At 44.8% G+C, this 41,978-nt stretch carries 35 protein-coding genes and 1 pseudogene; 28 read left to right on the forward strand and 8 right to left on the reverse strand.

All coding sequences use genetic code 11. The annotated features are described in order from the left end of the window. The first annotated feature begins 114 nt into the window (after positions 1-114). The 4 genes from R7O12_RS20535 to tadA all read left to right on the forward strand — a co-directional run bounded on the left by R7O12_RS20535 (position 115) and on the right by tadA (position 4,142). Positions 115-1,134: a hypothetical protein gene (locus tag R7O12_RS20535; RefSeq protein WP_318126319.1), complete on the forward strand. Its 1,020-nt coding sequence runs from the start codon at positions 115-117 to the stop codon at positions 1,132-1,134. Beyond that, positions 1,124-1,534, forward strand: coding sequence for a prepilin-type N-terminal cleavage/methylation domain-containing protein (locus R7O12_RS20540; RefSeq protein ID WP_005381606.1), 411 nt, complete (start codon positions 1,124-1,126; stop codon positions 1,532-1,534). The genes R7O12_RS20535 and R7O12_RS20540 overlap by 11 nt, the downstream gene beginning before the upstream one ends. A 288-nt stretch (positions 1,535-1,822) precedes the next feature. Continuing rightward, positions 1,823-3,382 (forward strand): AbgT family transporter, encoded by a 1,560-nt coding sequence (locus tag R7O12_RS20545; protein ID WP_005383758.1) that lies wholly within the window; start codon positions 1,823-1,825, stop codon positions 3,380-3,382. A gap of 211 nt (positions 3,383-3,593) precedes the next feature. After that, the gene (gene tadA, locus R7O12_RS20550) at positions 3,594-4,142 is read left to right on the forward strand and encodes a tRNA adenosine(34) deaminase TadA (protein WP_025998702.1); all 549 of its coding nucleotides are present in this window, start codon (positions 3,594-3,596) and stop codon (positions 4,140-4,142) included. A gap of 588 nt (positions 4,143-4,730) precedes the next feature. On the opposite strand, the gene mltF is transcribed toward tadA, so the two are convergent. Then, positions 4,731-6,308 (reverse strand): membrane-bound lytic murein transglycosylase MltF, encoded by a 1,578-nt coding sequence (mltF, locus tag R7O12_RS20555; protein WP_025998701.1) that lies wholly within the window; start codon positions 6,306-6,308, stop codon positions 4,731-4,733. Positions 6,309-6,607: 299 nt separating this feature from the next. Between mltF and purL the strand changes: the two genes are divergently transcribed. After that, positions 6,608-10,501: a phosphoribosylformylglycinamidine synthase gene (gene purL, locus R7O12_RS20560; protein ID WP_053306532.1), complete on the forward strand. Its 3,894-nt coding sequence runs from the start codon at positions 6,608-6,610 to the stop codon at positions 10,499-10,501. A 294-nt stretch (positions 10,502-10,795) separates the two neighbouring features. Next, entirely contained in the window at positions 10,796-11,104 is a 309-nt protein-coding gene (locus tag R7O12_RS20565) for a DUF3622 domain-containing protein (RefSeq protein ID WP_025998700.1), read from the forward strand. A 90-nt stretch (positions 11,105-11,194) separates the two neighbouring features. Here the strand turns inward: R7O12_RS20565 and R7O12_RS20570 are convergent. The 3 genes and pseudogenes from R7O12_RS20570 to R7O12_RS20580 all read right to left on the reverse strand — a co-directional run bounded on the left by R7O12_RS20570 (position 11,195) and on the right by R7O12_RS20580 (position 15,271). After that, a pseudogene (locus R7O12_RS20570) lies at positions 11,195-11,635 on the reverse strand (DNA-directed RNA polymerase subunit beta). A gap of 118 nt (positions 11,636-11,753) precedes the next feature. Further along, positions 11,754-13,940, reverse strand: a complete 2,187-nt coding sequence (locus R7O12_RS20575) for a TonB-dependent receptor domain-containing protein (RefSeq protein WP_064369026.1) — start codon at positions 13,938-13,940, stop codon at positions 11,754-11,756. Positions 13,941-14,203: 263 nt separating this feature from the next. Beyond that, positions 14,204-15,271, reverse strand: coding sequence for a succinylglutamate desuccinylase/aspartoacylase family protein (locus tag R7O12_RS20580; RefSeq protein WP_005381597.1), 1,068 nt, complete (start codon positions 15,269-15,271; stop codon positions 14,204-14,206). Positions 15,272-15,601: 330 nt separating this feature from the next. Here R7O12_RS20580 and R7O12_RS20585 point away from each other — a divergent pair, with 330 nt between their 5' ends. Then, positions 15,602-16,141, forward strand: coding sequence for a DUF3332 domain-containing protein (locus R7O12_RS20585; protein ID WP_005381596.1), 540 nt, complete (start codon positions 15,602-15,604; stop codon positions 16,139-16,141). A 64-nt stretch (positions 16,142-16,205) separates the two neighbouring features. Here the strand turns inward: R7O12_RS20585 and R7O12_RS20590 are convergent, their stop codons facing one another. After that, positions 16,206-17,678 (reverse strand): aminoacyl-histidine dipeptidase, encoded by a 1,473-nt coding sequence (locus R7O12_RS20590; RefSeq protein WP_005381594.1) that lies wholly within the window; start codon positions 17,676-17,678, stop codon positions 16,206-16,208. A gap of 1,024 nt (positions 17,679-18,702) precedes the next feature. On the opposite strand from R7O12_RS20590, the gene R7O12_RS20595 reads away from it, so the two are divergent. The 14 genes from R7O12_RS20595 to pgpA all read left to right on the forward strand — a co-directional run bounded on the left by R7O12_RS20595 (position 18,703) and on the right by pgpA (position 31,577). Continuing rightward, entirely contained in the window at positions 18,703-19,992 is a 1,290-nt protein-coding gene (locus tag R7O12_RS20595) for an NCS2 family permease (protein WP_005381592.1), read from the forward strand. A gap of 264 nt (positions 19,993-20,256) precedes the next feature. After that, entirely contained in the window at positions 20,257-20,721 is a 465-nt protein-coding gene (gene tet(34) / locus R7O12_RS20600; protein ID WP_005381590.1) for an oxytetracycline resistance phosphoribosyltransferase domain-containing protein Tet(34), read from the forward strand. A gap of 91 nt (positions 20,722-20,812) precedes the next feature. Continuing rightward, positions 20,813-22,060, forward strand: coding sequence for an esterase FrsA (frsA, locus tag R7O12_RS20605; RefSeq protein ID WP_005381586.1), 1,248 nt, complete (start codon positions 20,813-20,815; stop codon positions 22,058-22,060). 115 nt (positions 22,061-22,175) lie between these two features. After that, positions 22,176-22,565 carry a sigma factor-binding protein Crl gene (crl, locus tag R7O12_RS20610; RefSeq protein WP_005381584.1) on the forward strand — a complete coding sequence of 130 codons (390 nt, stop codon included), beginning with the start codon at positions 22,176-22,178 and terminating at the stop codon, positions 22,563-22,565. A 120-nt stretch (positions 22,566-22,685) separates the two neighbouring features. Then, entirely contained in the window at positions 22,686-23,825 is a 1,140-nt protein-coding gene (gene proB, locus R7O12_RS20615; RefSeq protein WP_017820604.1) for a glutamate 5-kinase, read from the forward strand. 17 nt (positions 23,826-23,842) lie between these two features. After that, on the forward strand, positions 23,843-25,093 hold the full coding sequence (locus R7O12_RS20620) for a glutamate-5-semialdehyde dehydrogenase (RefSeq protein ID WP_318126321.1): 1,251 nt from the start codon (positions 23,843-23,845) through the stop codon (positions 25,091-25,093). Between the two features lie 205 nt (positions 25,094-25,298). Next, the gene (gene nrdR / locus R7O12_RS20625) at positions 25,299-25,748 is read left to right on the forward strand and encodes a transcriptional regulator NrdR (protein ID WP_005381578.1); all 450 of its coding nucleotides are present in this window, start codon (positions 25,299-25,301) and stop codon (positions 25,746-25,748) included. 7 nt (positions 25,749-25,755) lie between these two features. Next, positions 25,756-26,883 (forward strand): bifunctional diaminohydroxyphosphoribosylaminopyrimidine deaminase/5-amino-6-(5-phosphoribosylamino)uracil reductase RibD, encoded by a 1,128-nt coding sequence (ribD, locus tag R7O12_RS20630; RefSeq protein WP_158157276.1) that lies wholly within the window; start codon positions 25,756-25,758, stop codon positions 26,881-26,883. 8 nt (positions 26,884-26,891) lie between these two features. After that, positions 26,892-27,545, forward strand: a complete 654-nt coding sequence (locus R7O12_RS20635) for a riboflavin synthase (protein WP_005383626.1) — start codon at positions 26,892-26,894, stop codon at positions 27,543-27,545. A 173-nt stretch (positions 27,546-27,718) separates the two neighbouring features. Continuing rightward, positions 27,719-28,828, forward strand: a complete 1,110-nt coding sequence (gene ribBA / locus R7O12_RS20640) for a bifunctional 3,4-dihydroxy-2-butanone-4-phosphate synthase/GTP cyclohydrolase II (RefSeq protein ID WP_005381573.1) — start codon at positions 27,719-27,721, stop codon at positions 28,826-28,828. Between the two features lie 169 nt (positions 28,829-28,997). After that, the gene (ribE, locus tag R7O12_RS20645; RefSeq protein WP_005381572.1) at positions 28,998-29,468 is read left to right on the forward strand and encodes a 6,7-dimethyl-8-ribityllumazine synthase; all 471 of its coding nucleotides are present in this window, start codon (positions 28,998-29,000) and stop codon (positions 29,466-29,468) included. Beyond that, positions 29,468-29,935 carry a transcription antitermination factor NusB gene (gene nusB, locus R7O12_RS20650; RefSeq protein WP_005381571.1) on the forward strand — a complete coding sequence of 156 codons (468 nt, stop codon included), beginning with the start codon at positions 29,468-29,470 and terminating at the stop codon, positions 29,933-29,935. The genes ribE and nusB overlap by 1 nt, the downstream gene beginning before the upstream one ends. Before the next feature lie 78 nt (positions 29,936-30,013). Next, positions 30,014-30,979 (forward strand): thiamine-phosphate kinase, encoded by a 966-nt coding sequence (gene thiL / locus R7O12_RS20655; protein ID WP_167415050.1) that lies wholly within the window; start codon positions 30,014-30,016, stop codon positions 30,977-30,979. Positions 30,980-31,070: 91 nt separating this feature from the next. Further along, positions 31,071-31,577, forward strand: a complete 507-nt coding sequence (gene pgpA, locus R7O12_RS20660) for a phosphatidylglycerophosphatase A (protein WP_031780838.1) — start codon at positions 31,071-31,073, stop codon at positions 31,575-31,577. A gap of 47 nt (positions 31,578-31,624) precedes the next feature. Here pgpA and dxs read toward each other — a convergent pair whose 3' ends face one another. From dxs to xseB, 3 genes are read right to left on the reverse strand one after another with little or no spacing between them, the layout of a single operon-like run. Further along, positions 31,625-33,490, reverse strand: a complete 1,866-nt coding sequence (gene dxs / locus R7O12_RS20665) for a 1-deoxy-D-xylulose-5-phosphate synthase (RefSeq protein ID WP_033905842.1) — start codon at positions 33,488-33,490, stop codon at positions 31,625-31,627. A gap of 20 nt (positions 33,491-33,510) precedes the next feature. After that, positions 33,511-34,395, reverse strand: coding sequence for a (2E,6E)-farnesyl diphosphate synthase (gene ispA, locus R7O12_RS20670; RefSeq protein ID WP_033905843.1), 885 nt, complete (start codon positions 34,393-34,395; stop codon positions 33,511-33,513). A 21-nt stretch (positions 34,396-34,416) separates the two neighbouring features. Then, positions 34,417-34,659 (reverse strand): exodeoxyribonuclease VII small subunit, encoded by a 243-nt coding sequence (gene xseB / locus R7O12_RS20675; protein WP_005381566.1) that lies wholly within the window; start codon positions 34,657-34,659, stop codon positions 34,417-34,419. Positions 34,660-34,922: 263 nt separating this feature from the next. Between xseB and pomA the strand changes: the two genes are divergently transcribed. The 7 genes from pomA (at position 34,923) to rlmM (ending at position 41,817) form a co-directional block, all read left to right on the forward strand. Then, on the forward strand, positions 34,923-35,684 hold the full coding sequence (gene pomA / locus R7O12_RS20680; RefSeq protein WP_005381564.1) for a flagellar motor protein PomA: 762 nt from the start codon (positions 34,923-34,925) through the stop codon (positions 35,682-35,684). A 14-nt stretch (positions 35,685-35,698) separates the two neighbouring features. Then, a complete protein-coding gene (locus R7O12_RS20685) occupies positions 35,699-36,646 on the forward strand; it encodes a flagellar motor protein MotB (RefSeq protein ID WP_042521210.1) in 948 nt (315 codons plus the stop codon). A gap of 211 nt (positions 36,647-36,857) precedes the next feature. Continuing rightward, positions 36,858-38,306, forward strand: coding sequence for a tRNA uracil 4-sulfurtransferase ThiI (thiI, locus tag R7O12_RS20690; RefSeq protein ID WP_005383617.1), 1,449 nt, complete (start codon positions 36,858-36,860; stop codon positions 38,304-38,306). 510 nt (positions 38,307-38,816) lie between these two features. Beyond that, positions 38,817-39,737, forward strand: a complete 921-nt coding sequence (locus R7O12_RS20695; protein WP_005383616.1) for a transcriptional regulator GcvA — start codon at positions 38,817-38,819, stop codon at positions 39,735-39,737. Beyond that, positions 39,718-40,341: an alpha/beta fold hydrolase gene (locus R7O12_RS20700; RefSeq protein ID WP_137281757.1), complete on the forward strand. Its 624-nt coding sequence runs from the start codon at positions 39,718-39,720 to the stop codon at positions 40,339-40,341. Before R7O12_RS20695 ends, R7O12_RS20700 begins: the two co-directional genes overlap by 20 nt. Continuing rightward, complete coding sequence (locus R7O12_RS20705) at positions 40,331-40,729, forward strand: DUF423 domain-containing protein (protein ID WP_042521214.1); 399 nt, start codon at positions 40,331-40,333, stop codon at positions 40,727-40,729. Before R7O12_RS20700 ends, R7O12_RS20705 begins: the two co-directional genes overlap by 11 nt. Continuing rightward, positions 40,726-41,817 carry a 23S rRNA (cytidine(2498)-2'-O)-methyltransferase RlmM gene (gene rlmM, locus R7O12_RS20710; protein WP_017820611.1) on the forward strand — a complete coding sequence of 364 codons (1,092 nt, stop codon included), beginning with the start codon at positions 40,726-40,728 and terminating at the stop codon, positions 41,815-41,817. The genes R7O12_RS20705 and rlmM overlap by 4 nt, the downstream gene beginning before the upstream one ends. Positions 41,818-41,978: the final 161 nt, after the last annotated feature.

Consider the following 41,978-nt stretch of genomic DNA (forward strand, 5'->3'; position numbering starts at 1 on the left):
GAAACTCAGTATATTGTTTGATAATTATTCAATTTCGGACGACTTGGTTTTCTGTCCGAATTACGCAACAAAGCCGTATCTACTACGATAAAAAAGCTCAGCGATTATGAATATTTGGTTACATCTAAAGAGGGAAATACAAATTTAAGTAAAGTGATAATTTCGACAGGGAACGGCCTTGGTGCTGTACTAAAAACGAGTGCGTCGGTAGAGCTTACTGGCTCAATGCACTTTGTCCCTAAAGCAAAAGGTTTGTCGTCTGACAGTGAGTGTACATCTATTATTGCTGGTGGAACCGTGAGTTATGTAGCAAGTGTAAGTGGTTCTGATGAGCACTTTCTGACGGTGGACAGTTCAGTCAGTAGTCATGCTACTGGGATTTTAGGGGCTCCTAGCTTTACTTGTAAGAATTCGCACAAATCCAATTTATTTGAAGAAACCAAACGTCCAACCTACCTAGCTACTACTAGCACTTCGAATAAAAATGAAGATATCAAAGAAAATGTTGCAAATATTTCGGTTTTCAAAGACTTATTCACTATGGATTTCAACGCAGTTAACGTAGCAAAACTCAAAAACGAGATTAAAGCGGATCCTGTTGGCGTTGTAATTGCTAGCGGTAAGACACCTAAAGGTTGGGTTAAGTCATGCCATACTAAGTTAGCTAATGCTTACGCTGCTGGAAAACGAAGGTTTTGGGTCGATGGCAGTTGCGCAATATCAGGAAATATTTTTGGTTCTACTACTCAGCCTGTAGATAATGCTATTCAGCTTATTATTTATGATGGTGTTCTCTACAGTCAAAGTATGAGTTATTTTGATGGACTTCTTTACCAATACCTTTCAAAGCCAACTGTGTTGGATGTTAAAGAAATATGGATTGATCTTTTTGATTCAAAAAATGATATAGGTGTAACCCCTACTTCTTTTCACAAGCATGATATTAATAATGACTTTAATAAATATGCTTTTTTGCTAGATGGTTCATTGAAGCTTGATGGCGGGATAGGGTTAGATGCAGAAGATAGAACTATAAAATTAAATGGATCTTTGATACCTGCCTACAATGGTGGAAAGAGCGGCAAGTACATTGAGAAACTAAAGTGGCAGCGAGGCTCCTGGAATGATCTCTAAACAAAAAGGTTTTAACCTTCTTGAAGTTCTAATTTCTTTTCTACTTATCGGTGTTGGGGCACTAGGTTTAACTAAGCTAAACGTGTATCTAGAACGCGAATCCGAATATGCCATAAAAAGTATTGAAGCACTTCGTCTAGCAGAAAACCAGCTCGAATGGTTCCGGACGCGTGGTGCTTCTGCGGCGATGTCTACCATCACACCTGCAAATTTTGCTTCTATTGCAACAGGCTCTTCTGTTACTGGATCTTATGTCGTCGAATGGGAAGTTCCAGCTGCCACGGTTTCAGGAACACTGAAAACTATCACCATTACCTCTAGCTGGAAGGATAGAATCGGCGAGACACGATCAGTTCAGCTTAAAACGATGATCTCACAATACAGTGAATTCGAAAACTAAGTTCAATTGCATACATGGGCTGAGACAAATGCGGGTGTAATTCCTGTTTGATACCGGATTTGTCACGGTTAATAAATGGTTTTTGAACTGTTAATCGAGTTGATGTGCTACTGTTTTTATTATGTTTAATTGAAGTGGTGTTTTTGCAAAATATGTCTCCAATTATGAAAAAAAATCTAGAACCTTGTGCTTTCTCCATTGGTGTTTACTAGAATACTCGTTGGATAGTAGGTCGTTATAATTATTCAAATAGGCCTTGGCACCAACATCATTCACTATGGAGTTACCATGAGTAACCAAGCTGTAAATAAGGCACCATCATCGAAGCCGAGCGGGATGGAGCGCTTTTTAAACTTTATCGAGAGGACAGGTAACAAAATTCCTGATCCTGCGATTTTGTTCTTCTGGGCATTGATCATTACTTGGGCGGCGTCAGCACTTTTGTCGAATGTATCATTCGATCTTCCAAACCCTCGAACGGGCGAAGCTCTTACTATCACCAACTTACTTACGGGCGAAGCGCTAGCAAGTTTCCTTGCTAATATGGTGACGACGTTTACTGGCTTTGCGCCACTGGGTATCGTACTTGTCGCAATGCTAGGTGTGGGTGTTGCAGATTCTTCGGGTTTTATTACGACGGGTCTTAAGAAGATGCTGAACTTCACGCCAGCTAAGCTTCTTACTCCAATGCTTATTTTGGTTGCCATTGTATCGCATACTGCGGCAGATGCAGGCTATGTTCTGGTTATTCCTCTTGGCGGTATTATCTTCCATGCGGCAGGTCGTCACCCTCTAGCAGGTATTGCGGCAGCATTTGCAGGTGTATCTGGTGGCTTCTCTGCAAACTTTATCCCTTCAGGTATAGATCCACTACTAGCAGGCTTTACGCAAACTGCGGCGCAGGTTCTTGATCCTGAATATGTGGTTAACCCATTAGCGAACATCTTCTTTACTGGCCTATCTTCCATCATTATTGTAGCGATTGGTTGGTACGTGACAGAAAAAATCATTGAGCCTCGTTTGTCAAAAATGCCAATTGATGACGATGCGGAAACTGCGCCAAACCTAGGTTCATTTACTGAACTGGAATCAAAAGCATTCCGTTATGCAGGTTGGGCAATGATGGCGGGTATTGCTTTACTTGTTGCAGCGTTAATTCCAGAAACATCAGCACTACGCTCGCCTGAAGGTGAAATTACGGCCTTCTCAGCACCGATCATGAAGTCTATCGTTCCGCTGATCTTTATTCTGTTTATCATTCCCGGTTACGTTTACGGTAAAGTGTCTGGAACGTTCAAGACCAGCAACGACATTATCAAAGCGATGGCTGACACCATGTCAACCATGGGCGCATACATTGTAATGTCGTTCTTCTGTGCTCAGTTCTTATCTGCATTTGCTCAGTCAAACATCGGTACGATGCTAGCGTTGTATGGCGCAGAAGGCTTAAAAGCGATGAACCTACCAGGTGAAGTGACCATCATCGGTATGATCCTTCTAACCGCGTCTGTAAACCTACTTATTGGTTCGGCATCGGCAAAATGGGCTTTAATTGGTCCAATCTTAGTGCCAATGCTAATGGCGGTTGGTATCTCGCCTGAGCTGTCTCAAGCGGCTTACCGTGTGGGTGACTCTGTATCGAACATCATTTCGCCTCTAATGGTATTTTTCCCTCTTGTAGTGGTTTACTGTCAGCGTTATGTGAAGTCGGCTGGTATCGGTACGCTTGCGTCACTAATGATGCCATTCTCGATCGCAATGCTGATCGGTTGGTCTATCTTCCTAGTTGCTTATTGGATGGTAGGTATCCCGCTAGGCATTCAAGCTCCTTACACTTACACCATGTAAAAACGTTTAGGGTGTGAAAGCCGCTAATTGGCAGCCAAAAAGCGCAGGTCTTCGATCTGCGCTTTTTTGTTCTCGTAAAACGAACATCGATAGGTCTTGTAACTAGTTTTTTGGAGTTGCAGACTTTGTCCCGTGATGTGTCGCTGTAGTGAAGCCGAAGTTGGTGATAAAATTCCCGACTTCAATCATTTTTGTTTCTTTGGAGCCTCCTTTGTCTAACCATCCGTTTACCCCTCAAGATGAATTGTTTATGCGCAGAGCGATGGAGCTTGCTGAGCAAGCAGAAGCTGAGGGGGAAGTACCTGTTGGCGCAGTGCTTGTCAAAGATGGTGAAATTATCGCTGAGGGGTGGAATCGCTCTATTGGTACTAATGACGCTACCGCACATGCTGAGATCCAAACGCTGCGTAAAGCAGGCCAAAAGCTAGAAAATTACCGCCTTCTGGATACGACGTTATATGTAACACTTGAGCCATGCCCAATGTGTGCCGGAGCCTTATTGCATAGCCGCGTTAAGCGGGTTGTTTTTGGAGCGCCAGATTTAAAAGCTGGAGCTGCAGGAACAGTGCTTAATTTGTTTGAAAGCCAAGCCGCTTACCATTACGCCTTAGTTGAAAAGGGGCTGCTAGAAGATGAGTGCCGCACTCAGCTACAAGCGTTTTTTAAGCGTCGCCGAAAGGAAATTAAAGCGAAGAAGCAAGCACAAAAAGCATTAGAAAATCGAGAGAGCGAGCAAGGTAGTGGGAGTAGTGAGGGCTAGCAAACACCTACAACGTGGTAGATGTTTGTTTGGACGCACTAGTGATTGACTAAATGTACAAAAACACGATTACGTGAACTTACTTTCTTTTTCATACATGTCAGTTTACGTTTACGTCGGATAGCAGCTACTGTGTTATTTAAACGCTTTGACTGCACTCTACGTCTTCTCATATTCAAAACCTCCTGCAGACAAGACTTATACCAGTAAAGCGCGGCTCATCGATGCTTGGCAATAGGCTCGATAATCGCACTAAACATTGTATGGTTTAAACGTTCTTCATTTGACTTCTGCATTGCACAGAGCCAGCAAACAATTTCAATACGATGCTTAATAATAGGAGTGACGTTATTTCGGCAGAGTGTAGCCGAAAGCGCGGCTTCATCAAGTGAGCTAAACCATGTGGTTGTAAAGTAATCTGTTACAAAGCAATCAGTTTTACTAACGATGAAGAAAAGGCGACCAACCAAAGGAATGGTTGAGTGTGGTTGGTGTCACTCAGAATATTGGAGTCTAGATAAGTTTTCGTTAGGACTCAACAAAAATGACGAGCTTCATAGGCTCGTCATTTTCTAGTTTACCGCGGGTTTATTCTTCAATGCTTTCTTGTTCGGTGTCTTCTTCAACCGTGACGTCAGAAGCGCCAGAGACTTGTTCTACGACGGTCTCTACTGCGCCCGATATCAAAATGTCGGGGTTGAGCGGCGGAATCACTTGCAAGTCATCGCTATTCTCATCAATCGCTGGCTGTTGGCTGACATGACCAATGATGGATTGGTAGTAACGTCGAATATTTTCTACGTAATTACGCGCTTCATCGCCTCTGGCGTACCCATAGCGAGTTTGGCTGTAATAGCGCTTCTGACGCAGTAAAGGCAGCCTATCTTTTACATCGGCCCAAGCGTTCGGATCGCCACCTTGTGCTTTGGTGAGTCGTCGTGCGTCCATCATGTGGCCGTAACCAATATTGTATGAAGCTAACGCAAACCATATTTTTTCATGCTCGTTGATGCTATCAGGCACGCGACCTACAATGCGACGTAAGTACTCGACACCACCACGAACAGATTGCTCAGGGTCTAAACGGTTTGTTACCCCGACGCTTTTCGCTGTTGGCAGAGTAAGCATCATCATCCCCCTAACACCCGTTGGCGATTTTGCTGTTGGTTTCCAATGTGACTCTTGATAAGCCAATGCTGCAATTAATCGCCAGTCGAACTCTTCGCTGTATTTTTGGAATAAAGGTGCCCATTTAGGCAATTTGTCATCCAGAGCTCGAATGAATGCGCGAGTATCAACGTAGTCAAATGCTTCAATATGACCAATGTACTTTTCTTCGAGGGTGGACAGTTCTCCTGATTGTTTGATGTTACCGAAAAACTCTATCAGCATTGCATACAAGCTTTCGTCTTCAGAACGTCGAGTAAACCAAGACACAGGTTGATCTTCTGTAAGTTCGAACGCGAGCGCAAGATCGGGGTAAAGGCGTTGAGCTAGGGAAAGTTCCACCGAATCAGTCACAGTAAAACGTAACTCACCCTTCGATACGTATTTGAGTAAGTCTCTCGTGTCAGCATCACCAACAATTTCAAACTGAAGTTCTGGATACTGCTTCTTTAACGCTGTTAGGGTCGGAACATATTGCGATTGTTCAACGATCTTTAATGTTTGAGCGCCTGCATTTGTATCTTCGTCGGACTCGTCGTCTTTCGAGGCTTGGTATTCAATGAGTTGTTCGATATCACGTGGTCGAAGTTGCCCTTTTTTATATACCACTTGTTGGCTTACATAATAATAGGCAGGGCCTGGTCTAAATCGTTTGACTGCTTGTGACGTTTGATTTAAACCCGTAGCGATGATATCGATATCTCCTTTCTTAAGAGCAGGAAAAAGCTCAGCTTGGCGAAAGGCTGGTTTAATCTCGAGTTTGACGCCGAGCTGCTCCGCAAACTGACGCGCCAATTCGTAATCCAACCCTGCGGGACCATCGGGTCCTATGTAGTAGGAAAGCTGATTGTTTAGCGTGCCAACACGAAGCACACCACGTTCTTGAATTTTTTCAAATTCACTTTTGGGCTCCGACTCAATCTGGCAAGCAGAGAGCAAAAGAACAGAAACTAAAATTAGAGCACTGCGCTTGAGCCGGTTGAAGTGACTTATTTGCATTAATAGGTACATCTTGGAAAATTTCTATTTGCCTTTATATCAAAGCGAGCTCATGGGGCAAAGTGAATCACACACTTATAACGTGACATTGTGTGTTTTATCGACATTTTAGTTGTAATTCAAATTTGACAAAAAAAATGACGCAAACGGTTGCTTTTGGTGTTACATCACAAAAACAATTACTATATAATGCGCTCGCAATGACGAGGTGGAATCGGCATAGGTTCGACAGGGCTTATTTTAAGTGTCTGAATTTATTCCAATATCACCTTAATCAATTGCATAAGAGACCTAAGCACATGAGAATTTTGCGTGGCTCCCCAGCTCTTTCTGAGTTTCGTGTTAATAAACTACTGGAACTTTGTCGTGAACAAGATCTGCCTGTAACTGGCATTTATGCCGAGTTTATGCACTTTGCCGATCTAAAGTCAGACCTTGATGACCAAGAGTTAGAAAAACTTGAAAAGTTACTAACTTACGGCCCAACCATCGAAGAGCATGAGCCTGAAGGTCTTCTACTTCTTGTCACGCCTCGTCCTGGCACTATCTCGCCTTGGTCTTCTAAATCTACCGATATCGCTGTTAACTGTGGTCTGGAGAAAGTGAAACGTCTAGAGCGTGGTACGGCTTATTATGTCGAATCTTCAGTTGTTCTCTCAGAAGCTCAAGCTGACGCTGTTAAAGCGTTAATTCACGACCGCATGATGGAAACAGTATTCACAGAATTTGAAGCCGCATCAGCATTATTTACTGTTGCAGAGCCTAAGCCTGTCGCACATGTTGATATCTTAGCTGGCGGTCGTCTTGCGCTTGAAGAGGCAAACGTTTCCCTTGGCTTGGCACTCGCAGAAGATGAAATTGATTACTTGGTAGAGAACTTTACTAAGCTTGGGCGTAACCCAAACGACATTGAATTGATGATGTTTGCTCAGGCGAACTCAGAGCATTGTCGCCACAAAATTTTTAACGCAGATTGGACTATCGACGGGGTAGATCAACCTAAGTCTTTGTTCAAAATGATCAAAAACACTTTTGAAACGACACCTGACTATGTGCTGTCTGCATACAAAGACAACGCAGCCGTTATGACAGGTTCTAAAGCGGGGCGTTTCTTCCCTGACCCTAAATCTCGTCAATACACGTACCACCATGAAGATACGCACATCTTGATGAAGGTAGAAACGCACAACCACCCAACGGCAATCTCTCCATGGCCGGGCGCATCGACTGGCTCAGGCGGTGAAATCCGTGACGAAGGCGCGACGGGTATCGGCGGTAAGCCAAAAGCGGGTCTGGTTGGCTTTACAACCTCTAACTTACGTATTCCTGGTTTTGAACAGCCATGGGAAACCGACTTCGGCAAGCCGGGTCGTATTGTAAATGCGTTAGACATCATGCTTGAAGGCCCTCTAGGCGGCGCGGCATTCAACAACGAATTTGGTCGTCCAAATCTATTGGGTTACTTCCGTACTTACGAAGAAAAAGTCACTTCTCATGCGGGTGAAGAAATTCGTGGTTACCACAAACCAATCATGATTGCTGGTGGTATGGGTAACATCCGCGATGAACACGTACAGAAGAAAGAGATCCCTGTGGGTGCGAGCCTAATCGTACTTGGTGGTCCGGCAATGAACATCGGTCTTGGTGGTGGCGCGGCATCTTCCATGGCATCTGGTCAGTCAGCAGAAGATCTGGACTTCGCTTCGGTACAGCGTGAAAACCCAGAGATGGAACGTCGCTGTCAGGAAGTGATCGACCGTTGTTGGCAGTTAGGCGACGATAACCCAATCGCATTTATCCACGATGTGGGTGCAGGCGGTATCTCTAACGCATTGCCTGAACTTGTCGACGACGGTGAGCGTGGCGGTAAGTTCCAATTACGCGATGTACCAAACGATGAGCCGGGCATGAGCCCACTGGAAATCTGGTGTAACGAATCACAGGAACGTTACGTTCTAGCGGTAGCGCCAGAAAACATGGAAGCATTCGACGCCATCTGTAAGCGTGAACGCGCACCGTATGCAGTGGTGGGTGTGGCGACAGAAGAGCGTCATCTAACGCTAGAAGATTCTCACTTCGACAATACGCCAATCGATATGCCAATGGATATCCTGCTTGGTAAGCCACCGAAGATGCACCGTGACGCAACCACACTAAAAGTGGAAAGCCCTGCCATTGTTCGTGATGGTATTGAGCTCAATGAAGCGGTGGATCGCGTACTTCGTCTTCCTGCTGTTGCAGAAAAAACATTCCTAATTACTATCGGTGACCGAACAGTAACGGGTCTGGTTGCTCGTGATCAAATGGTTGGTCCTTGGCAGGTACCAGTAGCAAACTGCGCAGTAACAGCGGCAAGCTACGACACTTACCATGGCGAAGCAATGTCGATGGGTGAGCGCACGCCAGTGGCATTACTAGACTTTGGAGCATCGGCTCGCCTAGCCGTTGGTGAGTCACTAACGAACATTGCGGCAACAGACATCGGTGATATTAAACACATTAAACTGTCTGCGAACTGGATGTCTCCAGCGGGTCACCCAGGTGAAGATGCGGGTCTTTACGAAGCAGTGAAAGCGGTTGGTGAAGAATTGTGTCCTGCGTTAGGTTTGACTATCCCAGTTGGTAAAGACTCCATGTCGATGAAAACCAAGTGGGAAGAAAACGGCGAGAGCAAAGAAGTCACTTCTCCACTGTCGTTAGTTATCACGGCATTTGGCCGTGTGGAAGACGTACGTAAGACCGTGACTCCACAACTACGCACTGACAAAGGAAAGACTTCTCTAGTTCTTGTTGACTTGGGTAACGGCAAAAACCGCTTAGGTGCGACAGCATTGGCACAAGTATACAAACAGCTGGGTGACAAACCTGCTGACGTAGATAATGCAGAGCAGCTAAAAGGCTTCTTTGATGCAATGCAAGCGTTAGTACGTGATGACAAGCTAGTGGCTTACCACGATAAAGGCGACGGCGGTCTGTTTGTTACACTGGCTGAGATGGCATTCGCGGGTCACTGTGGCGTAAAAGCGAACATCGCAGAGCTGGGTGACGATGCGCTGGCCGTTCTATTTAACGAAGAGCTAGGTGCGGTTGTTCAAGTTAAGAATGATGATCTAGATTCAGTTCTATCTACTCTGGCGGCAAACGGCTTAGAGGCATGCTCACATGTGATTGGTTCTGTTGAAGCTTCAGACGACTTTGTTATCACTTCTGGTGATGCAGTTGTGCTTGAACGTTCACGTACCGAACTACGCGTTATCTGGGCTGAAACAACGCATAAGATGCAAAGCCTACGTGATAACCCAGCGTGTGCAGACCAAGAGCACGAAGCTAAGAAAGACAACTCTGACCCGGGTCTAAACGTTAAGCTCAGCTTCGACGTAAATGAAGACGTTGCAGCACCGTACATTGCGAAAGGTGCTAAACCTAAGATGGCAATTCTACGTGAGCAGGGCGTTAACTCCCACGTCGAAATGGCAGCAGCGTTTGACAGAGCAGGCTTTGAAGCAACCGACATCCATATGAGCGATATCCTAACAGGCCAAGCGGTACTGGATGAATACCATGGCCTAGTAGCTTGTGGTGGCTTCTCTTACGGCGACGTACTAGGTGCGGGTGAAGGTTGGGCTAAGTCTATCCTGTTTAACGCACAAGCACGTGAGCAGTTCCAAGCGTTCTTCAACCGTGAAGAGACGTTCTCTTTAGGTGTGTGTAACGGCTGTCAGATGCTGTCGAACTTGAAAGAACTGATCCCTGGTGCAGACTTGTGGCCACGTTTTGTTCGCAACGAATCTGAGCGTTTTGAAGCGCGCTTTAGCCTAGTCGAAGTACAGAAATCTGATTCTGTATTCTTCGACGGCATGGCTGGTTCGCGCATGCCAATCGCGGTTTCCCACGGAGAAGGGCGTGTAGAAGTACGTGATACAGAGCACCTAGCAGCGATTGAAGCATCAGGTACGGTTGCGGTTCGTTACGTGGATAACCTCGGTAACCCAACACAACAATACCCGAACAACCCGAATGGTTCGCCAAACGCGATTACCGGTTTAACAACAGCAGACGGTCGCGTAACTATCATGATGCCTCACCCAGAGCGCGTATTCCGCACAGTTGCAAATTCTTGGGCTCCGGAAGGTTGGGGTGAAAATGGCGCTTGGATGCGTATGTTCCAAAATGCCCGTAAGAATATCGGTTAATTAACCAAGGTTAATCTAGCTTAAGTAAAGCGTTGGTTGAGAGACCAGCGCTTTCTTTTTTCTTATCACTCTTTTTTCTTCGTCGCTCTTTCTAGTGACTTGGCGAAACGTTGCTTTGTTCTGCCTCTTCTTTGTCATCTATTATCTAGCGTAAAAAACTTGCAGCGTTTAGATTACTTTTATGCTCTAATACCGCGCTTACCAAGGGATGGTGTTAAACAGCTCAGCTTAGATGGAGTTATCAAGTTGACCGAATCCCTGATTGATCCCTAAATCCCTTAGGAAATGAAAGAAATGTCTAAGAATCCAAAATTTGCTATCCGCGTCACTGAAAAACGTAACGGCTGGAGCGCAGAAATCACTCGCCAAGTGACATCTCGTAAGACTGTAGTATCAAAGCGTGAAACAGGCTTTGACAGCGAAGAGAAAGCACAAGCTTGGGCTGAACAAGAACTGGCTGGATTTATCCAAAACCAAGTGGTTCGTAACGAGCGTAAAGCAGCGCAACGTCAAGAGCGTGAAGCAGAACAACTAGCGGCAAAAGTTCGTAAAGAAGAAGCCCGCAAAGCACGTGAAACCGAAGTAGACACTGACGAAGAATAAGTTTAAATCGGTGAGATGGTGACGTTACCCATCAAACAAATAGTGAAAATGCCCTGAGTTTTGTCTCAGGGCATTTTTTATTTATATCGGCTAAAAACAATCCGATGATACGGACAGGCTAAACGTGCCGTCTTCAGGGGCTGCAAATTGTTTATTGCCAGGAAGAAGGTGAGGGTTATTAGCATAAGTGCGATGTGTCGATTTGACCTTTGCAGAATGTCTTTCCGGTAAATCAAAGTGTTGTAAGCCGTCAGATAGATCGTTTGCTTCACCGTAGTCGAAATGTGTTGCGACGTCTTTGGGCTGCTTGGCGTAACGACAGTGATCCGGCTTACCATCTTCGTGCCAAGTTAAAGAGTTAGTTTTTGCATCTAGATTCAGGTTATTTGCTGTTGGCTGTGCGTAAAAATCTTATGAAACTTGGTGCTTGCTTTGTTCTTGTAAGTAGTCTGCAATGCTCTCAGAAGCTTGCGCTAGGCTACCTACAGGGAAGAAGCAAATCAGAAGAAGCCGTGTTTTTAGATTGTTCATAATGTGTATGCAAGCAAAAGGAAATGATAATACTGATAAATAAAACGGCGTGCAATTATGGCCATTGGATACGATATAACAGGGCAGTTAATGTCTGCCCTGCATCTTTTAGGTATGGTTAGTATTGATAAGTGAGGTGCAGTTTGACTTCGCGACCAGGCGAAGGCACGCCATTAGATAGGTATGCTTCGTAGTAACGATCGGTTAAGTTTTTCACAACCGCGCCAACGCTCAAGCCTTCGACTTGTTGTATTTCCCAAACCACGTAAGCGTTTTGTAGCGTGTATTGCTCACTTGGCGATTTCACTTTTAAATTATTACCGCTTGCCTTGGTTTTGGTTTGCGCATCATACCAACGGACTTCCCAGCCCGTACGTAAACCAGGAATCCATTCGTAACCTAAACCCAGATTAATGTTTAATGGCGGTACATCAGGATGATCATCATCTGAACCTGTAGAGTCAGATAGGCTACCTTTGTTTTTGCCGCGAATGTAACTTGCTGAGAAATTACTGTAGAAATCTTCAATCCGGTATTGTGAAATTAGCTCAAAGCCATAGTTTTTAAAGCCATCTAGGTTTGTATTCCAGCTTTGTAACTCAGTAGTATTTTTGTCGAGGTTTTCGCCCGTTCGTATATCAACTGTGTCGCTAACATCGTTATAGAACATAGTTAACTCTGTTGCGAGGTTATCGCGAGAGTTCACCAGCCCTTCCGTTAAGTTGATAACGCTTGCTTGATAAGCATGGATACGAGACACGTCCAGATTCAAAGCAGTAGCCGTAGCGGTAGCTCGCGCATATTGCACTGAGTAGATGTTATCAACGGTTGGTGCTTTTAAAGCGTAGGCGTAGGAGGCGTTTAAACGCGTATTATTGCTCGCATCAAAGTCGATATCCAAACGTGGGCTAAAGCCTTTATGCGTCGTTTCACCATAGTCATGTCCGGCAGCTGGATCATTATAATCCGGCGCTGCGTTCCCTTTTCCTTCACTCTTGATGTATTCGTAACGCAGAGAAGGTGTGATTGTTAGGCGGTCTGTTGCTTGATAGTGATCAGCAATGTAAGCGGCATAAATTGACTGCGTGCCAGATGGTTCGTAGTAAGGGGTGTACCAACCGTAGTTTTTCGCTTCATTACTGTCGTATGATGCGTTGAATACTAACGAGTCTCTATCGGTTTTTTGATATTGAAGCCCAGTGACTAGAGTGTGGTCTCCGAATTGCGCTTGGTTAAACACATCAACGTAATCACGCTCGTAACTCAGCCATGACTCATGACCGTAGCTGCCAACAGAAACGAACATTTTCTCGAATGCTACGTCAGGGCGAACCCAATGACGATCGTTTTTGGAACGTGCCATTTTGATATTGAAATCAATATACGGGTTAGTCGGCATGTAGTGGTAAGAGATGGTTGTGGTGTTGTCCGTGTATTTGTTATCGACGGTGTAAGCGTATTGGGCTTTTTCTAATGAGCCGTATTTCTTGATATTGTATTCGGTGATGTTAGGCATTTTTCCGCGGCGGTTAGCCCAAGGTTTACGACCTTCATCTTTGTAGCGAGTGTGGCTAATTTCAAACTCGTGATCGTTGTTTTCATAACCGACCTTTACGAGCATGTTTTCTTGCTCATAACCTGAGTAATCCAGCGTTTCACCACCTCCGACTTTAATGTCATCAGAATCTTTTACCGAGCCATTCGCTAGAAAATAAAAACCAGTATCGTTTTTACCATAGAGTGTTAGCGTGTAGGCGTTCTCATCACCGTTAGTGTTGTATGCACTTGAGATGCGAGCACCAAAGTTTCTGTCGCCGTAAAGGAGATCATCGACACTTTTGGTTTTAATGCGAATGGAGCCACCAAACTTCCCGTTGAGTGCTCGATAGTCGTGCGCGCCCTTGATAATTTCTGCTTCGCCAATTAAGAACGGATCAAAAAAGAAGGTACCGTAGCGGTATTGTTGAAAGCCAATTGGAGCGCCATCGACAAAGACGGCGATATCGCTTGGATCATCAAAACCACGAATGTTAATACGTTCGCCACCAGAACGACCGCCACCATCTATTGATGCACCGGGAACGGCATCGATCATTGAGGCAAAATTAGAGTACTGTTGCTCTTCAATCTCTGACCAATTAATGGTGGTTTGCGCAGGCTCAGCAATGGTAATAGGTTTGGCATAACGAACGCCTATGACTTCAAGCTCTTCATTTGGCGTTGTCTCAGCATATGAATAAAGAGGGAAGAGCAAAGCCAGTGAAATGAGATTTACTTTGAATGGATGACTTATTAATCGTTTCATATTGATGATTTATAGTGTTTTTATGAAGCTCGGATTATAAGAACATTATTACGATTAATAAATGATAATGAGATTAATTATCAAATGTGTTTTTGCGATGGATTGTAAAGTTTTTTATCCATTCGTGGAAACTACGATAAGTATCGTTAGCGTACATAAAACAAAAAGCCCAGCATCATGGACGCTGAGCTTATTGGCTTTAAACAAGATAGTGCGAGCACTGTTGCTCCTTTTGAGCTAATCAGGCGCCTACTTGATAGGAATTACTGAGTTTCTAACGGTATCTGTCCGGTTGTCAGCGGCTCGGCATCGAATTCAGTGAGGCCTTCAATATAGCTTTCGACTGCTTGCTCTAAAGCATTATCACCTTGGTTAAAATAGGCAAGGTGGAAAATTGCATCGCCTTCGTTCACCAATGGTAATGTTTGTTGACCGATAACCAAACCACGCTTCGGGGCTTTTAGTTCTATCTCATCATGACCAAGAGGAGAGCTAATGTAAGCGAGCGATTCCCCCTGTTCTACTTTGTCTCCCAGATTAACGACAGTACGCAAAATGCCGTTACCTGACGCGCGAACCCAGCTGGTGGACTTCGCTATGATAGGCTCAGGCAGCTTTTTCCTGCTCGCACGCAACATACCAATGGCTTGCATTACGCGCCGAACCCCGAGTACACCAGCGCTTATCGAAAGTGGATCAAAACGCAATGCTTCGCCAGCTTCGTAGGTGAGCACTGGAATATCGCATTTTTCTGCTTCACTGCGTAAAGAGCCATCACGCAATGCTGAATCAACAATCACTGGCGTCGAAAATGCTTGAGCAATACGTAGAGTTTCTGGGTTGCTTAAGTTTGCGCGAATCTGTGGCAAGTTCGTGCGATGAATTGCCCCTGTGTGTAGATCCAAAATGTAGTCACAACGCTTGGCAATGTTGTTAAAGAACCCGTGTGCCATACGAGATGCAAGTGCGCCTTTTTCACTGCCAGGAAAGCAACGGTTGAGATCTCGTCGGTCGGGCAAGTAACGAGATTTATGGATGAAGCCAAAAACGTTAACGATAGGTACTGCAATGACAGTGCCTTTCAGTTTTTGTGGATCCAGTTGGTTAATGATCTGACGAACGATTTCTACGCCATTAAGCTCATCACCATGGATAGCAGCATTCACCATTAACACTGGTCCTTCTTGTTTCCCATGGATGATTTCCACAGGAATAGATAAAGGCGAATGTGTATATAGCTTCGCTGCTTCAAATTCGATCTCTAATCGTTGTCCTGGTTGTATTTGATGTCCTAAGAGCTCAAACACTTTGCTTTTTTTACTTCTGGCCATAAACCATCTCTGTCAAATGCGTCATCAGCAATGTAACAATTGCTGCAAAATCGCACTAATCATTCTCATTAAGGACACGACAAATTACTTTAATCGTCATGCGTGAAATTTTGGTATGTGTGAAGTTTTTGTTTTCAATATGATCTTTTCTATCAGTTTAATACATAACAAGACATAGAGAAGAGTGCGCAATAATAGCCTTAAAAAATGTGACTGTATTAAAAATAATACTGTTCATGGAGGACAAAAAAACGGACTTTTAACCCTACTTTTTATCCGATAATATCCGCGCCGAATTTGAGGTTTCACACTTTCTAACTAGAGGTTTTGATGAAAAAGGCAATTGCTAAAATTGGTGCATTGACTGCGGTAGCAGTTTCACTTTCAGGTTGCGTAGGTAGTAATGCCGTGACAGGTTATGTCATGGGGTTTAACTTGAAAGCTGTTGACAACCGTTACGCTCGAGGTGGTCTAAATATGCTTTTAGCGCCTGTTTATGGTGTCGCGATCGCAGCGGATTATATCGTGTTTAACTCTCTAGAATTTTGGACGGGTAAGAACCCGTTAAATGGTAAGCCACATATCTTCGATACAAAGGTAGATACTTACATTGATGTCAATCACCAGTTAGATAAGTCGTTAACGACGGCACCAATCGCACCATTAGCGGATAACCGTGTCATTGAGCAGGGGCGAATGCAGCAAATCGATGAGAACACTGTTCAAATGGATATTACTTACAGTAACGGTGAAAAGGCGACACTCATGGGTGTACGCGATGGTGAGTTTGTTACTTACTACATTGATGGTGAAGTTGCTGCACAAACCTCAATGGATGAATTAGCCGCTTACGCGCAAAACCGTGTGTAGTTGGGTTCAACTAAACCAAAAAAAGGGTGCCGTATGGCACCCTTTGTCATTTTTCGTGATTGAATTATGCTTTCTCTGGAATCGCTTCTAAAAGCGCGACCATCTGATCCCAGTACAACTGAACAGTATCAATCTTCACTTTCTCATCTGGAGAGTGAGGGAATTTTATTGTTGGACCGAAAGAAACCATATCCATGTGTGGGTATGGTTCTTTAAATAGGCCACACTCAAGACCAGCATGGATGACCATGATGTTCGGCTTATGACCGTAAATGCCTTCATACATATCACGGAAAATTGCCATGATCTCGGAATCTGCATCTGGCTTCCAGCCAGGGTAAGCGCCTGAGAACTGAATTTGTGCGCCTGCTAGCTCAGTAATCGAGCGCAGCATGCTTTCCACTTGGCTACGGCCAGAGTCAATGAGAGAACGAATCAAGCAAAGCACGGTGACTTTATTTTCTTCTGTGCTGATCACACCAACGTTTAGAGAGGTTTCAACAACGCCTTCCACCTCATCACTCATACGGATTACGCCGTTTGGACAAGCGTTAAGTGCCGCAATGAATCGTTGCTGATCGGCGATTGAAAATACTTGCGCGTCAGTCGTGATCGCTTCATTAAAGGTTACGATACCTGTTTCGATTTTACCCAATTCAGTTTTAAGCAGCTCAGTGTAGTGGTTGAACAGCTCAGCAAGTTTGTCTTGGTTTTCGACAGGAAGCGCGACAGTAACAAACGCTTCGCGAGGGATTGCATTACGTAAGCTACCACCACGGAATTCGACTAAACGTAAATCAAGCTCTTGAGCATGACCGGCAAGGAAACGACCAAGTAATTTGTTGGCATTACCGCGACCTGTGTGAATGTCACAACCTGAGTGACCACCTTTTAGGCCTTTCAGCGTCAGTTGGCGTGTTACAAAACCTGCAGGCGTTGATTCTCGAGAAATATCGAAAGTCATGGTGCCATCAACGCCACCTGCACAACCCATGTAGACTTCGCCTTCTTGCTCAGAGTCTGTATTTAGAAGAATCTCACCCTCTAACCAACCAGCTTCAAGGCCAAATGCGCCAGTCATGCCTGCTTCTTCATCAATCGTCAGCAGAACTTCGAGTGGACCGTGCTTAATATCTTTAGATGCCAATACAGCAAGGCAAGAAGCCATACCAATACCGTTATCTGCACCAAGCGTCGTGCCTTTCGCAGTTACCCATTCGCCATCGATGTAAGGCTGGATTGGATCTTTGGTGAAGTCGTGTTCAGTGTCTTCGTTTTTCTGCGGCACCATGTCGATGTGTGCTTGAAGTACAACAGCCTTCTTATTTTCCATTCCTGGTGTCGCGGGCTTTTTGATGAACACGTTACCGGTTGGATCACGGCGAACGTCAAAGCCTTGCTCTGTTGCCCAGTTGATAATGTACTGTGCTAATGCTTCTTCATGTTTCGATGGATGAGGGATAGAACAAATCTTATCGAAAAACTGCCAAAGTGGAGCAGGTGATAAGGTACTGATCTCAGAATGGAACTCAGACACGGAGGACTCCTTTTGATGTGCTTTGCCAAATATATACCGTAAAAATATTGTCAAGGTAGCATTAAATGCTAGACGATTTGGCCTTCAAATTGCCGTTAGCATACCACCAGATAAGGAGTACGAGTAGTCGCGATCACAAGGATTTCTCTCAGAACTGTCACAGTTTGTGAATACAATAACAAGCACTATGTGTTCTCTATCATACATTCTGAAAGTGGCTTTATTTTTTAATTCATAAAATTGTAATTTAATTACACGTAAACTTTGATAAAGGTCAATTTGTGCATTTTTTGTGATTCCAATCACTAAAATGCTTGTAATTAAATTTCTTGGTGGTATATTTGTAACCAGCTTCTGAGAGAAGAATGAAATGCTCAAAGGATGAGTCCGTTTTATCGCCTCCAAGGAACCGAGAAATCAACGAATGTTTAATTGATTTAAAAGGTGATAGTTATGAAAGGTTTACCAAGTACAATGTTCTGGAATAGCAAGTCTGTTTACACCGGTAACTTTGTATACCCAACAAGCTTTGGCTACTAAGTGAAGTCAACGCATGTGACTCGAACAGTTTGTTCACCCCTATAAATTGGAATTTTTTTTCAGTGATAGTGCTGACATGATTCACCGCCACCCAAATTGGGTGGCGTTTTTTTATCTCTATTTTCTCTTCCTGACTCACTTATTGTCATCAAAGCCTTCTTCTATTCCCCATTCTTCGGTTTTATCGACTTTTCCACCAAATCTGTTAGATACCATGTTAAAAATGGGCCTTTTTCATCTGAAAGTTTAGTACATTGCTCAGTTTTTATTCTCTTTTAGGGAACTGTGTTATCTAGGTTACCTATTGTTTTGTAAGAATATATTCCTTTGCCTACTTTGATAGGTTAGAGAATGTGTTTCATATCCAAAGAAAAAAAACGCATTAGAGTGAAGATTCTATCTAGAATTTGCTATTTGATAACTTTATAATTCCCGCCAATCGATTACGCAACCGTTTACTTTTTTACCTTTACAGGATTCGATCATGCTCGAGAGGCTTTTTAAACTCAGTGAAAATGGCACAAATGTGCGTACTGAGATCATTGCAGGTGTTACGACCTTCCTAACTATGGCTTACATTATTTTTGTAAACCCAGCGATCCTGTCGGATACCGGTATGGACCGTGGTGCCATTTTTGTCGCGACTTGTCTTGCTGCCGCAATCGGCTGTTTTATTATGGGATTTGTTGCGAATTACCCAATCGCACAGGCACCAGGAATGGGCCTGAACGCATTTTTCACTTACTCTGTTGTATTGGGAATGGGTTATACGTGGCAAGTTGCGTTAGCGGCTGTATTTGTTTCTGGCCTTCTGTTCATTCTTTTAAGCGTATTTAAGATCCGTGAGTGGATTATTAACTCGATCCCGCATTCTCTACGAACAGGTATTTCAGCTGGTATTGGTCTTTTCTTAGCGTTTATCGCATTAAAAAATGCAGGTATCGTCGTTGATAACCCAGCGACATTAGTTTCTATGGGAGAGATCACATCATTGCCATCTGTATTGGCCGCGATTGGCTTCTTTCTTACGATTGCACTGGTTCACCGTGGTGTGAAAGGTGCGGTGATGATCGCCATTCTTGGCGTTACAGCGCTCGGTCTTCTATTTGGTGATGTGCAGTGGGGCGGTATTATGTCAACGCCACCAAGCATTGCGCCAACTTTCATGCAACTGGATTTCTCTGGTTTGTTTGAAGTAGGCATGATTTCCGTCGTATTTGCTTTCCTATTTGTCGATTTATTTGACACCGCAGGTACGCTCGTTGGCGTTTCTCAAAAAGCAGGTCTAACTGATGAGAATGGCAACATCCCTCGTTTAAACAAAGCGTTACTTGCAGACTCAACAGCAACGTCAGTAGGTGCATTACTTGGTACCTCCAACACGACATCTTATATTGAAAGCGTTTCTGGTGTGGCTGCGGGTGGGCGTACTGGTCTAACAGCCGTGGTTGTTGGTGTACTCTTCCTACTTGCTCTATTGTTCTCACCACTTGCGGGTATGATCCCTGCTTATGCAACGTCAGGTGCGCTATTCTATGTGGCGATCTTGATGCTGTCTGGGCTAGTAAGCATTGATTGGCGTGACCTAACTGAAGCGTCCCCAGTTGTTGTGACTTGTTTAGTTATGCCGCTAACATTCTCGATTGCAGAAGGTATCACGTTAGGCTTTATCGCATACGCGGCGATCAAGTTATTCAGCGGTAAGGGCCGTGAAGTGTCGATGAGTGTATGGGTGATGTCAGCCATCTTCATCGTTAAATACCTCGTCGGTTAATTTCTCGAGCAAAAAGCCAGTGTGGATTTATTCACGCTGGCTTTTTCTTTTTTTACGTTGTTCACAGAAGACGGTTTTTCTGCGGAATAGGCAGAGAATTTTGATATCACCGTTGGTATTAGCGGTGTGTTTCGGTAGAATAATCGTTTGCGCAGCTTGAAATCCTCGTCTCCAAACATTTTGGAGAAGTTAGTGAGCATTCCGCTTTTGAGTGACTTCGCTAGATTTTGAGGATGCATATTTTCAAATTATTAGGTTATTACAATGAGTAAAAAATTCATTATCACTTGGGATGCAATGCAGACTTACTGCCGTGAACTGGCTGAGAAACAAATGCCAGCTGAGCAATGGAAAGGAATTTGGGCGGTAAGCCGCGGCGGTTTGGTTCCTGGCGCTATTTTGGCTCGTGAACTGGGTATTCGTTACGTTGATACAATCTGTATTTCAAGCTACGACCATGATCATCAGCGCGATATGACGGTACTAAAAGCACCTGAAGGTGATGGCGAAGGTTACCTAATCGTTGAAGACCTAGTAGACAGTGGTGATACAGCGCGCAAACTACGTGAGATGTATCCAAAAGCGAAAATGATCGCTGTGTGTGCGAAACCATCAGGCAAAGAGCTGCTGGATGATTACGTTGTAGATATTGCTCAAGACACTTGGATCGAGCAGCCTTGGGATATGTCAATCCAGTATGCTGAGCCAGTAAACCGCAAGCAAAAATAAGCGCGGTTAAAGAATATTGAGAAATGCCCCTTTATAGGGGCATTTTTTTTATTATGATATTAAATCATGCTAATAGCCTAGGGTTCTTCCTATGTCTGAAGACGTCAGTAAAAATCTTTCCGAAACTTTGTTCGTGAAACATAAGCAAGCAAAAGAAACCTCCGCGCTTACCCAGTACATGCCGACCAGTAAAAAAATACTTGATGAACGAGAAGCGCAAGGTGATCGTGCTTGGTATCGTCATTTGCGTCGCTTGCAATGGGCTTGGCAAGGATTGTCTCCGATCGAAATGGAAGGCGTACTGTCCAAAATTGCTTCATCTTCTCACTCGCGAACCAATGATGATTGGTTAGACACTGTAATGGGTTATCACAGTGGTAACTGGACATTTGAGTGGATCAAGCTTGGTATGGATCATCAGAAGCGAGCAAATGAAATGCAAGGAGAAGAGGCAGCGGATGAACTCTTCACTGCTTCTTTGTGTTTTAGTATTGCAGGCTACCCACATTTAAAAAATGACAACTTGGCATCGCAAGCTCAAGTTCTGGCAAACAAAGCGTATTCTGACGGCGCAGAAAAAACTAAGTACACCATCAAGCAAATTGAAGTGCCTTACCAAAATCGCAAAATCATCGCGAACCTCCATTTACCAAGAACGGATAAACAGTTGCCTGTGGTAATGGTGAGCGCTGGTTTGGATACCCTACAAACCGACATGTGGCGTTTGTTCCGTAATCGTCTTGCACCGCGAGATATTGCGATGTTAACCGTGGACATGCCTTCGGTAGGGCATAGCTCTCATTGGCCCTTGACCGAGAATTCAAGTTGCCTACATCAAGCGGTATTGAATGAGCTTTACTCGCTACCTTGGGTTGATCATCACAAAGTGGGGTTAGTTGGGTTTCGTTTTGGTGGTAATGCCATGATCAGACTCTCTTTTGTCGAGCAAGAAAAGATCAAAGCTTGTGTCGCTCTAGGCGCACCCGTACATGATATTTTTACTTCCCCTCAGAAGTTGCAAAAAATGCCGAAGATGTACTTAGATCTTTTGGCTTCCCGTTTGGGGAAAAATGCGGTTGATATTAATAGCATGGCTGGTCAGATGATGGCGTGGTCATTGAAGGTTCAGGGCTTCCTGAGCAGTCGAAAAACCAAAGTGCCTATTTTGGCTTTGAGTCTTGAAGGCGATCCAGTGTCGCCACACAGTGATAATCAACTTGTTGCTCTATTTAGCCAGTATGGTAGAGCGAAAAAAATCAGTTCCAAAACAATTACAAAAGGATATGAGCAATCCCTCGATTTAGCCATAAAGTGGCTAGAAGATGAATTATTAGGGTGACAATTCTCCTAAATTAGTTAAGAGTGATATATCTGAGCAAAAAATAAGCTCATGATAATTAAAAATAATAATCATTCTTGGGTGTTTACTTTTAACTATGAAAACGGAGATTCATATGTCAGAGACGACTCAGGGCCCGACTCACTTTCGCTTGATGTCTAAGTTGAAGGCGATAGGGCCTTACCTGCGCGAACCACAATCGCAAGAAGGGCGCTATTATTTTGATTGTTTATCTGTATGTGTAGACGACAAAAAATCGCCTGAGAAGCGTGAATTTTGGGGCTGGTGGATGGATTTGGAATCCATCGAGGGAGGCTTTACTGCTAAATATCATATTGGCAAGTACAACAAAGAAGGGCAATGGGTATCTGAAGCCCTTCCCAAAAAAGTGGTAGAGGAAGTGTATCTCACGCAGAGCACATTCCATCAAAAGCTGGTTGATACTTTAGAAGAACACTTCAAATTAGAAGTCGAATATCACACGGAGTCTTTCGATTTCGCTTAATTTGGTTGTTTTCATTTAATACCAAACAAAAAGGTGCGAAAACGCACCTTTTCTCTTGTTAATTCCCTATTTGATTGTTAAAACATCCCTCTTTATTTGTTTTTCACTTCAGAAGACATCATGACAACGAATCAACAAAATGCAGTTGTTTCACAACCACAAACTGTCGTTGTGAAACTGGGTACAAGTGTGCTGACAGGCGGCACTTTGGCGCTCGACCGTGCACACATGGTTGAGTTAGCACGCCAGTGTGCTGAGCTTAAAAAACAAGGCCATTCAATCGTAATGGTTTCGTCTGGTGCGATTGCAGCAGGCCGTGAGCATCTTGGTTACCCCGCATTGCCCAACGAGATGGCGAGTAAGCAGTTACTTGCCGCGGTGGGGCAGAGTCGCTTGATTCAAACATGGGAGTCTTTGTTTGGTATTTATGGTATCAAGATCGGCCAAATGCTACTAACCCGTGCCGATTTAGAAGATCGTGAGCGATTCCTTAACGCGCGTGACACTATTAATGCGCTCGTTGCGAACGATATTGTTCCTATCGTAAACGAAAATGATGCCGTTGCGACTAGCGAGATTAAAGTTGGCGATAACGACAACCTTTCCGCTTTGGTAGGCATTTTATGTGGTGCAGATAAGCTCTTGCTTTTAACGGACCAAAAAGGTCTGTTTACTGCTGACCCTCGTAGAGATCCGAACGCAGAGCTTATCAAGGAAGTAAAAACCATCGACGATACGCTGCGTAAAATCGCAGGTGGAAGCGGTACAACATTGGGTACTGGTGGTATGGCAACGAAGCTGCAAGCCGCAGACATCGCTCGCCGCGCAGGTATAGAGGTTATTATTGCTGCTGGTAGTGCGCCGAATGTTATCTTTGACTCTTTAAGTGCTGAACCTCAGGGCACGCGCTTCCTACCTTGCGCTGAAGCCTTAGAGAACCGTAAACGCTGGATTCTAGCGGGACCTGCGGCATCGGGCGACATCATTATTGATGATGGTGCAGTCAATGCTGTGGTCGGCAAGGGCAGTAGCCTACTTGCTAAAGGGGTCATCAAAGTTAGTGGTGACTTCGCACGAGGCGAAGTGGCGCGTGTAACAAACGCTCACGGTAAGTTGGTGGCTCGTGGCATCAGCGCCTACTCAAGTGATGACCTAACTAAAATTACGGGTAAGCACAGTAAAGATATCATCTCTATTTTGGGTCATGATTATGGCTCTGAGGTGATTCACCGCGATGATTTGGTCGTCATTCAGGAATAGAATTAGAGGGAAGCAAAGTGGATTTAACGAATATGGGTAAAGCTGCTAAAGATGCAGCTTTCGAATTAGCGACAGCGTCAACTGCGCAAAAAAACCAAGCATTAGCCATCATTGCTGATGAGCTAGAAGCAAACTCTGCTGCTATTTTGGCGGCAAACGCTAAAGACATCGAACTTGGCTGTGAAGCGGGTTTAACCGATGCGCTGCTCGATCGCCTTTTGCTTAATGAAGAACGATTGACTGCAATTGCGAATGATGTTCGCAACGTCATTAGCTTGAACGATCCTGTAGGCAGCGAAATAGACAGTAAGGTACTGGAAAATGGGATGTCACTGTCTCGTCGTCGCGTGCCGCTTGGTGTCGTGGGCGTAATTTATGAAGCGCGTCCAAACGTAACCATTGATATCGCAGCGTTGTGCTTGAAAACCGGCAACGCAAGCATTTTACGTGGTGGCAAAGAGACCTTTTTCTCGAATATGGAATTAGTGAAGGTTATTCAGTCTGCGCTCGCAAAGGCGAACCTTCCAGCCGCTTCTGTGCAGTACATTGAAAAACCAGATCGTGAGCTTGTTTCTCAATTGCTTAAGTTGGACGATTACGTCGACATGATCATTCCACGCGGTGGTGCTGGCCTACACAAAATGTGTAAAGAAAACAGCACGATTCCGGTGATTATTGGTGGCTTTGGTATCAGCCATATCTTTGTCGACGAATCCGCTGATCTAGAGAAATCCCTGAATGTGGTTGAGAACTCTAAAGTTCAACGTCCATCTGCGTGTAACTCATTAGATACGCTGCTCGTGCATGAAAAAATTGCAGCGCAATTCCTACCAATGATCGTAGAGCGCATGAACGATAAAGTGACCTTCGTGACAGAGCCTAAGGCAAAAGCACTGATGGCTCAAGCAACACAAATTCGCGATGCTGTTGAAGGTGACTTTGATACGGAATGGTTGAGCTACACTCTTGGTGTAAAAGTTGTGTCTGATGTGAAAGATGCCATTGATCATATGCGTGTCCATAACGCGAGCCACTCAGATGCGATCATGACCAATAGTTTGGAAAACTCAGAACTGTTCATCAATTCTGTCGGTTCGGCGGCGGTTTATGTGAATGCTTCAACGCGCTTTACAGACGGTGCGCAATTTGGCCTTGGCGCAGAAGTCGCAGTATCTACGCAAAAGCTACATGCACGCGGTCCGATGGGCTTAGAAGAGCTAACTAGCTACAAGTGGGTTGGTAAAGCGAACTACTTAGCACGCAGTTAACACATTCGACGAGATATTGAGTGAAAAAGGGGCCTTTGCGCCCCTTTTTGTTTTGTCTAACATACCAATTCCGCTACACTACATGAGCTTTTATTTCGGTTTGAAAGCGTTATACCCAAATAGCTTTAATAGAGTCCGTATAACCATGAACGCGTGGTTTCCGTGATTGCTCATGAGGTTATTTTGGTATAGATATGGAGGTGATATGCATTGTCCTTTTTGTTCCGAGAACGATACCAAAGTTATTGATTCCCGCTTAGTGGCTGATGGCCATCAAGTTCGACGTCGCCGTCAGTGCTTGGCGTGTAGCGAGCGTTTCACTACGTTTGAAAGCGCAGAGTTAGTGATGCCTAAAGTGATCAAATCGAATGGCAACCGTGAACCATTTGATGAAGATAAAATGGTTGGCGGTATTCAACGCGCTTTAGAGAAACGCCCAGTGAGTGCCGATTCTATAGAGTTAGCGATCAGTATGATCAAATCACAACTGCGTGCGACGGGTGAGCGAGAGGTTCCGAGTGAAATGATTGGTAATTTAGTCATGGACCAGCTCAAAGAGCTCGATAAGGTGGCTTACATTCGTTTCGCTTCCGTTTACCGAAGCTTTGAAGATATTCGCGAGTTTGGCGAAGAGATTGCCCGCCTAGAAGACTGAGTAGCTCATGACTCAACACACTCCTGAAAGAGCGTTTTCTGATTTAGATTTCGCCATGATGTCACGAGCTATTAAGTTAGCGAAACGTGGCATTTATACCACCGCCCCTAATCCAAATGTAGGGTGTGTCATCGTTCGTGATGAAGAAATTGTCGGTGAAGGCTATCACCATCGTGCTGGTGAGCCGCATGCCGAAGTGCACGCGATGCGCATGGCGGGTGAAAAAGCGGTTGGTGCAACCGCTTATGTGACGCTAGAACCTTGCTCTCATTACGGCCGTACACCGCCATGTGCCGAAGGGCTGATTAAAGCCAAAGTGGCACGTGTGGTTTGCGCCATGGTAGACCCAAACCCGAAAGTTGCAGGTCGCGGCATCCAGATGTTGCGTGATGCCGGAGTTGAAGTACAAATCGGCTTGTTAGAGCAAGATGCCCTTGCCCTTAACCCTGGTTTTATAAAGTACATGCGTACAGGCATGCCGTTTGTTCAATTAAAAATGGCAGCCAGTTTGGATGGGCAAAGCGCACTCAGTAATGGTCAGAGCCAATGGATCACCTCCCCAGCGGCCCGCCAAGATGTGCAGCGTTATCGAGCGATAAGTGGTGGCATTCTTTCTACTAGCAAAACGGTGATTGATGATAATGCATCACTCAATGTGCGCTGGGATGACTTACCTAATAGTGTTCAAGCGCAGTATTTACAAGAAGAGCTTCGTCAACCAGTACGTGTAATCTTAGACCGTCAGAACCATTTAACTGATGCGCTCAAGCTGTTCCATACCGATGGAGAACGAGTTATTGTTCGCTCTGATGGAGACTGTATCCCTCTATTGGACAGCGCTGACCAAATTGACTTATCAACGACATTAAAACGTATCTCGGATGAGCACCACATCAATCACTTATGGGTTGAAGCTGGAGCTACGCTAGCGAGTGCGATGATAAAGGCTAATCTTGTAGATGAGCTCATTGTTTACCTTGCGCCAAAACTCATGGGCAGCGATGGTCGGGGGCTTATCGGTGCTTTAGGGTTAAGCGCTATGGCTGACGTCATAGATTTAAACATTACAGACGTTCGTATGGTTGGGGTAGACATTCGCATCACCGCCACCATAAAACGTAATGAAATTAGATAAGAAATAGTATGTTTACAGGAATAGTAGAAGCAGTGGGCAAGTTAGCTGCGATTACGCCGAAGGGCGAAGACATCACCGTCACGGTTGAAACGGGTACGCTTGATATGTCAGACGTTAAGTTAGGCGATAGCATTGCGACCAATGGTGTTTGCTTAACGGTAGTTGACTTCGGAAGCCACTATTACAGTGCTGATCTGTCATTAGAAACCTTGAAGAAAACTGGGTTTGCTGATTACCAAGTAGGCGATAAGGTGAATCTAGAAAAAGCCATGTTGCCAACAACGCGATTGGGTGGACATATCGTTTCTGGCCATGTCGATGGGGTTGGTGAAATTGTCGAACGCAATTCAGTTGGCCGTGCGATAGAGTTTTGGGTTGCAATGCCTGCGGAAATTAGCAAGTACGTTGCAGAGAAAGGCTCGATTACTGTTGATGGTATTAGCCTAACCGTCAACGACTTACGTAAAAATGCTTTTAAGCTGACGATCGTTCCTCATACGAGTGAAGAAACTACGATTGACCAGTTTCAAGTGGGGCGCAAAGTCAACTTAGAAGTTGATGTACTTGCGCGTTATATGGAGCGTTTACTGCAAGGACAACAAGAAGATAAGGCCGAGTCTCGTATCACGATGGACTTTTTACAGCAAAACGGTTTTGCATAAGTCTTGGGAGTGGCTGCGTGAGGCATGCGATAAAGAGCAGACTCACAGAACACCGCGAGATTCATTGACTTGCTTAATGCAAAGCTCAAACTATTGACCTAACTAGCATTCACTGCAACGTAATTTTTCATTGCTGTCGCAATAACAAATTTAGAATAACGGGATAACAGACTATGCCAATCAGTACGCCACAAGAAATTATTGATGATATTCGCGCAGGCAAAATGGTCATCCTAATGGATGATGAAGACCGCGAGAATGAAGGTGACTTGATCATGGCTGCCGAGCATATTACGCCGGAAGCCATCAACTTTATGGCAACCTATGGCCGTGGCCTGATTTGTTTAACCATGACCAAAGATCGTTGCGAAAGTCTAGGTCTGCCACCAATGGTGCAAGACAATAATGCGCAATACACCACCAACTTTACTGTTTCGATTGAGGCAGCAGAAGGGGTAACGACTGGTATTTCAGCCGCAGATCGCGCACGTACCGTTCAAGCAGCAGTCGCGCCAAACGCTAAAGCTGCGGATTTGGTGCAGCCTGGTCACATCTTCCCTCTCGCAGCTCAAGACGGCGGTGTACTGACTCGCGCAGGTCACACTGAAGCTGGCTGTGATTTGGCTCGTCTTGCTGGTTTAGAGCCAGCATCGGTGATTGTTGAGATCTTAAATGACGACGGCACCATGGCTCGTCGCCCAGATCTAGAGATCTTTGCAGAGAAGCACGGTATTAAATTGGGCACTATTGCCGACCTAATTGAGTACCGCAATAACACTGAGACAACGATTGAACGTGTGGCAGAGTGCAAGCTACCGACAGAGTTTGGCGAGTTCACGTTAGTCACTTACAAAGACACCATTGATAACCAAGTGCACTACGCAATGTGCAAGGGCGATTTGAAAGAAAAAGCGCCACTGGTTCGCGTTCATCTTCAAGACGTTTTTACCGACTTACTACGTAGCGATCGTAATGCAGAGCGCAGCTGGACACTAGATAAGGCAATGAAACGCATTGGTGAAGAAGGCGGTGTGCTGGTTGTTCTTGGCCATGAAGAATCGACCGATCTACTTATTCATCGCGTGAAGATGTTCGAAGCGCAAGACAAAGGTGAAGCCCCAACGCTTGCTAAAAAACAAGGCACGTCTCGCCGTGTTGGCGTTGGTTCACAGATTCTTGCGGATCTCGGTGTACATGATATGCGCCTTCTGTCATCGACCAACAAAAAGTACCACGCGTTAGGTGGTTTTGGTCTGAACGTTGTTGAGTACGTCTGCGAGTAACAACCGAACAATAAGTTCCTAGTCTTTGACGTGCTTAACTCGTCAATGGCTAGGAACCGGTGATTTGCCTTCAATTTCCATTAGATATTGCTCACAAATTTGTGCTAGAATCCGGCGATTCTCACTTGATGAACATATTTCACTTATAAATAGAGTTAAAGGAAAGCTTATGAAAGTGATCGAGGGTGGCTTCCCAGCGCCAAATGCAAAAATTGCTATCGTTATTTCTCGTTTCAACAGTTTTATTAACGAAAGCCTACTTTCTGGTGCGATCGATACACTAAAGCGTCACGGACAAGTAAGCGAAGACAACATCACGGTTGTGCGTTGTCCAGGTGCCGTAGAACTACCTCTAGTAGCTCAGCGTGTTGCTAAAACTGGCAAATTCGACGCTATTGTTTCTCTAGGGTCTGTTATTCGCGGTGGAACGCCTCACTTTGACTATGTTTGTAGTGAAATGAACAAAGGTCTAGCACAAGTGTCTATGGAATTCAGCATTCCAGTAGCATTTGGTGTTTTGACTGTTGATACGATCGATCAAGCGATTGAACGCGCAGGAACCAAGGCTGGTAATAAAGGTGCAGAGGCTGCACTAAGCGCACTTGAAATGATTAATGTACTATCTGAAATTGATTCCTAATGGGGGCCAGTGTGAAACCAGCCGCACGTCGTAACGCACGTCAATTCGCTCTACAGGCGATCTACTCATGGCAAATTACTAAAGAGAATGTTGCCAAGATTGAAGAACAGTTTTTGTCTGGCGACAAATACGATGAAGAAGAACTTCATGCATCTGAGCCAGCGCTTGCTGCTCCAGAGACAGACGTAGCTTACTTCCGTGAACTATTAAGCGGTGTTGTACTTAGCCACGCTGAGCTAGATAGCAAAATTCGTCCATACATTTCTCGTCCTATGCAGGATTTAGATATGATGGAACTTGCTCTTCTTCGCCTTGCTATGTACGAGATGACTCGTCGCGAAGATGTTCCTTACAAAGTTGTTATCAATGAAGCGATTGAACTTGCAAAAGTTTTCGCAGCAGAAGATAGCCACAAGTTTGTGAATGGTGTACTTGATAAAGCAGCACCTCACATTCGTAAGAAATAACGATTTCTTCAATGAAAAGGTCAGCACATGCTGACCTTTTTTGTATCAAAAGCTTTTACATCAAAAAGTAAGTGAATTATGTCTGGTGAATTTAATCTGATAGACAAGTACTTCGTCGGTCGTCAGAGCCAACGTAAAGATGTCCATCTAGCCGCTGGTGATGATTGTGCTTTGGTCAAAGCGCCAGCTAATGTTCAGATTGCGATTAGCACGGATACATTGGTAGCTGGAACGCATTTCTTAGCCGACGCGAACCCAGCATGGGTCGCACACAAAGCATTGGCTTCTAACATCAGTGATTTGGCAGCGATGGGAGCAACGCCTGCATGGGTGAGCTTTGCATTAACGATGCCCGAGCCAGATGAAGAATGGCTTGCACCTTTCTGTGATGCATTTTTCGAACTGGCTGATTACTATGGTATTCAGTTAATAGGCGGTGATACCACCAAAGGGCCATTGTGTCTGACACTCACGGTGCAAGGTTTTGTACCTGAAGGTAAAGCTCTCACGCGATCCGGCGCAAAGCCTGGGGATTGGGTATATGTAACGGGAAACCTTGGCGATGCAAAAGCTGGCTTGGATGTGATTCTAGATGACTCTCTGCGCAGCAGAGCCGGCGCGGAAGCACTAGAGCGAGCTCATTACCTTAGTTCTCCGCGTGTGCTTGCTGGACAAGCTCTTGTTGGCCTAGCCTCTTCGGCGATAGATATTTCAGATGGTTTAATCTCTGATATTAAGCACATTTTACAGCGATCTCAGGTTGGGGTGAGTATTGATGTCTCTCAGCTACCGATCTCTTCAGAATTAGTCCAGTTTTTAGATGATAAGATCAGCGCGCAGCAGTATGCTTTAGCAAGTGGCGAAGAATACGAGTTGTGTTTTACCGTGCCGGAGCAAAATCGAGGCTCGTTACAAAGCGCTTTATCTCATACTGGCTGTAAGGTCACATGTATTGGTCAAATCCGACCAAATGGAACCTTCGAGCTGCATGATAACAATCAACCACTTGATTGGGACTTAAGTGGCTTCGACCACTTTAAATGATCTGAGCTAAGCTCTAGCCAAGAGCCTGTTACTATTGAGCAACTCACAGGCATGACGATTGAAACCAAACTAGCAGTATAGGTTTAAGGATATGACCAACCCTCTTTCTCTGATTTCATTAAAGAACCCGTGGCATCTATTGGCGACGGGTTTTGGCAGTGGATTATCCCCGTTTATCCCTGGAACAATGGGCACACTGGCGGCCGTGCCTTTCTTTTTGTTGTTGGCACAATTACCATTTACGGCGTATGTCATTGTTGTTCTGATTTCGTGTGTGATCGGCATTCAAATATGCCAAGTGACCTCTGCAGACATGAAAGTACATGATCATGGTTCAATCGTATGGGATGAGTTTGCAGGCTTTTGGATTACGATGAGCATTGTACCTGCACTGAATATTCCACTCACTGAATGGAAGTGGTTGATCACTGGCTTCATCTTATTTCGTTTTTTCGATATGGTAAAACCTTGGCCAATTGGGTGGCTAGATAAGCGAGTTCACGGTGGGCTGGGTATTATGGTTGATGATATCGTGGCGGGAGTTATGGCCGGTGTTGCCCTGTTTCTAGTCGCAAAATATGCGGGCTGGATGAATTAAACGTTGACCGTAAAAAAAGGGATGCTATGAGCATCCCTTTTTACATTCTATTTTGCTAAATAATCCAAGATGGATTTTTCAATTCCTTTTGCATCGAGACCAAGCTCTTCATGCAGTTCATCTTGTGTTCCCTGATGAATAAACTCATCTGGTAAACCTAGGTTCAACACAGGTTTAATGATTTTATCTTTCATCATGAACTCAACGACACCAGCACCAGCACCACCCGCGATAACATTTTCTTCTAACGTCACGAGCACGTCATGATCTGTGGCTAATTGACGAATTAATGCTTCATCGAGCGGCTTCACAAAGCGCATATCAGCAACAGTGGCGTTAAGGTATTCTGCCGCTTCTAGCGCGTTACCCAAGAAAGTACCAAAGTTCAGAATAGCAACTTTTTCACCTTGGCGAACCATGCGCCCTTTACCGATTTCTAACGCCGTAAACTCAGTTTCGATTTCTACGCCCATGCCGCTACCACGAGGGTATCGAACCGCACTCGGGCCAGAATGCTTATGGCCAGTGTAAAGCATTTGTCGGCACTCGTTTTCGTCGCTTGGCGCCATGATCACCATGTTCGGAATACAGCGCATAAAGCTTAGATCGAACGCACCTTGGTGAGTTTGACCATCTGCGCCAACGAGACCTGCGCGGTCGATCGCAAACATCACTGGTAAGTCCATGATCGCGATGTCGTGGATCAATTGGTCATAACCACGTTGCAAGAAAGTCGAATAGATAGCAACGATTGGATGATCGCCCGCAATTGCCATGCCTGTTGCCAGTGTCACTGCGTGCTGCTCAGCAATCGCCACATCAAAGTATTGGTCTGGGTACTCTTTTGAGAAACGCACCATACCTGATCCTTCGCGCATTGCTGGCGTAATTGCCATTAGCTTAGGATCTTGGGCCGCCATGTCACATAAAAAGTCACCGAAGATCTTTGAGTAAGTTGGCTTACCGCCACTGCTCTTCGGTAAGCTATTGTTTGCCGGTGCGAACTTCGGCACTGCATGGTAGCCGATAGGATCTTTCTCGGCAGGCTCATAACCTTTGCCTTTCTTGGTCATGATGTGTAGGAATTGAGGACCTTTGAGCTCACGCATATTTTTCAGCGTTTTGACGAGTTCATTGACGTCGTGCCCATCAACCGGGCCAATGTAATTAAAGCCGAACTCTTCGAACAGAGTACCAGGCACCACCATGCCTTTTAGGTGTTCTTCCGTACGGCGAACCAACTCTTTAATAGGTGGAACACCAGACAACACTTTTTTACCGCCTTCACGGATAGAAGTGTACAAGCTACCAGAAAGTACTTTTGCAAGGTGGTTATTCAGGGCGCCGACGTTTTCTGAAATAGACATTTCGTTGTCGTTCAAAATCACCAACATATCAGGATGAACGTCGCCAGCGTGGTTCATGGCTTCGAATGCCATGCCTGCTGTAATTGCGCCATCACCAATCACACTGACGATTTTGCGACCTTTACCTTCTTTTTGTGCGCTGATGGCCATGCCAAGACCTGCACTAATCGATGTCGAAGAGTGGCCGACAGATAAGGTGTCATATTCACTTTCTTCACGCCAAGGGAAAGGGTGTAGACCATCCTTTTGGCGAATTGTTGGCATTTTATCGCGACGTCCGGTGAGGATTTTGTGCGGGTAAGCCTGATGACCAACATCCCAGATCAATTTGTCGATAGGGGTGTTGTAAACATAATGCAGAGCGACAGTTAGCTCTACGGTGCCTAAGCCAGACGCTAAGTGTCCGCTAGATTGGCTCACTGAATTTAGCAGATACGTTCGCAGTTCATCACACAGATTTGGTAATGTTTCTTTCGGAAGAAGACGTAATTCTTCCGGTGTATTTGCTAACGCCAGTGTTGGGTACTTTGAAATATCAAGAGTCATATAAATGCGCGCTTATAGTGTTAATTTTTGCGCTCGATGACATATCGGGCGAACTCTTCGAGTAACTGAGTATTGTATGGGATAGCTTCCAATGCTTGAAGTGCTTCCTGTAACAGAGTGTGAGCTTTCTCTATGGCTCCCTCTAAACCCAGCAGGGAAGGATAAGTGCTCTTATTCAGACCTTGGTCGGAACCTTGAGGCTTACCCAGTGTTTCTGTGTCACTGATGATATCAAGAATATCGTCTTGAACCTGAAACGCCAAACCAATTGCTTTTGAGTAGCGCTCCAAGTGAGGTAGAACCTCGATACCTTTCTCACCAGCAGCTAATGCACCTAATTTTACCGCACAATCAATCAGAGCTCCGGTTTTTTTACGGTGTATCTCTTCCATTTCTTCAAGAGAAACTTGGCGATTTTCCGCGCCTAAATCTAAGGCTTGCCCTACACACATGCCGCTGGCACCAGAGGAATGCGCTAAGGCTTTGATCATGCTGATGCGTTGAGCTTCTGCCGCCGGGCTTAATTGACCATCAGCAATAATAGTGAAGGCAAGGGTTTGTAGTGCATCACCTGTCAGTATTGCGGTTGCTTCATCAAACTTAATATGACAAGTTGGTTGACCTCGACGCAGTTCATCATCGTCCATGGCTGGCAGATCATCATGAATGAGTGAGTAGGCATGTATACATTCGATAGCAGCGGCGGGGGTGTCTAAGTCTTCAGGTTTACAGCCGAGCATTTGACCTGTGATGTAAACAAGAAAAGGGCGAACGCGTTTCCCACCTAGCAAAAGGCCGTATTTCATTGCTTGAATCAATGGCTGCTCTTGATATGGAAGCTGATCGAGCCACAAATTCAATTGCTGATTGTTTCTTTGTTGAAAAGACGTCAATGTCTGTTGCATCACATTGCTCACTACTGATTGTTATTCTGAATCTGGTTTGAAGTCACTCAGTGGTGCTTCATCATCTTCACTAAGAAGAATGCTCACGCGCTGTTCGGCGTCGCTTAATTTAGTTTGGCCTGCACGAGCTAAGGCAATGCCTCGTTCAAACTTACGCAGGGCATCATCTAGAGCAAGATCGCCATTTTCTAATTGATCAACCAAGCTATCAAGCTCTTCAATGGTTGCTTCAAAGGTCATGTTTTCTGGTTTCTTGACCGCCATCTTTTTTCTGCCTTAATCAAGCCTCGGGTAAGATGCACGAAAGTTACCTTAGCCTAGTAACTTGGTCAAATTTAACCTTATATAATTGTCACAAAATTAGCGTTCAACGAGTCTAAGCGGTGAAACCCCATATTTTGGTTGAGGTTGTTAAGTGTAATTTGTGATCCATTAGCTAAGATTTTTCTAAAAATTCTGCGCGAGTTGTCGATACAGGTAATAATCCGCCCAATGGCAGTATTTGAGTATAGCGTGAGGAGTGCTTTGTGGATTTAGCAACCCTATTAGGTTTGATTGGTGGTTTTGCATTCGTCATTATGGCGATGGTGCTTGGTGGCAGCATCGGCATGTTTGTCGATGTCACGTCGATCCTTATTGTCGTTGGTGGCTCAATATTCGTCGTGTTGATGAAGTTCACAATGGGACAGTTTTTTGGTGCGACAAAGATTGCTGGCAAAGCCTTCATGTTTAAAGCGGATGAACCCGAAGACCTGATCGCAAAAATTGTGGAAATGGCCGATGCGGCGCGTAAAGGTGGTTTTCTTGCTCTTGAAGAGATGGAAATAAACAACACATTCATGCAGAAAGGCATTGATCTACTGGTTGATGGCCATGATGCCGACGTTGTGAGAGCGGCACTCAAAAAAGACATCGCGCTTACGGATGAACGACATACGCAAGGTACTGGTGTATTTCGCGCCTTTGGCGACGTTGCTCCTGCGATGGGAATGATTGGCACCTTGGTTGGTCTTGTTGCGATGCTTTCAAACATGGATGACCCTAAAGCGATTGGACCAGCAATGGCCGTTGCACTCTTGACCACATTGTATGGTGCGATCCTGTCCAATATGGTGTTTTTCCCTATTGCGGATAAGCTTTCTCTTCGCCGTGACCAAGAAACGCTAAATCGCCGTTTGATCATGGATGGCGTATTAGCGATTCAAGATGGCCAAAACCCACGAGTGATCGATAGTTACTTGAAGAACTACCTCAATGAAGGTAAACGTGCCCTTGAGATTGACGAGTAACTTGGAGAGTAGTGATGGATGATGAAGATAACAAATGCGATTGTCCGCCACCTGGCCTCCCGTTATGGATGGGGACATTCGCAGACTTAATGTCGCTACTGATGTGTTTCTTTGTTCTTCTGCTCTCGTTTTCTGAGATGGATGTACTGAAGTTCAAACAAATTGCAGGATCAATGAAATTTGCCTTCGGTGTGCAAAATCAGCTTGAAGTGAAAGACATTCCCAAAGGTACTAGCATTATTGCCCAAGAGTTTCGACCGGGTCGGCCGGAGCCAACTCCGATTGATGTCATCATGCAGCAAACCATGGACATCACTCAGCAGACGCTCGAATTTCATGAAGGGGAGTCTGATCGAGCTGGTGGCACAAAACGTGATGAAGGCAAGTTAACGGGTGGGCAATCGCCAGAAACGTCAACTCAAAACAATGAATCTGCCGAAGCGGACATGCAGCAACAGCAATCTAAAGAGATGTCGCAAGAGATGGAAACCTTGATGGAAAGCATCAAGAAAGCCTTAGAGCGAGAGATTGAACAAGGCGCCATTGAAGTTGAAAACCTCGGTCAGCAGATTGTTATACGTATGCGTGAAAAAGGTGCATTCCCAGAAGGTTCGGCCTTCTTGCAGCCTAAGTTTCGTCCTTTAGTTCGTCAGATTGCAGAGCTAGTAAAAGACGTGCCAGGCATTGTTCGAGTATCTGGCCATACAGACAATCGACCGCTAGACTCGGAACTTTATCGTTCTAACTGGGATCTCTCTTCTCAGCGTGCAGTATCAGTCGCGCAAGAGATGGAGAAAGTGAGAGGCTTCTCTCATCAACGTTTGAGAGTGCGGGGTATGGCGGATACGGAGCCCTTGTTACCGAATGATTCTGATGAAAATCGCGCGCTTAACCGACGGGTTGAAATCAGCATTATGCAAGGCGAGCCTCTCTACAGTGAAGAAGTGCCGGTAATTCAATAACTAGGCTTTAGTTTTAAGTCAGTAAAGAGATAAGAAAGCGAGCAGATTGCTCGCTTTTTTTGTTTTTCCAATCCGCTTGGGTGTATAATCTTGCGCCTTAAAAGTGAGCTCAGACTACTTTTTGTGACTGAAACGCGGTTTTACTGCGTATGAAGTATTGAAGTTGAGTGTCACTCTTTGTTGATTGCGAAACTAACCTGCGAATTAGACTATGAAATTTATTGTAAAGCCCCATCCAGAAATTTTTGTAAAAAGTGAATCTGTGCGTAAGCGCTTCACAAAGATTTTAGAGTGCAACATTCGTAACATCATTAAGAGCCGCACGGAGTCTGTCGCGGTATTTAACCGTCGTGATCACATTGAAGTGACCTCTGAGAGTAACGAATTCCACGCTGAAGTTCTTGAGGTTTTGACTCATACACCAGGCATTCACCACGTACTGGAAGTGAAGCAAACTGAATTTAAAGACTTGCACGATATCTTCGAGCAAGTGCTAGAACTCAACCGTGCTGCACTCGAAAATAAAACCTTTGTTGTACGTGCGAAGCGTCGTGGCAAGCATGACTTTACCTCCATTGAACTAGAGCGTTATGTAGGCGGTGGTTTAAATCAAGCGATTGAAAGCGCTAGTGTTAAGCTACGAAACCCAGACGTGACGATCAAGGTAGAAGTCTCGAACGACAAGCTAAACCAAGTATTGTCTCGTCATAAAGGCCTAGGTGGTTTCCCTCTGGGTACGCAAGAAGACGTGTTAAGCCTGATCTCGGGTGGTTTCGATTCTGGTGTTTCAAGCTATCTTCATATCAAGCGTGGTTCAAAAGTACATTACTGCTTCTTTAACTTAGGTGGTCCAGCACACGAAATCGGCGTTAAGCAGGTTTCTCACTACCTATGGAACAAATACGGTTCTTCAGCAAAAGTACGTTTTATCTCAGTTGATTTCGAGCCTGTGGTTGCGGAAATCCTAGAGAAAGTCGATGACGGCCAAATGGGCGTGATCTTGAAGCGTATGTTTATGCGTGCAGCAGGCATGATCGCTCAGAAGATGAAGATCGAAGCATTGGTAACAGGTGAAGCACTAGGTCAAGTATCGAGCCAAACGCTAACCAATCTACGCCACATCGATAACGTAACTGACACGCTGATTCTGCGTCCACTTATCAACTGGGATAAAGAAGACATCATCAATCTAGCACGTGAAATCGGCACAGAAGATTTCGCAAAGACAATGCCAGAATACTGTGGTGTTATCTCTAAGAAGCCAACCGTGAAAGCGGTGAAAGGCAAGCTAGAAGCTGAAGAAGAGAAATTCGACTTCAGTATCCTTGAGCAAGTGGTTCAAGAAGCTCGCATGATGGACATTCGTGATATCGCGAAAGAGTCTGAGCAAGCCGCACCAGAAGTAGAGCAAGTTCAAGCGGTAGAAGAGCACGCGGTTGTGCTAGATATTCGTAGTCCTGAAGAGGAAGACGATAACCCACTTGAAATCGAAGGTGTGGATGTGAAACATATCCCTTTCTACAAGCTGGGTACACAGTTTGGTGACTTAGACCAGTCTAAGACATACCTACTTTACTGTGACCGCGGTGTGATGAGCCGTCTGCAAGCGCTTTACTTGCAAGAGCAAGGCTTCAGCAACGTAAAGGTTTACCGTCCATAGCTGACTGTTAAAATACGTTAAAAGGCGCAAATTGAGACATCAATTTGCGCCTTTTTTGTTTTTGATCGCGTTACAGACAACCATTACTTAGCATAATGTTGAGGCTCATCGCAAAGCCATACACTTTGTGTTGATATAACGATAATTAATCCGAAAGAAGAGTAATAAAGTGATATTGCTGCCAGATATGCGGATGAGATTTTTGATAGATAAAAAAACACCGCCTAATTTAGGCGGTGTAACAAATTTGACAGACAGGTCAAAAATAAATACAGGAAGTATATGTTTTGTCACAGGGAGTGTGGACAAAACATTATGGTAGAAATCTACCTAACTCGAAATACGAGTTTGCAAACACAACATCGCAACAACGAAGCCAATTGATTTCCAAAGAAATCAAGCCGTTCAGGCCCGTGTTGCGGGGTGAAATATAGAATTTATCTGGCTGTTCGACAACGGACATTTTATAATGTTTCAGATTAAAAAAACTAATCCTATTAGAGGTCCCATATGTCTCGCAGATTGCCTCCATTAAATTCGCTTCGAGTCTTCGAAGCGGCTGCTCGTCATCTCAGTTTTACACGAGCAGCAGAAGAGTTATTTGTTACTCAAGCCGCGGTCAGTCACCAGATTAAAGCGCTTGAAGAGTTCTTATCATTGAAGCTCTTCCGTCGACGTAATCGTTCTTTGTTGTTAACAGAAGAAGGCCAAAGTTACTTTCTCGATATCAAAGATATTTTCACCTCGATTGCGGAAGCGACAGATAAGGTGTTGGAACGTAGCGAAAAAGGGGCATTGACGATTAGCCTACCGCCGAGTTTTGCTATCCAATGGCTTGTACCTCGTTTGGCCGATTTTAATGCTCAAGAGCCCGATATCGATGTACGTATTAAAGCCGTAGATATGGATGAAGGCTCACTGACTGATGATGTTGATGTGGCGATCTACTATGGCCGTGGGAACTGGCCAGGTTTGCGAGCAGATAAATTGTACCAAGAGTTTTTGATCCCACTTTGTTCACCTTCATTACTTTTGGGTAACAAACCATTAGAATCTTTAAGTGACCTCAAATTACATACTTTGTTACACGATACTTCGCGTAAAGACTGGAAGCAGTTTGCTCGTCATTACAACATTGAAGGCATCAACGTAAACCACGGTCCTATTTTTAGTCACTCAACGATGGTGCTACAGGCTGCTGCGCACGGTCAGGGGGTCGCGCTCGGTAACAACGTACTCGCCAAACCTGAAATGGAAGCCGGACGACTCATTGCACCATTCGACGAGGTGTTGATATCTAAGAATGCATTCTATGTGGTGTGTCATGAACAGCAGGCAGATATGGGCCGAATCGCAACGTTTAGAGACTGGATGTTAGCAACCGCGAGAAAAGAACAAGAGGAAGTATTGGATGAATCACTGGATAGCTGAGGGACCTGAAAACGGACCGCTGTTTATTTTTGCTCACGGCGCAGGTGCGGGGATGGAGCATGATTTCATGACAGCGGTCGCCAAAGGATTAGTGGAGCAAGGTATTCGTGTAGTGCGTTTTAATTTCCCTTACATGGTGAAACGTTCGGAAGATGGCAAAAAGCGTCCGCCCGATCGCGCGCCAAAGTTGCTCGAAGCATACAGCGAAGTGATCGCTCACTTTACTTCTTCTCCCGTGGTTATTGGTGGTAAGTCAATGGGCGGTCGTATGTCGAGCTTGTTGGCTGAAAATGAGCTGGTGGCGGGCATTGCCTGTTTAGGGTTTCCATTTCACCCGCCAGGAAAGCCAGAGAAATACAAAGGCGAGCACTTAGCAACCATTGAGAAACCTACGCTGATTCTGCAAGGGGAACGAGACACCTTTGGTAAGCGTGAGGAATTCGATGATTTCGTCCTTTCGTCACAAGTAACGGTGAGCTTTTTACCTGATGGTGACCACAGCTTCAAACCGCGCAAGATCTCAGGTCATACTGAAGTGGGTAACATTGCACTCGCGATAGAGAAGTTAGCGGCGTTTATAAAAGAGGTGTACAGTGAAAAGTAAGTGGTTACTCTCATTCTCTGCTCTGTCTGGGCTGATTTCGGTCGCTCTTGGAGCATTTGCTGCTCATGGGCTAAAAGCGACACTGGCCCCTTATTTGCTCGGTGTATTTGAGACCGGAGTTCTGTATCAATTTATTCATACGTTGGCGATTGTGTTTTGTGCCATTCTGCTTCTGCTCAATTTGGGACAAAAAGCACAAAAGTATTTTTTCATTGCGGCGATTTGCTTTATTATCGGCATCTTTTGTTTTAGCGGCAGTCTTTACGCGCTGGCGCTGACGGGCATTAAGTGGTTTGGGCCAATTACTCCTGTGGGAGGGTTGCTGTTCATGATTGGTTGGTGTCTGTTCTTTTTTGCTGCGTTCAATATCAAAGAGGTCTCCAAGTGAAACAACTAATGCTCTATTGTCGTTCTGGCTTTGAGAAAGAGTGTGCTGGTGAAATTCAGGACAAAGCGACACAGTTGGAAGTGTATGGCTTCCCTCGTGTGAAGAGAAACTCAGGTTATGTTGTCTTCGAGTGTTACCAAGATGGAGATGCCGACAAACTTGCGAGAGGTTTAGACTTTAAGTCTTTAATTTTTGCTCGACAAATGTTTGCGGTAGCAGCTGAGTTTCAATCGTTGCCAAGCGATGACCGCATTAGTCCAATTTTGAATGAACTAGCAGACATCGAAGCATTCCCTCGTTGTGGTGATTTGAGAATTGAAACGCCAGATACAAATGAAGCGAAAGAGCTACTGAAATTCTGCCGTAAGTTTACCGTCCCAATGCGTCAAGCGTTGCGTGGCAAAGGCTTAATGCTGAACAAAGATAACGCGAAAAAACCAGTACTGCACATTTGCTTTGTTGAGCCTGGCCACTGTTACGTTGGTTACTCTTACACTGACAACAACTCACAGTTCTTCATGGGTATCCCTCGCCTTAAATTCCCAGCAGACGCCCCAAGTCGTTCAACACTTAAACTGGAAGAAGCATTTCATGTCTTTATTCCACGTGAAGAGTGGGATGAGCGTTTGGCACCAGGTATGTGGGGTGTGGATTTAGGTGCATGTCCAGGCGGTTGGACGTACCAATTAGTGAAGCGCTCAATGTTCGTTCACTGCGTTGATAACGGCATGATGGCAGACAGTTTGATGGAAACTGGCCAGATCAAGCACCATATGGTGGATGGTTTTAAGTTCGAACCAGACCGCAAGAACGTAACATGGATTGTTTGTGACATGGTGGAAAAGCCAGCTCGTGTTGCTCACCTGATGGGACAGTGGCTGTTAAAAGGTTGGGCAAAAGAGGCCATCTTTAACCTTAAGCTGCCAATGAAAGGGCGTTATGACGAAGTGCTGCAAGACCTTGAAAATCTGAAGCAGTTCCTCATTGATAATAAGGTAAAGTTCAAGCTACAAGCTAAACATTTGTATCATGATCGTGAAGAAATCACGATTCATATCCAATGTCTGTCGAATATTTCACCTTACTAACTTTATTCCCCGAGTCTTTTGGGAATAGTGATTAGAATAGAAAAAGCGCCTTCAAATGGCGCTTTTTTAATATCTGAGTTGTGTCGTCCTAAATAAGGTTGACACTTTCCACCCCAAAATTGGAGAGTGTTATGAAATCAACAACTAAAAGAACTCAGCGC

It is taken from the genome of Vibrio sp. Vb1574, from assembly GCF_033338675.1.

Coding starts and splice junctions, on each gene's coding strand:
- R7O12_RS20540 (WP_005381606.1), top strand. CDS start 1,124: ATGATCTCTAAACAAAAAGGTTTTAACCTTCTTGAAGTTCTAATTTCT.
- R7O12_RS20545 (WP_005383758.1), top strand. CDS start 1,823: ATGAGTAACCAAGCTGTAAATAAGGCACCATCATCGAAGCCGAGCGGG.
- mltF (WP_025998701.1), bottom strand. CDS start 6,308: ATGCAAATAAGTCACTTCAACCGGCTCAAGCGCAGTGCTCTAATTTTA.
- purL (WP_053306532.1), top strand. CDS start 6,608: ATGAGAATTTTGCGTGGCTCCCCAGCTCTTTCTGAGTTTCGTGTTAAT.
- R7O12_RS20565 (WP_025998700.1), top strand. CDS start 10,796: ATGTCTAAGAATCCAAAATTTGCTATCCGCGTCACTGAAAAACGTAAC.
- R7O12_RS20575 (WP_064369026.1), bottom strand. CDS start 13,940: ATGAAACGATTAATAAGTCATCCATTCAAAGTAAATCTCATTTCACTG.
- R7O12_RS20580 (WP_005381597.1), bottom strand. CDS start 15,271: ATGGCCAGAAGTAAAAAAAGCAAAGTGTTTGAGCTCTTAGGACATCAA.
- R7O12_RS20585 (WP_005381596.1), top strand. CDS start 15,602: ATGAAAAAGGCAATTGCTAAAATTGGTGCATTGACTGCGGTAGCAGTT.
- R7O12_RS20595 (WP_005381592.1), top strand. CDS start 18,703: ATGCTCGAGAGGCTTTTTAAACTCAGTGAAAATGGCACAAATGTGCGT.
- frsA (WP_005381586.1), top strand. CDS start 20,813: ATGTCTGAAGACGTCAGTAAAAATCTTTCCGAAACTTTGTTCGTGAAA.
- crl (WP_005381584.1), top strand. CDS start 22,176: ATGTCAGAGACGACTCAGGGCCCGACTCACTTTCGCTTGATGTCTAAG.
- proB (WP_017820604.1), top strand. CDS start 22,686: ATGACAACGAATCAACAAAATGCAGTTGTTTCACAACCACAAACTGTC.
- nrdR (WP_005381578.1), top strand. CDS start 25,299: ATGCATTGTCCTTTTTGTTCCGAGAACGATACCAAAGTTATTGATTCC.
- ribD (WP_158157276.1), top strand. CDS start 25,756: ATGACTCAACACACTCCTGAAAGAGCGTTTTCTGATTTAGATTTCGCC.
- R7O12_RS20635 (WP_005383626.1), top strand. CDS start 26,892: ATGTTTACAGGAATAGTAGAAGCAGTGGGCAAGTTAGCTGCGATTACG.
- ribBA (WP_005381573.1), top strand. CDS start 27,719: ATGCCAATCAGTACGCCACAAGAAATTATTGATGATATTCGCGCAGGC.
- ribE (WP_005381572.1), top strand. CDS start 28,998: ATGAAAGTGATCGAGGGTGGCTTCCCAGCGCCAAATGCAAAAATTGCT.
- nusB (WP_005381571.1), top strand. CDS start 29,468: ATGGGGGCCAGTGTGAAACCAGCCGCACGTCGTAACGCACGTCAATTC.
- thiL (WP_167415050.1), top strand. CDS start 30,014: ATGTCTGGTGAATTTAATCTGATAGACAAGTACTTCGTCGGTCGTCAG.
- pgpA (WP_031780838.1), top strand. CDS start 31,071: ATGACCAACCCTCTTTCTCTGATTTCATTAAAGAACCCGTGGCATCTA.
- dxs (WP_033905842.1), bottom strand. CDS start 33,490: ATGACTCTTGATATTTCAAAGTACCCAACACTGGCGTTAGCAAATACA.
- ispA (WP_033905843.1), bottom strand. CDS start 34,395: ATGCAACAGACATTGACGTCTTTTCAACAAAGAAACAATCAGCAATTG.
- xseB (WP_005381566.1), bottom strand. CDS start 34,659: ATGGCGGTCAAGAAACCAGAAAACATGACCTTTGAAGCAACCATTGAA.
- R7O12_RS20685 (WP_042521210.1), top strand. CDS start 35,699: ATGGATGATGAAGATAACAAATGCGATTGTCCGCCACCTGGCCTCCCG.
- thiI (WP_005383617.1), top strand. CDS start 36,858: ATGAAATTTATTGTAAAGCCCCATCCAGAAATTTTTGTAAAAAGTGAA.
- R7O12_RS20695 (WP_005383616.1), top strand. CDS start 38,817: ATGTCTCGCAGATTGCCTCCATTAAATTCGCTTCGAGTCTTCGAAGCG.
- R7O12_RS20700 (WP_137281757.1), top strand. CDS start 39,718: ATGAATCACTGGATAGCTGAGGGACCTGAAAACGGACCGCTGTTTATT.